At 71.7% G+C, this 56,307-nt stretch carries 52 protein-coding genes (1 of these 52 only partly in view); 37 read left to right on the top strand and 15 right to left on the bottom strand.

The genetic code is table 11. The annotated features are described in order from the left end of the window. Positions 1-896 carry the 3' portion of a folylpolyglutamate synthase/dihydrofolate synthase family protein gene (locus AB0K35_RS33620; RefSeq protein WP_238670868.1) on the top strand. Its footprint begins 439 nt before the window's first position, so 896 of the gene's 1,335 nt are visible here — the last part of the coding sequence; the start codon falls outside the window, past its left edge; its stop codon occupies positions 894-896. Further along, the gene (locus AB0K35_RS33615; protein ID WP_238670869.1) at positions 893-1,327 is read left to right on the top strand and encodes a DUF4233 domain-containing protein; all 435 of its coding nucleotides are present in this window, start codon (positions 893-895) and stop codon (positions 1,325-1,327) included. Before AB0K35_RS33620 ends, AB0K35_RS33615 begins: the two co-directional genes overlap by 4 nt. 38 nt (positions 1,328-1,365) lie before the next feature. Here AB0K35_RS33615 and AB0K35_RS33610 read toward each other — a convergent pair whose 3' ends face one another. Then, a complete protein-coding gene (locus tag AB0K35_RS33610) occupies positions 1,366-2,865 on the bottom strand; it encodes a VOC family protein (RefSeq protein WP_363890602.1) in 1,500 nt (499 codons plus the stop codon). A 141-nt stretch (positions 2,866-3,006) separates the two neighbouring features. Between AB0K35_RS33610 and ndk the strand changes: the two genes are divergently transcribed. Beyond that, entirely contained in the window at positions 3,007-3,432 is a 426-nt protein-coding gene (gene ndk, locus AB0K35_RS33605; RefSeq protein WP_088949743.1) for a nucleoside-diphosphate kinase, read from the top strand. 37 nt (positions 3,433-3,469) lie between these two features. On the opposite strand, the gene sigJ is transcribed toward ndk, so the two are convergent. After that, positions 3,470-4,345 carry an RNA polymerase sigma factor SigJ gene (sigJ, locus tag AB0K35_RS33600; protein ID WP_363890598.1) on the bottom strand — a complete coding sequence of 292 codons (876 nt, stop codon included), beginning with the start codon at positions 4,343-4,345 and terminating at the stop codon, positions 3,470-3,472. After that, positions 4,342-4,785, bottom strand: a complete 444-nt coding sequence (locus AB0K35_RS33595) for a carboxymuconolactone decarboxylase family protein (RefSeq protein ID WP_238670872.1) — start codon at positions 4,783-4,785, stop codon at positions 4,342-4,344. The genes sigJ and AB0K35_RS33595 overlap by 4 nt, the downstream gene beginning before the upstream one ends. A 210-nt stretch (positions 4,786-4,995) precedes the next feature. Here AB0K35_RS33595 and AB0K35_RS33590 point away from each other — a divergent pair, with 210 nt between their 5' ends. Continuing rightward, positions 4,996-6,546, top strand: a complete 1,551-nt coding sequence (locus tag AB0K35_RS33590; protein ID WP_238670873.1) for an alkaline phosphatase D family protein — start codon at positions 4,996-4,998, stop codon at positions 6,544-6,546. Positions 6,547-6,873: 327 nt separating this feature from the next. Here AB0K35_RS33590 and AB0K35_RS33585 read toward each other — a convergent pair whose 3' ends face one another. After that, a complete protein-coding gene (locus AB0K35_RS33585) occupies positions 6,874-7,893 on the bottom strand; it encodes an ArsR family transcriptional regulator (RefSeq protein ID WP_238670874.1) in 1,020 nt (339 codons plus the stop codon). A 312-nt stretch (positions 7,894-8,205) separates the two neighbouring features. On the opposite strand from AB0K35_RS33585, the gene ileS reads away from it, so the two are divergent. After that, complete coding sequence (gene ileS, locus AB0K35_RS33580) at positions 8,206-11,400, top strand: isoleucine--tRNA ligase (RefSeq protein ID WP_238670875.1); 3,195 nt, start codon at positions 8,206-8,208, stop codon at positions 11,398-11,400. A gap of 105 nt (positions 11,401-11,505) precedes the next feature. Next, positions 11,506-12,195, top strand: a complete 690-nt coding sequence (locus AB0K35_RS33575) for a lysophospholipid acyltransferase family protein (RefSeq protein ID WP_238670876.1) — start codon at positions 11,506-11,508, stop codon at positions 12,193-12,195. 84 nt (positions 12,196-12,279) lie between these two features. Here AB0K35_RS33575 and AB0K35_RS33570 read toward each other — a convergent pair whose 3' ends face one another. Then, positions 12,280-13,530: a hypothetical protein gene (locus tag AB0K35_RS33570; protein ID WP_363890594.1), complete on the bottom strand. Its 1,251-nt coding sequence runs from the start codon at positions 13,528-13,530 to the stop codon at positions 12,280-12,282. A gap of 107 nt (positions 13,531-13,637) precedes the next feature. Here AB0K35_RS33570 and AB0K35_RS33565 point away from each other — a divergent pair, with 107 nt between their 5' ends. The 11 genes from AB0K35_RS33565 (at position 13,638) to AB0K35_RS33515 (ending at position 26,931) form a co-directional block, all read left to right on the top strand. Next, positions 13,638-15,644, top strand: coding sequence for a TIGR03960 family B12-binding radical SAM protein (locus AB0K35_RS33565; protein WP_238670878.1), 2,007 nt, complete (start codon positions 13,638-13,640; stop codon positions 15,642-15,644). A 262-nt stretch (positions 15,645-15,906) separates the two neighbouring features. Continuing rightward, entirely contained in the window at positions 15,907-16,347 is a 441-nt protein-coding gene (locus AB0K35_RS33560; RefSeq protein ID WP_238670879.1) for a hypothetical protein, read from the top strand. Positions 16,348-16,357: 10 nt separating this feature from the next. After that, a complete protein-coding gene (locus AB0K35_RS33555; RefSeq protein ID WP_238670880.1) occupies positions 16,358-17,839 on the top strand; it encodes a hypothetical protein in 1,482 nt (493 codons plus the stop codon). Between the two features lie 10 nt (positions 17,840-17,849). Then, on the top strand, positions 17,850-19,277 hold the full coding sequence (gene mycP, locus AB0K35_RS33550; protein WP_363890591.1) for a type VII secretion-associated serine protease mycosin: 1,428 nt from the start codon (positions 17,850-17,852) through the stop codon (positions 19,275-19,277). Positions 19,278-19,436: 159 nt separating this feature from the next. Then, positions 19,437-20,249 carry a TIGR03936 family radical SAM-associated protein gene (locus AB0K35_RS33545; protein ID WP_274526189.1) on the top strand — a complete coding sequence of 271 codons (813 nt, stop codon included), beginning with the start codon at positions 19,437-19,439 and terminating at the stop codon, positions 20,247-20,249. Between the two features lie 131 nt (positions 20,250-20,380). Next, positions 20,381-23,503, top strand: a complete 3,123-nt coding sequence (locus AB0K35_RS33540; RefSeq protein ID WP_363890589.1) for an Rne/Rng family ribonuclease — start codon at positions 20,381-20,383, stop codon at positions 23,501-23,503. Positions 23,504-23,619: 116 nt separating this feature from the next. Continuing rightward, entirely contained in the window at positions 23,620-24,102 is a 483-nt protein-coding gene (locus AB0K35_RS33535; protein WP_363890587.1) for a hypothetical protein, read from the top strand. A 166-nt stretch (positions 24,103-24,268) separates the two neighbouring features. Continuing rightward, on the top strand, positions 24,269-24,583 hold the full coding sequence (gene rplU / locus AB0K35_RS33530; protein WP_007464063.1) for a 50S ribosomal protein L21: 315 nt from the start codon (positions 24,269-24,271) through the stop codon (positions 24,581-24,583). An 11-nt stretch (positions 24,584-24,594) separates the two neighbouring features. Further along, entirely contained in the window at positions 24,595-24,849 is a 255-nt protein-coding gene (gene rpmA / locus AB0K35_RS33525) for a 50S ribosomal protein L27 (protein ID WP_007464062.1), read from the top strand. 95 nt (positions 24,850-24,944) lie between these two features. After that, on the top strand, positions 24,945-26,411 hold the full coding sequence (gene obgE, locus AB0K35_RS33520) for a GTPase ObgE (protein WP_238670884.1): 1,467 nt from the start codon (positions 24,945-24,947) through the stop codon (positions 26,409-26,411). A 70-nt stretch (positions 26,412-26,481) separates the two neighbouring features. Then, complete coding sequence (locus AB0K35_RS33515; protein WP_363890584.1) at positions 26,482-26,931, top strand: GNAT family N-acetyltransferase; 450 nt, start codon at positions 26,482-26,484, stop codon at positions 26,929-26,931. Between the two features lie 31 nt (positions 26,932-26,962). On the opposite strand, the gene AB0K35_RS33510 is transcribed toward AB0K35_RS33515, so the two are convergent. Beyond that, positions 26,963-27,622 carry a DUF6766 family protein gene (locus AB0K35_RS33510; protein WP_091409920.1) on the bottom strand — a complete coding sequence of 220 codons (660 nt, stop codon included), beginning with the start codon at positions 27,620-27,622 and terminating at the stop codon, positions 26,963-26,965. 65 nt (positions 27,623-27,687) lie between these two features. Further along, the gene (locus tag AB0K35_RS33505) at positions 27,688-28,179 is read right to left on the bottom strand and encodes a DUF4383 domain-containing protein (RefSeq protein WP_363890582.1); all 492 of its coding nucleotides are present in this window, start codon (positions 28,177-28,179) and stop codon (positions 27,688-27,690) included. Positions 28,180-28,408: 229 nt separating this feature from the next. Between AB0K35_RS33505 and AB0K35_RS33500 the strand changes: the two genes are divergently transcribed. From AB0K35_RS33500 to AB0K35_RS33490, 3 genes are read left to right on the top strand one after another with little or no spacing between them, the layout of a single operon-like run. Further along, the gene (locus AB0K35_RS33500) at positions 28,409-29,254 is read left to right on the top strand and encodes a hypothetical protein (RefSeq protein WP_238670888.1); all 846 of its coding nucleotides are present in this window, start codon (positions 28,409-28,411) and stop codon (positions 29,252-29,254) included. 31 nt (positions 29,255-29,285) lie between these two features. Further along, a complete protein-coding gene (locus tag AB0K35_RS33495; RefSeq protein ID WP_238670889.1) occupies positions 29,286-29,753 on the top strand; it encodes a phage holin family protein in 468 nt (155 codons plus the stop codon). Then, on the top strand, positions 29,750-30,367 hold the full coding sequence (locus AB0K35_RS33490; RefSeq protein WP_238670890.1) for a DUF3618 domain-containing protein: 618 nt from the start codon (positions 29,750-29,752) through the stop codon (positions 30,365-30,367). The genes AB0K35_RS33495 and AB0K35_RS33490 overlap by 4 nt, the downstream gene beginning before the upstream one ends. A gap of 103 nt (positions 30,368-30,470) precedes the next feature. Here the strand turns inward: AB0K35_RS33490 and AB0K35_RS33485 are convergent, their stop codons facing one another. Continuing rightward, entirely contained in the window at positions 30,471-31,550 is a 1,080-nt protein-coding gene (locus AB0K35_RS33485; RefSeq protein ID WP_363890577.1) for a glycosyltransferase family 2 protein, read from the bottom strand. A 157-nt stretch (positions 31,551-31,707) separates the two neighbouring features. On the opposite strand from AB0K35_RS33485, the gene AB0K35_RS33480 reads away from it, so the two are divergent. After that, positions 31,708-32,346, top strand: a complete 639-nt coding sequence (locus AB0K35_RS33480; protein ID WP_238670892.1) for a cyclase — start codon at positions 31,708-31,710, stop codon at positions 32,344-32,346. Next, a complete protein-coding gene (locus AB0K35_RS33475; RefSeq protein WP_363890574.1) occupies positions 32,343-33,512 on the top strand; it encodes a zinc-dependent alcohol dehydrogenase in 1,170 nt (389 codons plus the stop codon). The genes AB0K35_RS33480 and AB0K35_RS33475 overlap by 4 nt, the downstream gene beginning before the upstream one ends. A 47-nt stretch (positions 33,513-33,559) precedes the next feature. Here AB0K35_RS33475 and AB0K35_RS33470 read toward each other — a convergent pair whose 3' ends face one another. Beyond that, positions 33,560-34,807: a cytochrome P450 gene (locus tag AB0K35_RS33470; RefSeq protein WP_363890571.1), complete on the bottom strand. Its 1,248-nt coding sequence runs from the start codon at positions 34,805-34,807 to the stop codon at positions 33,560-33,562. 217 nt (positions 34,808-35,024) lie between these two features. Between AB0K35_RS33470 and AB0K35_RS33465 the strand changes: the two genes are divergently transcribed. After that, the gene (locus tag AB0K35_RS33465; protein ID WP_238670895.1) at positions 35,025-35,414 is read left to right on the top strand and encodes a hypothetical protein; all 390 of its coding nucleotides are present in this window, start codon (positions 35,025-35,027) and stop codon (positions 35,412-35,414) included. 120 nt (positions 35,415-35,534) lie between these two features. Here the strand turns inward: AB0K35_RS33465 and AB0K35_RS33460 are convergent, their stop codons facing one another. After that, complete coding sequence (locus tag AB0K35_RS33460) at positions 35,535-35,753, bottom strand: DUF397 domain-containing protein (RefSeq protein ID WP_124817462.1); 219 nt, start codon at positions 35,751-35,753, stop codon at positions 35,535-35,537. A gap of 69 nt (positions 35,754-35,822) precedes the next feature. On the opposite strand from AB0K35_RS33460, the gene pepN reads away from it, so the two are divergent. After that, positions 35,823-38,339 carry an aminopeptidase N gene (gene pepN / locus AB0K35_RS33455; protein WP_363890568.1) on the top strand — a complete coding sequence of 839 codons (2,517 nt, stop codon included), beginning with the start codon at positions 35,823-35,825 and terminating at the stop codon, positions 38,337-38,339. Between the two features lie 91 nt (positions 38,340-38,430). On the opposite strand, the gene AB0K35_RS33450 is transcribed toward pepN, so the two are convergent. Together AB0K35_RS33450 and AB0K35_RS33445 are read right to left on the bottom strand one after the other, a co-directional pair. Next, positions 38,431-39,636 (bottom strand): FAD-dependent monooxygenase, encoded by a 1,206-nt coding sequence (locus AB0K35_RS33450; protein WP_363890565.1) that lies wholly within the window; start codon positions 39,634-39,636, stop codon positions 38,431-38,433. Positions 39,637-39,794: 158 nt separating this feature from the next. Continuing rightward, on the bottom strand, positions 39,795-40,538 hold the full coding sequence (locus AB0K35_RS33445; protein WP_363890563.1) for a PadR family transcriptional regulator: 744 nt from the start codon (positions 40,536-40,538) through the stop codon (positions 39,795-39,797). Positions 40,539-40,878: 340 nt separating this feature from the next. Here AB0K35_RS33445 and nadD point away from each other — a divergent pair, with 340 nt between their 5' ends. The 6 genes from nadD (at position 40,879) to AB0K35_RS33415 (ending at position 44,945) form a co-directional block, all read left to right on the top strand. Further along, positions 40,879-41,475, top strand: a complete 597-nt coding sequence (nadD, locus tag AB0K35_RS33440) for a nicotinate-nucleotide adenylyltransferase (RefSeq protein ID WP_030336528.1) — start codon at positions 40,879-40,881, stop codon at positions 41,473-41,475. Between the two features lie 110 nt (positions 41,476-41,585). Continuing rightward, on the top strand, positions 41,586-41,993 hold the full coding sequence (gene rsfS, locus AB0K35_RS33435) for a ribosome silencing factor (RefSeq protein ID WP_238670899.1): 408 nt from the start codon (positions 41,586-41,588) through the stop codon (positions 41,991-41,993). Continuing rightward, on the top strand, positions 41,990-42,649 hold the full coding sequence (locus tag AB0K35_RS33430) for a histidine phosphatase family protein (protein WP_363890560.1): 660 nt from the start codon (positions 41,990-41,992) through the stop codon (positions 42,647-42,649). The genes rsfS and AB0K35_RS33430 overlap by 4 nt, the downstream gene beginning before the upstream one ends. A 48-nt stretch (positions 42,650-42,697) precedes the next feature. Next, positions 42,698-43,552, top strand: coding sequence for a DegV family protein (locus AB0K35_RS33425; protein WP_363890557.1), 855 nt, complete (start codon positions 42,698-42,700; stop codon positions 43,550-43,552). A 3-nt stretch (positions 43,553-43,555) separates the two neighbouring features. Then, entirely contained in the window at positions 43,556-44,329 is a 774-nt protein-coding gene (locus AB0K35_RS33420) for an SDR family oxidoreductase (protein ID WP_238670902.1), read from the top strand. Positions 44,330-44,570: 241 nt separating this feature from the next. Beyond that, positions 44,571-44,945 carry a VOC family protein gene (locus tag AB0K35_RS33415; RefSeq protein WP_112604312.1) on the top strand — a complete coding sequence of 125 codons (375 nt, stop codon included), beginning with the start codon at positions 44,571-44,573 and terminating at the stop codon, positions 44,943-44,945. 41 nt (positions 44,946-44,986) lie between these two features. Here the strand turns inward: AB0K35_RS33415 and AB0K35_RS33410 are convergent, their stop codons facing one another. Next, entirely contained in the window at positions 44,987-45,385 is a 399-nt protein-coding gene (locus AB0K35_RS33410) for an integrase (protein WP_363890555.1), read from the bottom strand. A 233-nt stretch (positions 45,386-45,618) separates the two neighbouring features. Here AB0K35_RS33410 and AB0K35_RS33405 point away from each other — a divergent pair, with 233 nt between their 5' ends. From AB0K35_RS33405 to AB0K35_RS33390, 4 genes are all read left to right on the top strand, one after another. Next, positions 45,619-46,452, top strand: coding sequence for a ComEA family DNA-binding protein (locus AB0K35_RS33405; protein WP_363890552.1), 834 nt, complete (start codon positions 45,619-45,621; stop codon positions 46,450-46,452). Next, complete coding sequence (locus tag AB0K35_RS33400; RefSeq protein WP_363890549.1) at positions 46,449-48,851, top strand: ComEC/Rec2 family competence protein; 2,403 nt, start codon at positions 46,449-46,451, stop codon at positions 48,849-48,851. The genes AB0K35_RS33405 and AB0K35_RS33400 overlap by 4 nt, the downstream gene beginning before the upstream one ends. Before the next feature lie 357 nt (positions 48,852-49,208). Then, positions 49,209-50,189: a DNA polymerase III subunit delta gene (gene holA, locus AB0K35_RS33395; RefSeq protein ID WP_238670906.1), complete on the top strand. Its 981-nt coding sequence runs from the start codon at positions 49,209-49,211 to the stop codon at positions 50,187-50,189. Continuing rightward, positions 50,186-50,608, top strand: a complete 423-nt coding sequence (locus AB0K35_RS33390) for a hypothetical protein (protein ID WP_238670907.1) — start codon at positions 50,186-50,188, stop codon at positions 50,606-50,608. Before holA ends, AB0K35_RS33390 begins: the two co-directional genes overlap by 4 nt. A 128-nt stretch (positions 50,609-50,736) precedes the next feature. On the opposite strand, the gene rpsT is transcribed toward AB0K35_RS33390, so the two are convergent. Further along, complete coding sequence (gene rpsT, locus AB0K35_RS33385; protein WP_030491765.1) at positions 50,737-51,003, bottom strand: 30S ribosomal protein S20; 267 nt, start codon at positions 51,001-51,003, stop codon at positions 50,737-50,739. A 319-nt stretch (positions 51,004-51,322) separates the two neighbouring features. Further along, positions 51,323-52,309: a phosphotransferase gene (locus AB0K35_RS33380; protein WP_238670908.1), complete on the bottom strand. Its 987-nt coding sequence runs from the start codon at positions 52,307-52,309 to the stop codon at positions 51,323-51,325. A 61-nt stretch (positions 52,310-52,370) separates the two neighbouring features. Here AB0K35_RS33380 and AB0K35_RS33375 point away from each other — a divergent pair, with 61 nt between their 5' ends. From AB0K35_RS33375 to AB0K35_RS33365, 3 genes are all read left to right on the top strand, one after another. Further along, positions 52,371-52,907, top strand: coding sequence for a DUF4240 domain-containing protein (locus AB0K35_RS33375; protein WP_238670909.1), 537 nt, complete (start codon positions 52,371-52,373; stop codon positions 52,905-52,907). 116 nt (positions 52,908-53,023) lie between these two features. Further along, positions 53,024-54,901, top strand: a complete 1,878-nt coding sequence (gene lepA / locus AB0K35_RS33370; protein WP_238670910.1) for a translation elongation factor 4 — start codon at positions 53,024-53,026, stop codon at positions 54,899-54,901. A gap of 445 nt (positions 54,902-55,346) precedes the next feature. Then, positions 55,347-55,631 (top strand): GlsB/YeaQ/YmgE family stress response membrane protein, encoded by a 285-nt coding sequence (locus AB0K35_RS33365; protein WP_091409827.1) that lies wholly within the window; start codon positions 55,347-55,349, stop codon positions 55,629-55,631. Positions 55,632-56,307: the final 676 nt, after the last annotated feature.

Genomic DNA, 56,307 nt, shown 5'->3' with positions numbered 1-56,307 from the left:
TGGGCCTCGGCGGTGCCGAGGACGCCACCAACGTCCTCCAGGCCGGGGTCTGTGTGATCACCCCGATCGGGCTGGACCACACCGAGTGGCTCGGTGACACGCTCCAGGACATCGCGCTGGCCAAGGCCGGCATCATCCACCCGGGGGCCACGGTGATCTCGGCGGCCCAGGAGGAGGAGGCCGCCGGCCCCCTCCTCGAACGCTGCGCCGAGGTCGGGGCCACCATCGCCCGGGAGGGCGGCGAATTCGGCGTGCTGGGTCGGGCGGTCGCTGTCGGCGGCCAGGTGCTCACCCTCCAGGGGCTGGGTGGCGTGTACGACGACGTGTTCATTCCGCTGCACGGTGCCCACCAGGCGCAGAACGCGGCAATGGCGCTCGCCGCCGTGGAGGCGTTCCTGGGCGCGGGGGCTCGTCGTCAACTGGACATCGAGGCGGTCCGGGAGGGCTTCGCCTCGACCAGTTCCCCGGGTCGGCTGGAGCGGGTCCGTAACGCGCCGACCATCCTGCTGGACGGTGCGCACAACCCGCACGGCATGAAGGCCACAGTCACCGCCCTCCAGGAGGAGTTCGCGTTCAGCAAGCTGGTGGCCGTGATCGGCGTACTGGCCGACAAGGACGCGGAAGCGCTGCTGGAGCTGCTGGAGCCGGTGGTCGACCAGGTGGTGGTCACCCGCAACAGCTCGCCACGGGCGATGCCGACGGAGGAACTCGCCGCGCTGGCCGCCGAGATCTTCGGCGATGAGCGGGTGGACTCGGCCGAGGAGATGCCGGATGCCATCGAGTTGGCTGTGGCGTTGGCCGAGGAGGACGTTCCCGGTGAGCTGAGCGGGGTCGGGGTGCTGATCACGGGGTCCGTGGTGACGGTCGCCGACGCGCGCCGGCTGCTGAAGCGATGACCAGCCCGGAGCGGGACCCGCACCCCACCGAGGACCCGACCGCCCCGCCGGTCGAGCAGCCGGCGGGGGAGGAGCCCGCGGCAGGGCAGCCGCGACGCTCCGGGTTGCGCAACCCGGAGCGGGCGGTACGCGGTCTCGGTGCTGGCACGCTCAGCCTGGAGGCACTGGTGCTGTTGCTGGCGATCCAGCCGATCCGGGTGGTCGGCGGTGACCTCGGCGGCGCCGCGATCGGTGCGGTGGTGGCACTGGCGGTGGCTGCCGTGGTGCTCGCCGGCATGATGCGTCGGCCCTGGGCCTGGAACGCCGGCACAGTGCTCCAGGGCCTGCTGTTGCTGGGTGGCCTGCTGCACTGGTCGCTGCTCGGGCTGGGCATCATCTTCGCCCTGGTCTGGGCGTACGCGCTGCACGTTCGCCGCGTCATTCTCGGCTGACGCCGGACCCGGCCGGCGCCGTCCGAAGGTGGGCCGGGTCAGGCGTCGGCGCGTTCGCGCCACTGGGTGAGCGCGACGCCGTGGCCATCCGGGTCGCGGAAGGCAGCCGCCCACCCCTCCAGCTTGGTGCCCCTGTTGACCACCCGGGGCGCGTACGTGAAACGGACGCCCGACTCGCGCAACCGCTCGTACGCCGCCTCGATGTCGCTCACCTCAAGGTTGACGTGCACGAGTCGGCGGCTGATGGGGGCGGCCCCGGTCACCTCGCGCAGGACGATCCGGGTCGACCCGGAGGCCAGGACGGCGTTGTGGGCACCCTGGTCGACCTCGCTGAAGCCGAGCACGTCGCGGTAGAAACCGAGCGACCGGGGCAGGTCGGTGACCAGCAGGGTGAGGCCCACCCCGCTGATCGGCGCGGCCGGATCCGCGGCCGAGTCGGCGTCCAACCCGAAGATCGCCTGGTCCAGTTCCTCGTCGGTCACTGTCGTGCGTGCCGCCCCGGCCGGGGCGGGATCGTCCAGCGGAAGATCGAGTGGGTCCAGCGGGTCGGTCGCGCCCGGGCCGGACCGCTGCGCGGGCGGTGGGTCGAAGCGCTGCGCGTCGGGCTGCTCGAAGCGCTGGGCGCTGGGAGGGTCGACGGGGTCCTCGGCGGGTGGGGCGGTGCTGCCGCCCTCCTCCGAAGCGTCGAACCGGTCGGCGGCGGGCTCGTCGAAGCGCTCCTCGGCAGGCGGTCGCGGCGCCGGAGTGGTCGCCCGTCGGGGCAGCCCACCGGCCTGCGGCTCGACGACGACACCCTCCAACACCACCGGGCCGCCCGGGCTCTGGTGCATCACCACGGGCTCGCGCTCCTCGGGCGCGACGCTCGGGTCGTCGCGCCGGACGTCGATGCGCGAAGGGTCGGTGCGCAGCGGGTCACCGACCGGGTCGCGGAACGGGTCACCGACCGGGTCCCGGAAGGGGTCACCAACCGGGTCGCGGAAGTCGTCGCGGAGGTCGTCGTCGGGTGCGCGATCGGTCCACGGCGGCGCGTCCTGCTGGATCAACAGCTCGTCCATCGCCTCCGCGTCGGCGAACTCCGGCGGAATATCGGCGACGGCAGCGGCGGTCTCGGCATGGGTGAGCACCTCGTCCCAGAGGACCTTGACGTGCCGCTGGTCGTCCAGTGCGACCCGGATCGGCAGGGTCTGGCCCAGCGACGGCCACTTGGAGACCGGCACCCTCGGCTCAATGATCTTCTTGGACCGCGGCGGCAGACCAGGGGCGTCAATCACCAGTTGCAGTTCGCAGCGGCCGAACGCGTACTGGGTGGGTGGTTCGGAGGCGCTGTGCACGTGCCCCACGCCGACGACCCACGTGCGACCGCCGCCGCGTACGGTCGCCAGCGCGATCGCCAGCACCAGCAGGGCGACCCCGAGAGCCACGATGGCCCAACTCGTCATGCCGAGGCCGAACAGGACGACGAACGTGGCCACGGTGCCCAGCACCGCGCCGATCAGCTTGCGTACCGGCGCGATGGGTCGGTTCCCGCCATTCGCCACAGTGGACCTCCCGGGGTCAGGACCAGGCTAGGCCGAATCGGCCACCGGGGGAAAGACCGGCCGCCGCGCCGGCGCCGGGACCGGGTCGCTAGGCTGACCGTACCGATCCCGAGCGTTCAGCGCGTACAGGAGGAACCCAGCGTGTCCAGCAACAGCCCGGATGAGCGCAGCCTCGTTCTGATCAAGCCTGACGCGGTCCGCCGCGGCCTGGTCGGCGAGGTCCTCTCCCGCTTCGAGCGCAAGGGGCTGCGGATCGACGCGATGGCGCACCGGACGATGGATGCCGCGCTCGCCGACGAGCACTACGCCGAGCACGTCGACAAGGCGTTCTACCCGCCGCTGAAGGACTTCATGACCGGCGGTCCGCTGGTCGCTCTGGTGCTCTCCGGCGACCAGGTCATCGACGTGGTCCGCGGGCTGGTCGGCGCCACCGACGGACGCAAGGCCGCCGCCGGCACCATCCGGGGTGACCTGTCGCTGTCCAACCGGGAGAACCTGGTGCACGCCTCCGACTCGACGGACAGCGCCAAGCGCGAGATCGCGCTCTGGTTCCCCGAGCTGGGCTGACGTCCACCGGCCCGGGGTCGACCGACGTCGCCCGGGTTCAGCCGACCGCCGGCACCTTCGCCGGGTTGCCGACCACGTAGATCCCGGTGATCCGTCCGTCGGCCGCGGAGATGGTCAGCGTGTACCGACTGCCGTCCGCGCGGGTGATCAGCATCGCCGGTTCCCCGTTGAGCTCGACCGGATCCATCGCGACCCGGTGACGCGGGCCGTAGACCCCGGCGTAGAACCTGGCGATCCGGTCCGCGCCGGTGACCGGGTTGAGGGCGGCCCGCACCCGACCGCCGCCGTCGTTCCACGCTGTGACGTCGGCGGCCACCAGGTCGGTGAGCCTCGCCAGGTCACCGTCGCGGGCGGCGGCGAGGAACGCGTCCAGCAGCCGCTCCCGCTCCGGGCGGCTGGCGGTGAACCGACGCTGCTCCTGCCGTACCCGCGCGGTCGCCCGGTGGTACAGCTGCCGACAGTCGGCGACGGACCGGTCCAGGATCTCGGCGATCTCCGCGTACGGCAGGTCGAAGGCCGTGTGCAGGACGTACACCGCCCGTTCCGGCGGGGTGAGCCGCTCCAGGACGTGCAGCAACGCGGTGGAGAGCGAGTCGCGCAACTCCGCGCGGTCCAACGGCCCGAACGGCGAGGGCGCGGTCGGCACCGGCTCGGGCAGCCACGTCCCGACGTACGTCTCGCGGGCCGCCTGCCGGGCTCGCAGCCGGTCCATCGCCAGCCGGGTGACCACCCGGGACAGGTACCGGCGTGGTTCCTCCACCGCCGACCGGTCCACGCCGAGCCAGCGCAGGTACGCCTCCTGGAGCACGTCCTCCGCGTCGTGTCGGCTGCCGAGCAGGCGGTAGGCGAGCCCAAGCAGCATCGGCCGATGCGCCTGGAGCGCATCGGCCGCCTCTGCTGCCTCGGTCGTCACACCTGCGCCGGGGGCTCCGTGTGCGTCGTCACGGCGATACGATTCCACACGTTGATTGTGGCGATCGCGAGGACCAGATCGGCCAGTTCCTTCTCCGACCAGACCTTCGCGGCGGCGTCCCACACCTCGTCCGACACTCCGTGCTCGCCGAGCCGGGTGACCGCGTCGGTGAGCGCCAGCGCGGTTTGTTCCCGCTCGTCGAAGAACGACAGCGCCTCCCGCCAGGCGGCCACCGCGAACAGCCGCCGGCTCGACTCGCCGGCGGCGAGGGCGTCGCGGCTGTGCATGTCGACGCAGTACGCGCAGCCGTTCAGCATCGACGCCCGCAGCTTGACCAGCTCCAGCACTGTGTGGTCGACGTTCGCCTGGACGTACTTCTCCAGGCCCGACACGGCCTGGTATCCCTGCGGCGCGACCTCGAAGAGCCTCATTCGTTGCATGACCAACTCCCTGTTCGATCCGACACCGCTACGACGGTCTGACCGGGGCCGGCCGTGACAACCGTCGTGGTGACCCCGGTCACGCGTGGTGGGCCGGCCGCCGGCGTTCCGGCCGGACAACAGGCGTTCGGGCGCCGGTCACCCGGGCCGCCGATCGCGGTCATCTCCGCCCGGTAGACCGACGGGGTCAACCCATGACCGGGAGGAAGAATGACCGAGCTTGATCGACGTACCCTGCTGCGGGCCGGCCTGGTGGTCGGCGCCGGAGTCGCCGGCGGCACCCTGCTGGGCGGCGCTGGCGCGAACGCAGCCCCGGCCTGGCGCCCGGCCGCCCGCCCGGTGCTCACCCACGGCGTGCAGAGCGGTGACGTGACAGCGGACTCCGCGCTGGTCTGGACCCGGGCCGACCGGCCGGGCCGGATGCTGGTCGAGGTGAGCCGCCGGCCGGACTTCCGGGGGGCGCGCGAGCTGCGCGGCCCGGTGCTCACCCCGAACGGCGACTTCACCGGCAAGGTCCGGCTGCGGGGGTTGCCGGACGCCGAGCGTCTGCACTACCGGGTCCGGGTGGAGAGCCTGGAGCGGCACGGAGTGGTCAGCGAGCCGCTGACCGGGACGTTGACCACGGCGCCGGGCCGGCACCGGCGCAGCGACGTGACGTTCGTCTGGACCGGCGACATCGTCGGGCAGGGCTGGGGGATCGACCCGAACTTCGGTGGGATGTCGATCTTCCGGGCGATGCGGGAGGCCCGGCCCGACTTCTATCTGTGCAGCGGTGACACGGTGTACGCCGACGGCCCGCTTGTCGAGTCGGTGACCCTGCCCGACGGGCGGATCTGGCGCAACGTGGTGACGCCGGAGAAGAGCAAGGTCGCCGAGACGCTCACCGAGTACCGGGGGCAGTACGCGTACAACCTGATCGACGAGCATCTGCGGGCGTTCAACGCGGCGGTCCCGCAGATCAACCAGTGGGACGACCACGAGGTCCTCAACAACTGGTACCCCGGCGAGGTCCTGGACGACCCGCGCTACACCGAGCGGCGGGTGGACGTGCTCGCCGCCAGGGCCCGCCAGGCGTTCGGCGAGTGGCTGCCGGTGCCGGACAACGGGCCGCTGTACCGGCGGATCTCGCACGGGCCGCTGCTGGACGTGTTCGTGCTGGACATGCGGACCCACAAGGACCCGAACGACGGCAACACGTACGCCGACCCGAAGCGCGGTCTGCTCGGCCGTGAGCAGCGCGAGTGGCTGATCCGGGAGCTGAAGCGGTCCACGGCGACCTGGAAGGTGATCGCCAACGACCTGCCGATCGGGGTGGTGGTGCCGGACGGTCCGACCGCGCAGGAGGGTGTCGCGCAGGGTGACCCGGGCGCACCGGCCGGGCGTGAGCTGGAGTTCGCCGAGGTGCTGCGGGCCACCCACCGCGCCGGGGTGACCGGCATGGTCTTCCTCACCGCCGACGTGCACTACTCGGCCGCGCACCACTACGACCCATCCCGGGCTGCGGTCGGCGACTTCACCCCGTTCTGGGAGTTCGTCTCCGGCCCGGCGCACGCCGGGGCGTTCGGCCCGAACGCGCTGGACGGCACGTTCGGACCGCGGGCCGCCTTCGTGCACGCCCCTCCGGTGGCCAACACCTCGCCGGCGGAGGGTTTCCAGCACTTCGGTCAGGTGTCCATCGACGGCGAGTCGGAGGCCCTGACTGTGCACCTCCGTGACCGCGACGGCGCCTCCCTCTGGAGCACCACCCTCCCCGCTCCCTGATCCCACCTAGGCTCCCTCTCGGTTGATCATGGAGTTGTGGCCACGCCACGCCCGTCGAGCGAGGCGAGAACTTCACGGTCAACCGAGGGGTGGGGGTTGGTGTTGCCAGCGCCGGTTGGGCCGGGCAGGCCGAACAGCTCCCCGTTACCGACCGTCAGGTCGACGCCGCGGACTGCCCGGACCTCACGGCGCTGGGGTCGTGACCATCCCGGGGCGGCTGCGGCACCTGCGGCTCACCCCGACCGCCTCGATCGCGTGTTCGATCGAGATCCGCAGGCTAGGAGTGCCGGGAACTGGTGGGAAACGGATTCGGATCGAGCCGAATGCTCACGCCGAGGCGCTCGTCGGCTCGTCACCAACGAGCTGTACCAGAGCCAGGCCGGCCGGTTCCAGGCCGTACAACACCCGCCGGCCCACCCGGCGGCGGTGCACCACGCCGGCGGCCAGCAGCGCGGAGAGCTGCTCCGACACGGTGCTCGGGGCGAGCCCCAAGGTCGCCGCGAGGCCAGCGGTGGTGGCCGGCCTCGCCAGTGCCCGCAGCACCTGGGCACGACCACGGCCGACAAGCACCGCCAGGCGATCCGTGGCCGGTGTCGTCCGGGGCGCCGAGGCGGGCCCACCCTCGGCCAGCACCACCGCCCCGCGCGCCTGGTAGGAGACGGCGATGATCTCCGGATGGTCGGTGGCGCAGATGAGCGCTCCCTGCGAGAAGATCAGGGGAAGCAGCAACAGCCGCTGGTTCACCGCGGTGAACTGCTGCTCCGACGGCTTCACCAGCGTCAGCACCGGCTTCTTCCAGCGCACCCGTTCGTGCAGGTCGGTCAGCAGCGCGTCCGGACCGTACGCGGCGAGAGCCCGCGCCCGGTGCAGCACCTCCTCGTCCAGCGCCGCCTGCATCGCCGACCACCACGGCGCGATGGCCGCGTCCCAGTACGCCTCGATGCCGTCGGCGAGCCGGTCCAGGGCGGCCCGCCGGTCCGTGACGAATGGGCCGAGCCACTCCGGCAGGTCGTCCGGGTGGTAGTAGTGGGGGATCTGCTCGGCGATCACCTCAGCCGGCGTCGCGCGCAGTTCGGCGAGCTGTTCGGCAAGGGTCGGCGCGGCCGACGTGGGGATCGGGCTGAGGAAGTCCGGTGCGGGTAGGCCGATGGTCAGCAGCCGGGCCGGCGCGGCCGCCGGCACCTCGTCGAGCACCCGCCGTGCGTGCCGCGCCCAGGCCGTGTACGGCCAGGGTGCCTCCACCGGATGGCGGTGCAGCACGAACAGGCTGGTCAGCACCTCCCACAGGGGGCTGGTGGCGATCCGGGTGCGGGACAGCGTCGGTTCGTCCAACTCGATCCGGATCACCCGGCCAGCCTAGGGTGTGCCGGCGTGGGTCATCACTCGAAGGCGCGGCGGTCGGCGCGTCGAGTATCGTTGGACCCCGTAAGGCGATGACCCGGCCATCACCGGTGAGCCTCCGGAAGAACAGCCGGGCAACCGGCCCAGTAGAACCGGACGGGTGCGGCCCGTCACAGCCGACAATGAGCGGGCGGTCGATCCTGACCGCCAAGCGGGGTGGTACCGCGGGCCACCCGGGAGCGCCGTTCCTGGCGTACCCCGGAAGGTTCGTCCTCGCAGTCCCACGTTGAGTGAGCTGCACGAGGAGAGCGACCCCCGATGGCCTATCCATTGCACGACCCGACCGCCGCCGGTGTACCGGCGAGCCCGGACCTGCCCGCGGTCGAGCGCCGGGTGCTGGAGCACTGGACGGCCGACAAGACCTTCGAGGCCAGCATCGAGGCCCGCCCGGCCGGCACGGACGGCAAGAACGAGTACGTCTTCTACGACGGCCCGCCGTTCGCCAACGGCCTGCCGCACTACGGTCACCTCTTCACCGGCTACGTCAAGGACGTGGTGCCGCGCTACCAGACCATGCGCGGCCGGCACGTGGAGCGGCGCTTCGGCTGGGACTGCCACGGCCTGCCCGCCGAGGTGGTGGCCGAGAAGCAGCTCGGCATCACCAGCAAGGCGGAGATCATCGACCTGGGCGTGGACCGGTTCAACGAGGCCTGCCGTACCTCGGTGCTGGAGTTCACCCAGGACTGGGAGCGGTACATCAACCGGCAGGCCCGCTGGGTCGACTTCACGAACGACTACAAGACCCTCGACCTGGACTACATGGAAAGCGTCATGTGGGCCTTCAAGACCCTGCACGACAAGGGTCTGATCTACGAGGGCTTCCGGGTGCTGGCGTACTGCTGGCGCTGTGAGACGCCGCTGTCGAACACCGAGACCCGGATGGACGACGTCTACCGGGACCGGCACGACCCCACCCTGTCGGTGTGGTTCGAGCTGACCGCCGACGAGTCCGCGCCGGAGCTGGTGCGCGGGCCGGTCAAGCTGGGCGTCTGGACCACCACGCCGTGGACCCTGCCGTCGAACCTGGCGCTCGCCGTCGGGCCCGACATCGAGTACGCGGTGCTCGAACGCGACGGCGACCGCTACCTGGTGGGGGCGGCGCGGCTGGCCGCGTACGCCAAGGAACTGGAGTCCTACGAGCAGGTCGGCACGGTGTACGGCCGGGACCTGGTCGGACGCCGCTACACGCCGCTGTTCGACTTCCTCGTCGAGCAGGCCGGGGAGAACGCCTACCAGGTGCTCGGCGCGGAGTTCGTCACCACCGAGGACGGCACCGGGATCGTGCACCTGGCCCCGGCCTTCGGTGAGGACGACCAGAACGTCTGCAACGCCGCCGGCATCCCCACCATCGTCACTGTGGACGACCACACCCGGTTCACCGCGCTGGTCCCGCCGTACCAGGGTGAGCAGGTCTTCGACGTCAACAAGCCGGTGATCCGGGAGCTGAAGGACCGGGGGGTGGTGCTCAAGCAGGACACCTACACCCACTCGTACCCGCACTGCTGGCGTTGCGACACCCCGCTGGTCTACAAGGCGGTGTCGTCCTGGTTCGTCGCGGTGACGCAGTTCCGGGACCGGATGGTCGAGCTGAACCAGGAGATCAACTGGACGCCCGGCCACATCAAGGACGGCTCGTTCGGCAAGTGGCTGGCCAACGCCCGGGACTGGTCGATCAGCCGGAACCGGTTCTGGGGCTCGCCGATCCCGGCGTGGAAGTCCGACGACCCGAACTACCCGCGCCTGGACGTCTACGGTTCGCTCGCCGACATCGAGCGGGACTTCGGCGTACGCCTGACCGACCTGCACCGGCCGGCGGTGGACGACCTGGTCCGCCCCAACCCGGACGACCCGACCGGGCAGTCGATGATGCGTCGGGTGCCGGAGGTGCTGGACTGCTGGTTCGAGTCCGGATCGATGCCGTTCGCCCAGGTGCACTACCCGTTCGAGAACGCCGACTGGTTCGAGCACCACTACCCGGGTGACTTCATCGTCGAGTACATCGGGCAGACCCGCGGCTGGTTCTACACCATGCACGTGCTGGCCACCGCGCTGTTCGACAGGCCGGCGTTCCGCAACTGCCTGAGCCACGGCATCCTGCTCGGCTCGGACGGGCGCAAGATGTCCAAGAGCCTGCGCAACTACCCGGACGTCTACCACGTCTTCGACGCGTACGGCTCGGACGCGATGCGCTGGATGCTGATGTCCTCGCCGGTGCTGCGCGGTGGGGACATGGCGGTCACCGAAGCGGGCATCCGCGACGCCGTCCGGCAGGTGCTGCTGCCGCTGTGGAACGTGTGGTACTTCTTCACGCTCTACGCCAACGCCGACGGGCACCAGGCCCGGCGGCGTACCGACTCCACCCACCTGCTCGACCGGTACGTGCTGGCGAAGACGAACGAGCTGGTGTCCACCGTCGGCGCGCAGATGGACGCGTACGACATCTCCGGTGCCTGCGCCACTGTCCGGTCGTACCTGGACGCGTTGACCAACTGGTACGTGCGCCGGTCCCGGGACCGGTTCTGGTCGGGTGACGCCAACGCCTTCGACACCCTGTCGACGGTGCTGGAGACCCTCTGCCGGGTGGTGGCGCCGCTCGCGCCGCTGACCGCGGAGGAGATCTGGCGTGGCCTGACCGGGGAGCGTTCGGTGCACCTGACCGACTGGCCGGAGGCGAGCGAGTTCCCGGCCGACCACGATTTGGTCGCCGCGATGGACAACGTGCGAGCGGTCGCCTCGGCGGCGCTGTCGCTGCGCAAGGCCAAGGGGTTGCGGGTGCGACTGCCGCTGTCGAAGCTGACGGTGGCCTCGCCGGCCGCGGAGCAGCTGCGGCCGTTCGCCGACCTGGTCGCCGACGAGGTCAACGTGAAGACCGTGGAGTTCAGCGCGGAGCTGTCCGCGTACTGCGAGCAGGTGTTGACAGTGGTGCCCCGGGCGCTCGGCCCGCGGGTCGGCAAGCAGGTGCAGCAGGTGATCAAGGCGGTCAAGGCCGGCGAGTGGGAGCTGGTCGACGGCGCCCCGGTGGCCGCCGGCGTCACCCTCGCCGAGGGTGAGTACGAGTTGCGCCTGGTCGCCGCCGACGCCGAGCACTCCGCGCCACTGCCCGGCGGCGAGGGCGTGGTGGTGCTCGACACCGACGTCACAGCGGAGCTGGCCGCCGAGGGGCTGGCCCGCGACGTCGTGCGGGTGGTGCAGCAGGCCCGCCGGGACGCCGACCTGGACGTCTCGGACCGGATCGTGGTGTCGGTGTCGGCGTCCGACGAGGTACGCGCGGCGGTGTCCGCGTACGTCGACTTCGTCGCCGCAGAGGTGCTGGCCGACTCGGTCGACTTCGTCGAGGGTCCGGACGGCTCCGCCGTCGAGGGTCCGGACGGCTCCGCCGTCGAGGGCCTGGAGGGCTTCGCTGGCGAGGTCGGCGATGGTGAGCGGGTAACGGTGGTCGTCCGCCGGGTATAACGGACCATCGCCAGGGTGCGGGCGCCTCACCACCTCCGTCCGGGAGGTGTGGAGGCGTCCGCTACCGTGACACCGCCTGTTCGCACCTGATCTGCCGGAGGACCAGTGCCCCTGCTCTACACCATCGGCAAGCTCACCGTGGCGCCCACGCTGCGGTTGGCGTTCCGCCCGACCGTGGAGGGGCTGGAACACGTGCCGGAGACCGGTGGTGCGGTCTTCGCCGGCAACCACCTCTCGGTGGCCGACGAGTTGTTCCTCGGCACTGTCGTGCCCCGGCACCTGGCGTTCTGGGCCAAGTCGGAATATTTCAAGGGCGCCGGCGTGAAGGGTGCGATCTCCAAGTTCGTCCTCACCGGCCTGGGCGCGATCCCGGTCGAGCGGGCCGGTGGCCGGGCGGCGCTGTCCGCGTTCGACGCGGCGATCCCGGCGCTCAAGGGCGGTGACCTGGTGGTGGTCTACCCGGAGGGCACCCGCTCGCCGGACGGCAAGCTCTACCGGGGGCGGACCGGCGCGGCTCGGCTGGCGATCTCGGCCGGTGTGCCGATCATCCCGGTCGGCATGATCGGCACGGACAAGGCGCAGCCGATCGGCGCCCGGGTGCCCCGGCCGGGCACTGCCAAGATCACGGTTCGATTCGGCAAGCCGCTGGACTTCACCGGCCGACCGGACGATCGCACCTCGCTGCGGCAGATGACCGACGAGATGATGAGTGAGATCCAGAAGCTCACCGGCCAGGAGTACGTGCCCCGCTACGCCCCGCCGCGCGCCCACCCGGACCCGACCCGCGACGCCTGACCCCGCCGGGCGCACCCTGCCCGGCCGCGCGGCCCGAACGCCCGAATGCGGATCACCGGACCCCGGCCTGGCCGGGGTGCGGCTTCAGCCCCGCTCGGGCTGGACGATCTGGGCGCGCAGGGTGCCCAGCAGGTCGGCACTGTCGGCGACGGAGAGTCGGGTGAACACGCCGGTGGCGATGCTGCCGTGGTCGACCGACGTGCAGACGACAACGGCACTGCCGTCGGCGCTACCCACCGCGCACCGTTCGTGCCGGCCCCGCACACCGGTGTCCACGCTCTCCGGGGCATCCAACGCGTACCGCTTGGTGAGCCGGCTGATCTCGGCCTCCGCGTCCGACTCCGGGCTCAGCCGGAAGCCGGTGCCGCCGAAGACGGTCACCCGTTTGCCGCTCGTCGTGGCGTAGACGCCCGCGAACGTGTCCTCGGCCAGCCAGTGCTCCTTGCGTACCTCGTTCTCCAACTTCTGCGCGGCCTCGGTGCTGCGGCTGTCCTGCCGCAGGCTGAGGTCGTCCACCTGGACGGGCAGGGCCGCGCGTGCCGGGTACTGGGCCGAGATCGGGAACCCGTAGTAGGCGGGGCAGCCACAACAGCAGGCCAGGCTGAGCAGCAGCAGCCACGGCCAGCGGCGTCGTCGGCGGACCGGTACCGGCACGTACCCCTTGGGGGCCTGCCACCCGGGCGGCGGCGATGGCGGTGGCGCGGTGGATCGCCGACCCCGGCGCTGCTTCGGCACCTTCGGCGGCGCGGGTGGTGCGGGTGGCGACATCGGCCGGGCCGGCACCACGGGTCCGATGGCCCGGGGTGCGCTCGAGGCGGCCGGCGGCGGCACCGGGTGCGGCCCGGCCGGGGAAGCGGGCGGCCCGGACCACTGCCTGGTGTCCCGCGATGGGGCCGGAGGAGCGGGCGGCCCGGACCACTGCCTGGTGTCCGGTGGCGACGGATACGACATCGTGGGCGGCAGCGGGGGCAGTTCGGCGGAGGGCAGATCCCAGCCGCCGGTGTCCACGCCGGCCCACGGGTCGACCGGAGTCTGGTGCTCCGGCGGCCCGACGGCCACCGGCGGGGGAGGGGTTGGCTCGGCCGACTCGCCCCAGGCGGGTCGGCGAGGCAGCGGCGGTGGCACCGGGGCCGAACCGCTCCACCTGGGCGCCGGGACCTCCGCGGTCGCGGCAGGCTCCGGCTGGTCCGGGGGTTCCGGCTGGTCCGAGGGTTCCGGCTGGTCCGAGGGTACGGGTGGGGAGGTCGGCTCGTCGGCGACCGCCGGGTCCCGCTCCGGCTCCGCGCCCGGGGTGCTCCCGTCGGCCGGCCGTGCTCCCGGCTGGGGCTCCGGCATCGCGGCAATCTCCTCTCGCGCCGAACCGAGGTTAATACCGCGCCGCCACCATCGCCGATCGGGCGTGCGCGCGATGCCCGCCGGACGAACGCGTACCCTTGGGCATCATGAGTGCCCCGTCCACGACGCCGCGTGCGGCCGCGACCAACTCCGTGTGGTCCCAGCTCGAGCCGCTGCTACCCCAGATCTCCAAGCCCATCCAGTACGTCGGCGGCGAGTTGGGTGCGGTCACGAAGGACTGGGACGCGGCGACCGTGCGCTGGGCGCTGATGTACCCCGACGCCTACGAGGTGGGCCTGCCCAACCAGGGCGTGCAGATCCTCTACGAGGTGCTCAACGAGCTGCCCGACACCCTCGCCGAGCGGACGTACGCGGTCTGGCCGGACCTGGAGACGCTGATGCGCACGCACGGCGTGCCGCAGTTCACCGTCGACGCGCACCGGGCGGTGCGCGGGTTCGACGTGTTCGGCATCTCCTTCTCCACCGAGCTGGGTTACACGAACATGCTCACCGCGATCGACCTGGCCGGCATTCCGATGCTGGCCGCCGACCGCACCGACGCCGACCCGGTGATCGTGGCCGGTGGGCACGCCGCGTTCAACCCGGAGCCGATCGCCGACTTCATCGACGCCGCTGTGCTCGGCGACGGCGAGGAGGCGGTCCTGGAGATCACCGCGATCGTCCGGGAGTGGAAGGCCGAGGGCTCCCCGGGCGGCCGCGACGAGCTGCTGCTGCGGCTGGCCCGCACCGAGAGCGTCTACGTGCCGCGCTTCTACGACGTCGACTACCTGCCGGACGGCCGGATCCAGCGGGTCGTACCGAACCGGGCGGACGTGCCGTTCCGGGTGCACAAGCGCACGACGATGGACCTGGACGCCTGGCCGTACCCGAAGAAGCCCCTCGTTCCGCTGGCCGAGACGGTGCACGAGCGGTACGCGGTGGAGATCTTCCGGGGCTGCACCCGGGGTTGCCGGTTCTGCCAGGCCGGGATGATCACCCGCCCGGTGCGGGAACGGTCGATCACCACTGTCGCGCAGATGGTCCGTGAGGGCCTGGAGTTCTCCGGCTTCTCCGAGGTCGGCCTGCTGTCGCTCTCCTCGGCGGACCACTCCGAGATCGGCGACATGTGCTCGGGCCTCGCCCAGCAGTACGAGGGCACCAACGTCTCGCTGTCGCTGCCCTCGACCCGGGTGGACGCCTTCAACATCGACCTCGCGCAGGAGCTGTCCCGTAACGGGCGGCGCACCGGTCTGACCTTCGCCCCGGAGGGCGGGTCGGAGCGGATCCGCAAGGTCATCAACAAGATGGTGTCGAAGGAAGACCTGATCCGCACTGTCGTCACCGCGTACACCAACGGTTGGCGGCAGGTGAAGCTCTACTTCATGTGTGGCCTGCCCACCGAGACCGACGAGGACGTCCTCGAGATCGCCGAGATGGCCCACGAGGTGATCCGGGCCGGCCGGGCCGCGACCGGCTCCAAGGACATCCGCTGCACGGTCTCCATCGGCGGGTTCGTGCCGAAGCCGCACACCCCGTTCCAGTGGGCCGCGATGGACCGTCCGGAGGTCATCGACCACCGGCTCAAGATCCTCAAGCAGGCCATCAACGCGGACCGCTCGCTGGGTCGGGCCATCGGCTACCGGTACCACGACGGCGAGCCGTCGCTCATCGAAGGGCTGCTCTCCAGGGGTGACCGCCGTGTCGGTTCGGTCATCCGCAAGGTCTGGGAGAACGGCGGCCGGTTCGACGGGTGGAGCGAGCACTTCTCGTACCAGCGCTGGGTGGACGCGGCGGCCGAGACGCTGCCCGCCTTCGGGGTGGACCTCGACTGGTACACCACCCGTCAGCGCGACGAGCTGGAGGTCCTGCCCTGGGACCACCTCGACTCGGGCCTGGACAAGGACTGGCTCTGGCAGGACTGGCAGGACTCGTTCAGCGAGTTCGAGCAGGACGACTGCCGGTGGACGCCCTGCTTCGACTGCGGCGTCTGCCCATCGATGGACACCGAGATCCAGATCGGCCCCACCGGCAAGAAGCTGCTGCCGCTCACCCCGCTGGGCGGCAACGGCATGAAGGTCCCGTCGGGCCACTCGCACTCGCACTCGCACCCCTGACCGGGCTGCCTGCGGGCAGCGCCGGCCGGCGGTGACCCACCACCCTCCACATCCGACATGTCACCCAACGGGTCCGCGTCTCGCGGGCCCGTTGGCGTTGTCCGGTGTCCGGCCGCGCTGCGGCCGGACACCGGACCTTCCGTGATATCGGCCGTCATCTGTACCACGTGCTGGTGGCTGGGGCTGCCCCGACTAGGTCAGACTCGATACGCTGCGTCTGACATGGACCGACCCGGCGGGTCGGGGACGGGGGAGGAATCGCATGGGGAGCATCCCGCCGCCGAGTATCGGCGATCTGCAAGTCAGCGTCGAGGACCTGGACGCCGCCGCCACGTACGTCGAGCGGCTCAGGCAGTACATCGACGACACCATCAAGTACGAGATGGAACGCATCAAGGAGCGGATGAAGGGCGACAGCAACAACGCCCAGACCGTCCCTAACGGCACCCCGTTCGGCGCGTACGAGGACGCCCGCATGCAGTGGCGGGCCCTGGAAACCTCCACGGCGAACATGGAAGCGCACCTCACGACGCTCTCCCAGAAGCTCGCCGCGCTGAAGGAGGGCACCGAGGATATCGCCAAGGCGTTCCGCGACACCGAGGCGCGCAACGGCGCCAACGGCAAGGAGATCGAGCGGCTGCTGGAGTCGGCAGCGCCGCCGCCCACCGCCAGCGGCGCACCCACCTACCCGTACACGGCCTGAGGGGGACGTCATGGCTGGAGGAACCTGGGAGCGGTGCGTCCGCGAGGTGACGCTCTCCGCGGACCCGGAAACGGTCGGATCGGTCGGAGCGGGCTGGAGCAACCTCTCCAGCGGCCTGCAACAACTGCGCGACGCGCTCGTCGGGCGCTCGTTCGTCGGCCCGATCGCGACGGGCCAGGAACGCCCGCACGTCGGCGGTCTGCCTGGGATGCTCGCCGGTTGGAAGGGCAGCGGTGGTGACGCGTACCGCGAGCACCTGGGCAAGATCGGCAAGCAGATCGAGGATCTGATCACCGACGCGACGAACGTCAGTGGCGCGTTGACGCGGATCGAGGGCGACATCCGCAAGTCGGTCTCCACGATCCCGATCCCACTGATGGACGACTTCGGGTTCAACGAGTGGAGCCTGCCCAACGGCACCGAGCTCGACGATGCCCGCGACGGCGAGAGTTCGTCGGGGTTCCTCGCCGCGCTGCGCAAGGACTACCAGAGCAACCCCGGCTCGTACGCCGACGGCGCGTTCCGTGACAAGGCCGACGACCTGGAAGCGACGATGAAGGTCGACGGCCAGGCCGGTGACCAGAAGCGGGGCGGCTGGTGGGACACCGGAGCCCACCTGGACAACTGGTACCGGGACAATCAGAACGCGGCGAACACCGCGATGGCCCCGCTGCCCCAGGCGGTCTACACGGAGCGCCCCAAGCTCACCGTCAACGGCCCGGATGCCGGAGCCGAGGTCAACGACATCACTCGTGACACCCGGGTTCCGCCAACGGGGCGACCCGACATCGGTGGTGGCGACTTCGGCGGGAAGCCCGACATCGGTGGTGGCGGCCCCTCGATCGGCAGCAGGCCGCCGAGCATCGGCGACACTGGCGGTCCGACGTCCACAGTGGACGCGTTCTCCCCGACCAAGCCCGGTGGGATCGGCGATGGCTCGCCCACCGGCGGCACCGGTCAGCTCACACCCCCGTCAACGGGCTCCAGCTACCCGGGTTACCCGGACGGCGACGCCGGCTACAGCAGCGGTCTGGCTGGCGCCAGCCCGAGCGGCGTCGGTGGCCTGGGTGGTGGCATCGGCGGCGGCGGGGTCGGCAGCGCCGGTCTCGGTGGCGCTGGCGGTGGGTTCGGAGGCGGTGCCGGCGTCGGCTCGGCCGGCGGGATCGGTGCCGGCGGTGGCCTGGGCGGCGGTGCCGGGATCGGCGTGGGCGGCATCCCCGGCATGGTGGGTGGCGGCAACGGAAAGCTGCCGCCGATGACGAGCGCGGCGAACGCCTTGCGCACCGCCCAGGCCGCCGGCGGCGCCGGGATGGCGGGCGGCGCGCGTGGTGCGGGCGTCGGCGGCGCCGGAATGATGGGCGGCGGCATGATGGGCGGCGCGGGCGGCGCCGGGCACGGCGGTGGCACCGGCTCCGAGCACTCGTCGTGGTTGACTGAGGATGACGATCCGTGGGGTCCTGGTGACGGGGCGTCCCCGGGTGTCCTTCGATGAGGATGGACGGATGAGGGTGAACGTCGGAAGCCTCTGGTCTGTGACCGCCTGCCTGCTGGCGGGGCTCCTGGTGGTGGGGGCCGCTCAGCCGGCGGCAGCCGCGCCCCGGCGGGCCGAGCAGTGGTATCTGGACGAGTTCCGGATCGACCAGGTGCACAAGATCTCGACCGGGCGGGGCGTGGTCGTGGCCGTGATCGACAGTGGCGTCGATGCCAGCCATCCGGACCTGCGCGGTCAGGTGCTTGCCGGTGGTCGCAGCTACGGCACCTCCGGCGACGGCCGGTCCGACGACGACGGACACGGCACGCACATAGCCGGCATCATCGCGGCGAAATCCAGCGGCGACGGGGTGGTCGGCATCGCCCCCGCTGTGAAGATCCTGCCCATCAAGATGCGCAAGGACGACGGGGTCTACAAGGGCGCTGGGATCGCCCGGGGCATCCGGATGGCCGTCGACGGCGGCGCAAAGGTGATCAACATTTCCATTAGTGGCCCGGGCCTCGCCAACCCGGTGGAGCGGGACGCGATCAAGTACGCGTTGGACCGTGACGTCGTGGTGGTCGCCTCCGCCGGTAACACCGCCAAGGGCCACGTCGCGGTCGGAACCCCGGCCAACACCCCCGGTGTGGTCGCGGTGACCGGGACGACAAAGGGCGGAGCGTTCTGGTCCGGCTCCGTCCAGGGGCCGGAGGCGGTGGTCGCCGCTCCCGGCGACAGCGTCTACAACGTCACGAACGAGGGTGGCTACGGCTGGGGTGACGGCACCTCCGACTCCGGTGCGATCGTCTCCGGTCTGGCCGCGCTGATCCGGTCGAAGTATCCGGATCTCAACGCTCCGAGCGTGATCAACCGGATCATCCGGACCGTGCGGGACGCGGGCCCGTCCGGCCGCGATCCGCAGTACGGCTTCGGAGTGATCGACCCGATGAAGGCGCTGACCGCGAACGTGCCGGCGGTCACCGCCAACCCGCTGCTCGACCCGGCCGCGGCGCCGGTCGACCCGGGCTCGACTGCCCGTGCCGCGGGTCCGGACGAGGAGTTCGACGTCACCCAGCACGGCGATCGCGGTGGCCCGACCGACCAGCAGGTCATGGTGGTGGGCATCGGCATCGCCGTGGTGCTGGTGTTGCTGTTGGGGCTGGCGGTGTTCCTCATCTGGAACCGCCGGCGGTACCGGCGGGAGGCGGCTCGGGCCGCCGACATCCCGGACGAGGCGTTGGACCAGGCGCTCTCTGGTGCCTACCCGTCGCCGGGCGCGGGTTACGCCCCGCCGTCCGGCTACCCGCCAGCCCCCGGGTACGCCCCATCCGCCGGGTATGCCGCTCCGCCCCCCGGCCAGGGCCCGCCCTCCGGCTACGGCCCGCCTCCCGGTTATGCGCCGCCTCCCGGTTACGGCCCCCCGGGCGGACCGCCGCCCGCCCCGCCGCAGGAGCGGTAACCGGTCCTGATCGTGGTGGCCGGCTGGTGACTCTTGCGGGTCACCAGCCGGCCATCGGGCTTTTCCGGCCGGTGGTCACGACTCGTACGACCATTTTGCACCCGTCTGTCGGGCCAATCGGCCGCCCCGGCTGCGTACCGTCACGAGCCCTGCGCCAGGATGGGCGGACACGCAGGTACACCCGAGGAGCCCACGATCGCCAGAAAGCCTCAACCCGAGGGCGGCCAGGCACCGGTCGTCCAGCGCGTCCGCATCCGGTACGCCAAGCGTGGACCGCTGCGATTCACCTCGCACCGGGACTTCGCCCGGGCGTTCGAGCGCGCGCTACGCCGGGCCGCCGTGCCGGTCGCCTTCTCCCAGGGTTTCCATCCGCACCCGAAGATCTCCTACGCCAGCGCCGCGCCCACCGGGGTGGCGAGCGAGGCGGAGTACCTGGAAATCGCCCTTCAGGCGGCCGTCGACCCGGCGGCCTTGCGCGCCGCGTTGGACGCCGCGCTCTCGCCGGGGCTGGACGTCCTGGACGCCGTGATCGCCGAAGGGGGCAACCTGCCCGACCGGATCGAGGCGTCGCACTGGCACATCGAGTTGCCTGAGGTCGACACGGCGGTGCTGCGCGCTGCGGTGGACGCCTTCGTGGCGGCCGAGGAGGTGCTGGTCGAGCGGATGACCAAGCAGGGTCGACGCACTTTCGACGCCCGAGCCGCCGTGATATCGATCGATGTCCAACTGCCTACGCCGACGCCTTCCGGGGCGCCGGCCGTACCGTGTGCGATACTCGAACTGGTCGTGCGGCAGGTCACCCCGTCCGTACGGCCCGATGACGTCCTTTCCGGCCTCCGCGTGGTGGCCGACCTGGAGCCGCCGGTTTCGCCGAGGGTGACACGGCTGGCTCAGGGCACGTTGACCGCGCAGGGTGCGATCGTGGATCCGTTGGATGCGGACCGCGACGGGGCAGCCATCGTTGGGCACTGACCGACGGTCGGTGTTCTGGCAGGCAGACTTCGGCGGTCGCGCACCACGCGCGCCCGGCGGAAACACTTTTGCGGCGACCCTGCGTGGCAGCGCTCACCCGCGCCCGGGCTAGCCAGAACTGGAGAACGTCCATGCTCGAGAACGAGCCCGAGGGCGGCGAACGGACCGGTTCACAGCCGGCCGGTGCAACCGCCGACCAGAGCACCACGGCCGACGGTGCCGCCGTCGAGACCTCCACCACGGCCGTCGGTTCGGCCTCGGTGGAACCGGCCGGCGCGGAGAGCGCTCCCGCTGAGGCCGCCGAACCGGCCGCGCCAGCGCGGCGCACCCGGGCGACCCGTCGTCGGGCCGCCCCGCTCAACCAGCCGGAGCAGACCGACGCCCCGATCGAGGCGCCCACCGGTGGCGCCGGCAACGTCGAGTCGCCGCAGGCGGAGGTCTTCGCCCCGGTCTCCGGCGACCTGGACGTCGCACCGAAGACTCCCCGGCGCCGCCGCAAGGCCACCCCCGTCGAGACGACCGCCGAGGAGCCGCTGGTCGCCGCCTCTGCGGAAGCGGCCTCGGCCGAGGTGGTGCCGCCGGTCAAGGTGACCCGTACCCGGCGCAAGAAGGCCACACCGGCTGCCGTCGAGGAGCCGCCCGCCACCGAACAGCCGACCGCCGTCGACGAGTCGCCAGCGGTCGAGGAGCCGGTCGTCGAGGAGCCGGACGTCGCCGAGGCGCCGGCGGAGTCCGACCTGCGCGAGGCAGAGGCCGAGTTGAACGACTCCCCGGCCCTCCCGAGCACGTCCGCCGCCGAACTGGCCTGGAGTAGCGGTGCGCAGGAGCGCTCCGGCGAGGTGCCACCTGGTGTGGCCGTCTCCGGTGTGACGGATGAGCCGAACGAGCCGGCCGAGATCGAGCCGGAGCAGCCGCGTACCCGTCGTCGGCGCGCTGCGCTCTCCGCGCCCACAGTGCTGTTCATGGCACCCCAGCCGGACGCCGTGCCGGTGACCCGACCGGTGGAGCCCGCCGCGGCGACCGAGGAGCCGGCCGTCGAGGAAGCCGCCGAGCCGTCCCGCCGCCGTCGGCGTGGTCGCCGCGAGGTCGAGCCGGTGGAGCCGATCGAGGCCATCGAGGCCGAAGAGGAACCGACCGAGGAGGCCGACGAGGCCGCCGAGGCGGATGAGGACGACGAGGACAGCGCCGCCGCGCGCCGCCGCCGCCGACGTGGTCGCCGGGGCCGGGGCCGGGGCAAGGGCGGGGCCGACGACGCCGAGGACGAGGAGTCCGAGGAGGCGGCGCAGGCCGATGAGGAAGAGACCGCCGAGGCCGAAGCCGAGGGCGACGAGGACGAGGAGTCCGAGGGCGGGGACGGCCTGACCCGTCGCCGTCGTCGCCGTCGCCGTCGTGGCGCCGGTGACACGGAGGGCGCGGCGGACGACGGCGTGCCGACAGTGGTGAAGATCCGCGAGCCGCGCCGGACCGTCGACGAGGTGCAGGGTGTGTCCGGCTCGACCCGGCTGGAGGCCAAGCGCCAGCGTCGCCGGGACGGTCGGGAGCAGCGCCGTACCCGCCCGCCGATCCTCAGCGAGTCGGAGTTCCTGGCGCGCCGGGAGGCCGTCGACCGGGTGATGGCGGTCCGCCAGCGCGGTGACCGCACCCAGATCGCCGTCCTGGAGGACGGCGTGCTGGTCGAGCACTACGTCACCCGCAACTCCTCCGGGACGATGGCCGGCAACGTGTACCTCGGCAAGGTGCAGAACGTGCTGCCGAGCATGGAGGCCGCGTTCGTCGACGTCGGTCGGGGCCGCAACGCCGTGCTGTACGCCGGTGAGGTCAACTGGGACACCTCCGGGCTGGAGGGGCGGGCCCGCTCGATCGAGCAGGCGCTGCGCTCCGGCGACTCGGTGCTGGTCCAGGTCACCAAGGACCCGATCGGGCACAAGGGCGCACGGCTGACCAGCCACATCGCGCTCTCGGGTCGGCACCTGGTCTACGTGCCCAACGGCAACGCCTCCGGGATCAGCCGCAAGCTGCCGGACAACGAGCGCAAGCGGCTGCGCGACGTGCTCAAGAAGCTGGTCCCGGACGGCGCGGGCGTGATCGTCCGGACGGCCGCCGAGGGCGCCACCGAGGACGAGTTGGCCCGCGACGTCAAGCGGCTCCAGGCGCAGTGGGAGGACATCCAGGCCAAGGCCGCCGAGGGTGGCGCTCCGGTGCTGCTCTACGGGGAGCCCGACCTGGTCATCCGGGTGGTCCGGGACCTGTTCAACGAGGACTTCCGCGAGCTGGTGATCGAGGGCGAGCAGTCGTACGACATGGTCGAGTCGTACCTGTCGCACGTCTCCCCGGACCTGGTCGACCGGATGCGCCGGCACGTCGGCACGAGCGACGTCTTCGCCGAGTACCGGATCGACGAGCAGATCATCAAGGGCCTGGACCGCAAGGTCTTCCTGCCCTCCGGCGGCTCGCTGGTGATCGACCGCACCGAGGCGATGACTGTCGTCGACGTCAACACCGGCAAGTACACCGGTTCCGGGGGCAACCTGGAGGAGACCGTCACCCGCAACAACCTGGAGGCGGCGGAGGAGATCGTCCGTCAGCTCCGGCTGCGGGACATCGGCGGCATCGTGGTGATCGACTTCATCGACATGGTGCTGGAGTCGAACCGTGAGCTGGTGCTGCGCCGACTCACTGAGTGCCTGGGCCGGGACCGCACCAAGCACCAGGTCACCGAGATCACGTCGCTCGGCCTGGTGCAGATGACCCGTAAGCGGATCGGCGCGGGCCTGCTGGAGGCGTTCAGCGAGACCTGCGAGTGCTGCAAGGGCCGGGGCGTCATCATCCACACCGAGCCGGTGCCGGAGAAGCCGCGTCCCGCCGGTGCGGGGGAGAAGGTCAAGGCGGTCGCCTCAGCGGTGGCTCCCGCTCCGGCAGCCGAGCAGGGTGCCACCTCGTCCCGCCGCCGGGCGCGCAAGAACGCCCCGGCTGCGGCCGAGCGGACCGCGGTCGAGGTCGTCGACACCGACACCACGGCCGAGCCGGGCGCCGACTACCAGGACACCATGGGCTACGACCTGTCCCGCTACGAGTCGGACACCGCCGCCGCGCCGGCGATCTCCGATGCTCAGCAGGGTGAGTCGGCTCGGCTGGCCGCGGCGGACGACCCGGACGCGCTCGCTGACGGTGAGGGCGACGAGGAAACCACCGAGGGCGGTGGCGGCCGTCGCCGGTCGCGTCGCGGTGGCACCCGTCGGCGGACCCGCCCCTGAGCGCCTGACCGGCCACGTGTTTGACGAGGTCCCTCTCCCGGCAAAGTGACGGGGGAGGGACCTCGCCGTTGTGGCCACCCGGTCCTCGATCGGCTGTCCCAGGTCAGGAGAAGAAGATGCGCCGTCTGCTCGCGGTCACCGCGCTGCTCGCCATGCTCTCCGTCGCGGCCGGCTGCTCCACCGGTGGGACCGCCGAGGGCGCTGGCTCGGCGGCAGCCGGCACCCCTGCCGGCCCGACCGCAATGCCGGCCAGCGGTCATGTGGCGGGCGGCGACGCCACCCAGGTCTGCGCCGCCGCGCAGGAGGCCAGCACCACAGCCGTTCGGACGTACGTGGCTGAGCTGGGTCAGATGCTCGCGGCGGTGGGCGCCGGGGACAGCCGCACGGCCGAGGCCGCCCGGGGACGGGCCGAGGCGGCGCTGGCGGGCTGGCGGACCGTACTGCGGGAGCAGTCGGAGCGGACCGACGATCCGCAGCTCAAGACGCTGCTCACCGACCTCGGCACCGAGATTTCCGCGCTCGGTGCCGACGTCGAGTCGATCGACGAGACCGAACTCGACCGGCTCCAGCAGCGCCTCGACCAGCTCTGCGCGCGCTGACCAGGGCGGGCCGGTTTGGGGTCCGGGCCAGCGATGGCGTACTCTTGCCTGCGGCCCACCTTTGGTGTGCCGAGTTCCCGTGTGCCCGCGCCGCCGTGCACTGCTACCCGGCGAGCCGCTGCGGGAACGACCGCCAGCAGCCTCAACGACAGGGAGTCCGCCTCCGATGTACGCGATCGTCAAGACCGGCGGCAAGCAGTACAAGGTCGCCGAGGGCGACGTGATCGAGGTCGAGAAGCTCACCGGTGCCCCCGGTGACGCGGTGAAGCTCACCGCGGTGCTCCTCGTCGACGGTGACGACCTGGTGACCGACGCGGCGAAGCTTGCCGAGGTCGCGGTGTCCGGCGAAATCGCCGCGCACACCAAGGGCCCGAAGATCCGGATCCACAAGTTCAAGAACAAGACTGGCTACCACAAGCGCCAGGGTCACCGCCAGCCGTTGACCCAGGTCAAGGTGACCGGCATCTCCAGCGGGAAGTAGGTCGTCCTCCAATGGCTCACAAAAAGGGTGCGTCCAGCTCGCGTAACGGTCGTGACTCCGCGGCCCAGCGACTCGGCGTGAAGCGCTTCGGTGGTCAGGTCGTCAGCGCCGGTGAGATCATCATCCGGCAGCGTGGCACCAAGTTCCACCCCGGTGACCTGGTCGGCCGTGGCGGCGACGACACGCTGTTCGCGCTGTCCGCCGGTGCGGTCCTGTTCGGCACCAAGCGCGGTCGCAAGACCGTCAGCATCGTTCCGCAGCAGTAGTTCTCGGGCTAAGCGGGCCGCGGACCTCCGGGTCCCGGCCCGCTTAGCCTTTTTCGCGAAGTGCGAGGTTGGACCTCGCTGGAAGGATTGACGCCGTGGCAACGTTCGTTGACCGGGTCGTTCTGCATCTGCAGGCCGGCGATGGCGGGCACGGTTGTGCCTCGATCCACCGCGAGAAGTTCAAGCCCTTCGGTGGACCGGACGGCGGCAACGGTGGGCACGGGGGCAGCGTGTCCCTGGTGGTCGACCCGCAGGTGACCACGCTGCTCGACTTCCACTTCCACCCGCACGTCAAGGCCGACAACGGCAAGGGCGGCGCCGGCTCGAACCGGGACGGGGCCAACGGCCACAACCTGGTGCTCAAGGTGCCCAACGGCACAGTGGTGCAGACCTCCGATGGCACAGTGCTGGCCGACATGGTCGGCGCCGGCACCACCTTCGAGGTCGCCCGCGGTGGGCGCGGCGGGCGGGGCAACGCCTCGCTGGCCAACGCCAAGCGCAAGGCGCCCGGCTTCGCCGAGCTGGGGGAGCCCGGCGACCAACTGGACATCGTGCTGGAGCTGAAGAGCGTCGCCGATGTGGGCCTGGTGGGCTTCCCGTCCGCCGGCAAGTCGTCGCTGATCTCGGTGATCTCCGCCGCGAAGCCGAAGATCGCCGACTACCCGTTCACCACCCTGGTGCCCAACCTCGGCGTGGTCCGGATGGACAACCACACCTTCACCGTGGCGGACGTGCCGGGCCTGATCCCCGGCGCGGCCACCGGCAAGGGCCTGGGCCTGGAGTTCCTGCGGCACATCGAGCGCTGCGCGGTGCTGGTGCACGTCATCGACTCGGCGACCCTGGAACCCGGCCGTGACCCGGTGGCCGACATCGACGCCATCGAGGCCGAGCTGAGCCAGTACGGCGGTCTGGCCGACCGCCCACGGCTGGTCGCCGTCAACAAGGTAGACGTGCCGGACGGCCGGGACCTCGCCGAGATCGTGCGCCCCGACCTGGAGGAGCGCGGTTACCAGGTGTTCGAGGTCTCCGCGGCCACCCGGGAAGGGCTCAAGGAGCTGACCTACGCGATGGCCGAGCTTGTCGACGCGGAGCGTAAGGCCGCCCCGCCCGCCGAGCCGACCCGGATCGTCATCCGCCCGATCGCCGTGGACGACGACGGTTTCACCATCACTGCCGAGGCGGACGGCTCGTTCACGGTGCGCGGCGTGCGGCCGGAGCGCTGGGTCAAGCAGACCAACTTCGACAACGACGAGGCGGTCGGCTACCTGGCTGACCGGCTGGCCCGGCTCGGGGTGGAGGACAAGCTGGCCAAGGCCGGCGCGCAGCCCGGTGACCTGGTCCGGATCGGCGTGCGCGAGTTCGACTGGCAGCCGACCCTCTTCGCCGGTGTGGACTTCGTACCCGGCAACCGGGGCACCGATGTCCGCCTGGAGGAGAAGTCGAACCGGGCCTCCGCCGCGGATCGGCTCGCCGCCCGGAAGGCTCGCCGGGTGCGTTCGGCCGACGATCTGGGCGCGGACGCGTCCGACGACGACATCGACGACGAGGACGACGCCGAGTAGTTCGTTGCGCTCCGTGGTGGGGTTGATTTCCGGAAACCCTCCCGAAATCCACGCGTCCTAGCGTGGGGTGATGCTGATCGAGTCCCGGCCCGGCACCGACCCGGAGATCGCCGCCATGGTCATCGCGCAGCAGCGTGAGCTGCGCGAGGCCGATGGTGGGTTGGACGGGCAGGTCTTCGTCCCCCATGACGACGTCCGCTACCTGGCGGTGGTGGTGAACGGCCGGGCGGTCGCCTGTGGTGGGCTCCAGGCGATCGATACCGAGACCGGCGAGGTCAAGCGGATGTACGTCCGGCCCGCGTACCGGGGGCGGGGGATCGGTCGTCAGTTGCTCGCCGCGCTGGAGGAGTGCGCGTTCCGGCAGGGGCACTCGGTGGTCTGCCTGGAGACGGGCACCTACCTGCCGGCCGCGATCGCGCTGTACACCTCGTGCGGCTACCAGCAGGTCCCGGTCTACGGCGAGTACGTGGGCAACCCGTACAGCGTCTGTTTCGCCAAGCGGTTGCCGGTCGCGGCCTGACGGCCGCGTCGCCGCTGCCGTGTCGCCGTTTTCAGGCGCCGGTGCTGGCGTGCTCGACGGTCACCGGCTTCGACTCCGGCGAGGCGTGCTGGCGCAGCACGATGCTCAGCAGGATCAGCGCGCCGACCGCGAGGAACTCGCTCTGCCAGTTCTGCATGGACTGGAACCAGAAGTCGCTGGTGCCGAGGAACTCCCACACCCCGATCGGCGGCGCCCCGCTCTGGAGCGCCTGCTCCTGGTTGTACGCGGCGGTGCCGCCGAGCAGGTGACCGACGAACGAGCCGGCGAAGATCAGCAGCAGCGCGAGGGAGAGGCTGTTGCGGTAGATCACCAGCGGCAGGCCGCCGACGCGTACCGGCCAGGGTGACTGCGGGGTCGCCCGGCGCTCGTCGTCCTCCGGTCGGTCGGTCTGGTCCATCGGCTTCGACTCGGCCGAGCCCCGCTGCACCAGGTACGCCGTGAGCAGCACGTACCCGCCCATCTGGAGGAACTCGGACTCCCAGTTCTCGAAGACCGACTCCGCGAAGTGCCCACTGGTCAGGTACGCCGGCCAGCTCAGCGGCGCGGCCCCGAACTCGGTCAGCTCCTCATTGTGGGTCTGCCAGCCGAAGACGCTCTGCAACACCAGAAAGACCAGGAACGCCCCCAGCATGGCGACGGCCAGGGCGTTGTCACGCAGCCAACGAGGCATGGTCGCACCTCCTTCGCCGGTCAGTTACCCCTGCGGGTGTGACCGCGAAACCACAAAAGTCCAGTTCAGTGCCGGTCGGCGGGACTGTCCAGGCGTCCGCCGGTGCCGGCCTGGTTCGACAGCAGCAGCCCGAGCGCGAGCATCCCGAAGCCGAGCGCGAGGTGCAGCCAGTTGTCGGCGTCGTTGACCGGCAGGATGTTCGCCCCGCCCTCCGGGTTGACCGCCTCGATCCCCAGGCCGTACAGCCACAGAGCGAGGTAGACCGCGCCACCGGCGGCCAGGAAGACGCGGGCGCCGGCGACGCTGCGGGCCAGCACCAGGCCGGCCAGCCCGAAGAGCAGGTGCACCGCGTTGTGCAGGATCGACACCTGGAACAGCCCGAGCAGGCGGGCGTCCGAGTGGTGCCCGGCGAACCGCAGCTCGCCGTAGTCGGTGGTGATGCCGGGGATGAAGCCGAGGACGCCGATCAGCAGGAAGACCCCGGCCACTACCAGCGCGGCCAGCTGGACCCGGGGTCGGGGACCGGCCGCTCGGCCGCCTCGTGCGTCTCGTGCCATCGCTGCCCCCTCCGTGGATCTGCCGGCCTCGCGAACCTCACTGTCCGCAGCGGCGACGTGACGCAGCCCGACGATCCTCCATTTTGAAGACCAACCGGTGGGCCGCGCAGATAAATGCACGAAGAGGTATGGAAGCCGAAACGCAGGGTAGGTGAATGGTCAGCGGCGGCGGCAACGCGCCGCATCCCCCCAGCACAACCGCTACGACTTTCTGAGCGGAAGGGAAATCATGACTTACGATCTTTCACCTACGTCTTCCACGTACGGGCAGCAGTCGACCAACGGCGGTGGCGTCCGCGACCAGGCGCGCCAGGTCGGGTCGGAGGCCGCGCAGGCCGGTGGCGCGGTCGCCCAGACCGCCAAGGAGCAGGGCACCGAGGTCGGCCGTGAGACGGCCCGGCAGGCCCGCAACCTGTACGGCGAGGCCCGCAGCCAGCTCGCCAGCCAGACCGGTGAGCAGCAGCGCCGAGCCGCCGGTGGGCTGCGTTCGCTGGCCGACGAGATGCGCTCGATGGCCGAGCAGGGTGGCCAGGCCGGCCCGGTGACCGAGCTGGCCCGCCAGGCAGCCGACCGGGTGCAGGGTGTCGCCGGCTGGCTTGAGCAGCGTGAGCCCGGCGACCTGATCACCGAGGCACGCGACTATGCGCGGCGTAACCCGGGCACCTTCCTGGTCGGCGCTGCGGTGCTCGGTGTGCTGGCCGGCCGGCTGACCCGTGGCATCTCGGCCGCGGGCGACGACTCCGGCAACGGTTCCTCGACCTTCCGGGGCGCCGGGGCGTACGACCCGGAGCAGACCGCCGTGATCCCGACGCCGCCGCCGGCGCCCCGCGCGGTGCCGGACGCCGTTCCGCCGGGCGGCTACCTCGACCCGACCCCCGGCACGCACACCCCGCCGACGTCCGGTGGCTACGCCGACCAGACGCCCGGTGGCTACGCCGACCCGGCGCCCGGCGGCTCTGTCGAGCCCGGCCGGGGCGACTACCCGGAGCACTCCGGCACCGGCCAGCCGCTGCCACCGGTGACCCAGACCGACCCGCTGCCGGGCGTGCCGTCCAGCGGCAGCCCTCGCCCGTGAGCCGCCGAGTCATCCGAAGGGAGGCGACGGCATGAGCATGCCGACGCAGGGGTCCGGACTGGACTCCGGTTACCACCCCGACGCGGGTGCCCCGCACACCGCGTCGGAGGTGAAGAGCAGCTCGCTGGGTGACCTGATGCGTCAGGTCACCACCGACCTGTCGACGCTGATGCGTCAGGAGGTCGAGCTGGCCAAGGCCGAGATCCGGCAGGAGGGCAAGAAGGCCGGCAAGGCCGCGGGCCTCTTCGGCGGTGCCGGCTTCGGCGGCTACATGGTGGCCCTCTTCGTGTCCATCGCCATCTGGCAGTTCCTGGACAACGTCATGGACTCCGGCCTGGCCGCGCTGATCGTGGCCGTGATCTGGGCCGTGGTCGCCGCGGTCCTCTACTCGATGGCCAAGAAGAACGCTCAGCACGTACGCGGGCTCAGGCAGACCAACGACAGCGTGCAGCGGATCCCCGACGCGCTCAAGCCGCACCCGGAGGGAGTCACCCGATGAGCACCGATCCCGATCAGATCCGCCGGGAGATCGAAGCCACCCGTAACAGCCTCAGCTCCGATGTGGATGCGCTGGCGTACAAGGTCAGCCCGAGCCGCATCGTCGACGACCGTAAGCAGCGGGCCCGTTCCGCTCTGCAGAATGTGAGGGACAAGGTCATGGGAACCGCGTCTGACCTCGGCCACGGCACCGGCCAGGCCGCCCACTCGGTGGGTGACCGCGCCTCGTCGGCGGCCTCCAGCGTCAGCGACGCCGCGCACTCGGCGGCGAGCACCGTCAGCGACGCCGCGCACAGCGCGCCGCGGGTGATCCGGCAGAAGTCCCAGGGCAACCCTCTCGCCGCCGGCCTGATCGCGTTCGGGGTCGGCTGGCTGGCCTCGTCGCTGATCCCGGCCTCCCGCCGCGAGCAGCAGGCCGCAACCCAGGTGAAGGCCAAGGTCAGCGAGCACAGCGGGGCCGTGAAGGAGAAGCTGGGCGAGGTGGCCAGCGAGCTGCGCGAGCCGGCCCAGCAGGCCGCCGAGTCGGTGAAGTCCACCGCTCAGGACGCGGTGCACGCGGTCAAGGACGACACGAAGTCCGCCGCCCACCACGTCAAGGACCACGCAACCCCCTGACCCACCCCAACAGCACGACAGCTCGCGGTCACCCTCCGGTGCCCGCGAGCTGTCGCGTTGAGGTCAGCGCCGATCTTGCGGTTTCGGCCGGAGTTTCGTGGGTCTACCGACGGTTTTGTCCCAACCGGAAGTGCAAGATCGCGGGGAGCCGTGGGTTGCGTGGGGCGGGGTTGGCGGCTCGGCGGATTCGGGTGTCGCCGTAGCGGACGCCGCCCAGCAGGAGACGCTGGCTGACCGCCAGCCAGCCGCACACACCGCGTTCCAGCAGCCAGAGTGGGGCCGCCAACGCCGTGGCCGGCGGGAAGACCCGGGTGCCACCGGCGCGGCGGCGACCCGCCTCGGCCAGGGCGACGACCCCGGCCACCGCGCCGAGCACCAGCCTGGGCCGGCGCGACGCGACGGCCGCCGCCAGTGCCGGCAACACCGCGAGCACGGCCAGCAGGCGGGCCGGTTGAGCCAGATCGTCGTACGCCTGACGGACCCGTTGACCGCGGAAGTGCGCGGCGTCCGGAGGCAGCCGGCGGACGTACAGCCAGGCCGGGGCGGCCTCGGTGCCGCCGTACCCGCGCACCGTGCGGATCAGCTCCAGGTTTTCGAAGAGCACGTCCGGGTCGTACCCGCCCATCGCGAGGAAGGTGCTGCGCCGCACGGCGAGGGTGCCCGGGTAGTCCGCCCCGAGCGCCCGGTTGAGCAGCGTGCGGCCGGTGTCCCACCAGGCGTGCCAGGGCAGCGGGTCGAAGTAGTTCTGCGGTCGTACCAGGTCGGCCCGGTCCAGCAGCCTGTGTACCGCGCGCAGCGCGGACTCGTCGTACCGGACGTCGTCGTCGGCGATCACCACGTCCTCGTGGCCGGCCGCGCGGACGCCGGTGCGTACACCGAGCACCTTGCCGTTGAGCCCACGCTCGCCCGGATCCGGTGAAAGGTGCCGGACCAGCCCTCGCCACGCCTCGGCGTGCCGGGCGAACAGGGGCGGAGGGGAGCCGTCGACCACGAGCACCTCCACCCGGTGACCGAGCCAGCGCAGGTAGTCGGTCAGCTCGGCCAGGCCGGTGTCGGTGTGCCAGCGCAGCGGCAGCACGTACGTCATCGGTAGGCGCACCGGCGACGTGCCGGTGCCGGCCGGTGCGACCTCGCACCGGCGGGTGGCGGGCCGGGCGTCTCCGGTAGGGCTGAACAAGGACATGACAACTCCGTGGCGGACAGGTCGTGGTCGGTGTTGAGCAGCATCTGCCCGCATTTCCGTCGATCAAACAGCTGGTCGTTTCGACTGGCGGACCCCGGGTAGCGCTGCCCTCAAGAGCTGTCCATGCCCGGTTGTCCGGGTGGAGGAGATAGACGTGATGACCAACAACGGAACCAGGTGGGCGCTGCTCGGCGTCACCGCGGCGACGGCGGTCGGCGTGGGGCGGGCGGTGGCCCGCCGTCGGCATCGGCATCAGCCGGAGCGACAGGACGGTTGGTACGTGGTGCGTCGCGGGGTGACCGTGGACCGGTCCCGGGACGAGGTGATCGGCTTCTGGACCGACCGCGAACGGCTGGACCGCGCGCTGGCGGGGTGGGCCACGTTGCAGCAACTCGACGAGCGGCGTTGGCGGTGCGTGGCCCGCGACCGGGCCGGCGGTGAGACGCAGTGGCGGGCCGAGATCACCGTCGAGGGGGCGGGCACCCTGACGTGGCGGGTCGAGGACGGGCCGATGCCGCAGCTGGGGCGGATCGAGCTGGCCGAAGCACCCCAGGGTCGGGGCACCGAGATCCGGGCCGAGCTGCGCTACCGCTCCGGTCCGGTGCGTCGGTTGGCCGGCCTGGTCGGCGGTGACGAGCCGGACCTGGCGCTGCGGGACGCGTTGCGGCGGGTGAAGGCGCTGATCGAGTGTGGCCAGGTGGTGGACACCCGGGAAGACCCGTCCGGCCGGAGCCCCGCCCAGGAGAAGGCGACCGACAACATGCGGGAGAAGCTGATGACGGGAGGACGGGCGTGAGGGCGCTCTGCTGGGAAGGCGTCGGCAAGCTGGCCGTCCGGGACGTGCCGGAGCCCCAGATCCGCGCCGAGGGAGACATCATCGTCCGGGTCCGGGCCAGCAGCGTCTGCGGCTCCGACCTGCACCTGATCAACGGATACCTGCCGGCGATGCGAAAGGGGGACATCCTCGGCCACGAGTTCATGGGCGAGGTGATGGAGACCGGGCCCGGCGTACGGCGGCACCGGGTCGGCGACCGGGTGGTGGTGGGGTCGGTGGTCGCCTGCGGTGGCTGTTGGTACTGCCGGACCGAGCAGTACTCGCTCTGCGACAACTCCAATCCGCAACCGGTGTTCACCGAGAAGCTGTGGGGGCACTCACCGGCCGGCATTCTGGGCTACTCGCACGCCGCCGGCGGCTACTCGGGATCACACGCCGAGTACATCCGGGTGCCGTTCGGCGACATCGGCGCCTTCGCCGTACCCGACGGAGTGCCGGACGACTCGGTGGTGTTCGCCTCCGACGCGATGCCCACCGGGTGGATGGCGGCGGACTTCTGCGGGCTCAGCGGTGGCGAGGTGGTGGCCGTCTGGGGTGCCGGTGGCGTCGGTCAGATGGCGGCCCGTTCGGCGCAACTCCTGGGCGCCGGACGGGTCATCATGATCGACCGATTCCCGGATCGGCTCAAAACCGCCACCGAACGGATCGGGGTCGAGACGATCAACTACGCGGAAACCGACGTGCTGGAGGCGCTGCGTGAACTGACCGCCGGGCGCGGGCCGGACGCCTGCATCGAGGCGGTCGGCATGGAGTCGCACGACGTCGGACCGACCTACGCGTACGACCGGGTGAAGCAGGCGGCGCGGTTGCAGACCGACCGCCCGACCTCGGTCCGCCAGGCGATCATGGCGTGCCGCAAGGGCGGCACGGTGAGCATCGTCGGTGTGTACGCCGGCCTGGTCGACAAGTTTCCGCTCGGCGCGGCCATGAACAAGGCCCTGGTGCTGCGGATGGGGCAGATGCACGCGCAGCGTTACATCCCGATGTTGCTCGACCGGCTCGCCGCCAGCGAGATCGACCCCGGTTATCTGGCCACCCACCCGCTCTCCCTGGAGCAGGGCGCCCAGGGGTACGAGCTGTTCGAGAAGAAGGAGGACGGCTGTCTGCGCAGCGTTCTGCATCCCTGACGGCTGGGCGTACCCGCCTCGCCGGTCGCTGCGATCGGCGGGGCGGGTCAGCCGGTGCGGCGGACGTTGGTGATTGTCAGCCCGAGGGGCGGCAGCGCGGGCATCCGGTGCAGATCCAGGGCCAGGTTCTGGACGGGAACGTCGTAGCGCATGCTGGTGACGAGGTTGGTGACCGCCCGTTTCATCAGGTCGATGGTGATCCACTCACCGGCGCAGCGGTGCCCGGCCCAGTGGTCGCCGCCGCCCTGCGGGATCAGCGCGAACGGGTCGACCCGGCGGCCGGCGAACCGCTCCGGGCGAAACAGCTCCGGTTGCGGCCAGAGCCTCGGGTGGTGGTTGGTGCCGTAGAGGTCGAGCAGCACCCGCCGGCCGCGCGGAAAGTGGTGGCCCTGCCAGTCGAAGGACCGCCGGACCCGGGCCGCCGCGATCGGAAAGAACGGGTAGTAGCGGCGTACTTCCTGGACGAACTGCTCGGTGGCCTCGTCGTCGTCACGGACCCGGTCCCGCCAGGCCGGATGGTCGTGCAGGGCGACCGCGGCGAAGGTCATGTACTGGTCGACGGCGACGACCGGGCGTAGCACGTTGAGCAGTTCCACCGCCGCGATCCGCCGGGGGAGGAGCTTGCCGCGCCCGTCCCGGTGTTCGGCGATCACCGCCAGGGCGCTACCGGTCGGCGCCGGGGCGAAACCGACCCGGGTCCGCTCGATGAGGTCGGCGAGCCAGCGTTCGGCGCGGTACCGGGCCAGCCGTCCCCGCCAGTGCCGGGGGCCCAGCACGGCCGGTGCCTCGATCATGGCGTGCAGCTCGACGGCGCGGCGCTCTACCTGCGACGCGGGCAGCGGCACCCCGGCCCAGGCGAAGACCACCCGGGTCAGCATTCGGCCCAGCTCGTCGTAGAGCGACACCGGGCCGGCGCTCTCCCAGGCGGCAACCCGGGTCCGCCACTCGTCGTCGAAGAGCTGACCCAGTCGCTGGATCGCCGACGGTGTCATGATCGACATGAACATGGCCTTGCGGTCGGAGTGCTCGGGCCCGTCCAGCCCCTGCACCCCGCCCCGCCCGGTCAGTGTTCGCTGCACACGCAGCGGCATCGCGGTGGCGCGTTGGAAGCGGTCGTTGTCGTAGAACAGCTCCGCCGCCGGCCGGCCGCGCAGGCAGATGGTCGGGGCGAGCAGGATCCGGGTCTTGAAGACGTCGCTGCCGTACCGCTCGCAGCGCTCGCCGATGAACCGGTAACCCGCGCGGAGCAGCGCGAAGGTGCTGTCCGGGCTGCGGTCCGCCGGCATTGTCGCCATCGGGTCTCCTCACGCGCAGGTGCGGCTGGTGGCTGTTTGCCGCTGCGCTTACCCCCGTCCTCGCCGCTGAACCCCGCCCGGCTGGCCCCTCCCAGGGGCGGCGGAACCTGGTTTGCTGCTAGGGCGTGTTTCGGAAGTGCTGGCCGGCCTGGACTCCGGCTCGGCTCGACCGACACTTCCGAAACACGCCCGAGTGGGACGAGCACGGGGAGGGCGAATGCGCGACAACAGATCGCCGCACTGGCGGCAGCGGCGAGCGGCCGGGGCACTGGGCGCAGGCCGCGACGGGCGGTCACTGATCGGGCCGCCGCGGCGGCCCACTCGTCCGCACCGGTTCTTCACAGTGCACCTGGGCTTCACCGCGCCCGGCCCGGCCGAGGCGCGCGAGCTGGCCGTGGCGTACGCGGAGGCGCTGAGCCTGCTCCGCTCGGAGGTGGCACTCGGTGCGGCGGCCCTGTCACCGGCGGACGCCTGGCAGCGGGCCGAGCGACTGTTCTGCGGCGCGGTCGGCCCGGACGGCGAACGCTGCGTCGACGTGACCGACCATCCGGGTTTCCACCACGCCCCGGGTCCGGGTGGCCTCGGCTGGGGCGATGGCGATGGTTGACGACCGGCCCCGGTTGGCCGATCCGGGAGTGCGCAGGCCAACCCGCCGGCGTGGCGGTGCCGGTGTCCCGACCTCGGGCACCGGCACGGCGATCCACCACCGACGGGTCGGCGGGCACTGTCAGTCCAGGTCGAATTCGCCGTCCTGCGCGCCGGCCACGAAGGCGTCCCACTCGGCCTGGGTGAAGACCAGCACCGGCCCGTTCGGCTCGGCCGAGTTGCGCATCCCGATCAGGTCGTCGACGAAGGCGACCTCGACGGCGCTGTCGGAGGTGTCCCCCTCGGCCCGCTGCCAGACCGCCCGAGAGAGGTCGAAGTCGCCCTTGGGGTGCTGCGCCATGGTTCTTTCCTCCAGTGCCGAGGGTCGTGTGGTGACCGGGTGCCGATCCCCATCGGGCAGGATAAGCGGATGCCGAGCCTGACCCGTGTAGAGGCGACCGCGCGTGGCGCGGCGATTACTGTCGAGTCCTATCAGGTGGACCTCGACCTGACCGGTGACGGCGACGTGTTCCGCTCCCGCGTCGAGATCCGGTTCCGGGCCACCCCCGGCACCGCCACCTTCGCCGAGGTCAAGCCCGCCAAACTGCGCGGTGTACGCCTCAACGACAGCGACCTGGACCCCGGTCTGCTCACCGACAACCGGCTGCCGCTCGACGACCTGGCCGAGCAGAACACGCTCATCGTCGAGGCCGAGATGGCGTACTCCAAGACGGGGGAGGGGATGCACCGCTTCGTCGACCCGGCCGACGGCGAGACGTACCTCTACGCCGAGTCCTTCCTCGACAACGCGCCGCGCATCTTCGCCGCCTTCGACCAGCCCGACCTCAAGGCCCCGATCACCCTCTCGGTCACCGCGCCGCCGCAGTGGATCGTCGCCGGCAACGCCGAGCTGGCCGCCAACCCGGCCCCCGGGCGCTGGGAGTTCGCCCCGAGCGAGCCCCTGGCCACGTACTTCTTCTCGCTGATCGCCGGGCCGTACCACGTCCGGCGGGCCGAGCACGACGGCATACCGCTGGGCATCTACTGCCGCCGGTCGCTCGCCGAGCACCTGGACGCCGACGCCGACGAGATCTTCACCATCACCCGGCAGTGCCTGGACCGGTTCCACCAGCTCTTCACCGAACGCTACCCGTTCGGCAAGTACGACCAGGCGTTCGTGCCCGAGTTCAACAGCGGCGCGATGGAGAACCCGGGTCTCGTCACCTTCCGCGACGACTACGTGTTCCGTTCGGCGGTCACCGACACCCAGCGCGGGCAGCGGGCCGGCACCATCGCCCACGAGATGGCCCACATGTGGTTCGGTGACCTGGTCACCATGCGCTGGTGGGATGACCTGTGGTTGAACGAGTCCTTCGCCGAGTACCTCGGCACCCGGGTCACCGCCGAGGCGACCCGCTTCGATCAGGCCTGGACCACCTTCGCCATGCGGCGCAAGGCATGGGGCTACGCCGCCGATCAGCGGCCCTCCACCCACCCGATCGCCCCGCAGGAGGTCGTCGACGCCGAGGCGGGCCTGCTCAACTTCGACGGCATCTCGTACGCCAAGGGCGCCAGTGTGCTGCGGCAGCTTGTCGCGTGGCTCGGCGACGAGGCATTCCTCGCCGGCCTGAACGCGCACTTCGCCGCACACCGCTTCGGCAACGCCACCCTCGCCGACCTGCTGGGCAGCCTCTCCGCCAGCAGTGGGAGGGACCTGTCCGACTGGGCCGAGCTGTGGTTGCGCCGCCCGCAGGTCAACACGCTGCGTGCCGAGGTCGCAGTGGACGCGGACGGTCGCTACAGCGAGGTCGCAGTGGTGCAGACCGCGCCCGAGTCGCACCCGGTGCTGCGCCCACACCGGATCGGCGTGGGCCGCTACTCGCTGGACGGCACCGGGCGGCGCGACGAGGCGGACATCGACCCGAACGCCGACGGAGGTCGCACCGTTCTCGGTGCGTTGACCGGCGAGCCGGCGGCCCGGTTGTTGCTGCTCAACGACGGTGACCTCACCTTCGCGAAGGTGCGCCTCGACCCGGCGTCGGCGGACGCCGTCCCGCAGGTGCTGCCCGCTCTGACCGACCCGCTGGCCCGGGCGGTGCTCTGGCGCGAGGCACTGGACGCGACGACCGACGGCGAGCGGCCGGTCACCGGCCTTGTCGACCTGATGGCCGCCGCGCTGCCCGCCGAGACAGAGGTGATCATCGCGGAGGATGTGCTGACGCTCAGCCGGTCCCTGGTCGACCGCTACCTCGACCCCCTGACCCGCTCCACGGCGCTGGCCAGGGTCGCGGGGACGTGCCAGCGGCTGCTCGACGGCGCACCGGCCGGGGAGTCGTTGCAGCTCGCCGCCGCACGGGGTTGGATCGACGCGACCACCGACGCGGATCTGCTCGTCGGTTGGCTCGCGGGCCGGGACGTGCCGGCCGGTCTGACTGTCGACGCGGAGCTGCGCTGGGCGGTGCTGCGTCGCCTGGTGGTGCTGGGCGCCGCCGGCGAGGCGGAGATCGCCATCGAGGCCGCCGCCGACAACAGCTCCACGGGCGCTGAACAGGCCGCCTACTGCCGGGCGGCAGTGCCCGACCCGGCGACGAAGCAGGCGACCTGGGAGATCATCGTGCGGGGCACCGAGCTGTCCGGTCGGCTGCTGGAGGCGATCACCGAGGGGTTCTGGCAACCCGAGCAGGCCGACCTGACCGCCGCGTACGTCGATCGGTACTTCGCGGAGATGCCGGCCGCCGCGCACCGGCGTACCCCCTGGACGGCCGAGCGGGTGGCCGCCCTGGCGTTCCCCCGCTACGCCGTGGCGCAGCCCACCCGGGAGGCGGCCGCGGCGTTGCTGGCCCGCGACGACCTGACCCCCGGCCTACGTCGGGTGGTGACCGACGCCGACGACGACCTACGTCGCGCATTGGTCGCCCGGACGGCGGTGGCTGCCGCCTCGGCCTGAGCGCTGAGCAGCGCGGCCTCACGACGCGGCCTGACGACGCGGGGTAGCTGGCCGCTGCGGGGTGGCGGGCCGGCCACCCCGCAGCCACCGCTCAGCGCAGGGCGGGCTCCGCCGTGACCGGCGCGTCCCAGTCGATGACGTAGCGCTGCTCGTCGGCGACGGTCTTCTCCGGGTCCAGCACCGTGCGCACCATCAGCGGCATCAGCAACGGCATCAGCGTCCGCGCGACAGCACCGGGAGCCTTCGCGTGGTTGATCCGGGCCGCGCGGGCGGCGACCTTCTCCACCCGGCTACGACGCAGCCGCACGTACGCGGCGAACGCCCCCTCGACGTCCGGCAGGTCGCGCAGGCAGCGGGCGAGTTGCACGCCGCTCTCGATGGCCAACGACGCGCCCTGCCCCGAACTGTTCGACGGTGCATGTGCCGCGTCGCCGACCAGCACCATCCGGCCCCGATGCCAGTGCGGCACCGGCGGCATGATCTGCAACGACCCGACCACCTGGAGGTCGTCGGCGTTGCTGGTGGCCACCAACTCCCGGCCCGGATCGTCGTCGCCGTAGGTGGCGCGCAGCGTGTCCAGCCACTGCTCCGACGGCACCGCCCGGGCCTCGACGAGGCTCATCGGCCGCTGCTGCGGCAGGTTGGCCCCCCACCGGGTGCCGCCGCCGGGCTCCGGCCAGTACAGGTAGTAGCCGCGCCGGCCGAACGCGAACGTCATGGTGCCCGGTTCGGCGTCCACCTCGTGCCGGGCGACCGCCTCGAAGCCGAGCAGCCCGGTGAACCGGGGACCGGGCGCGGCCGGGTCGATGAGACCCCGGACCGTGGAGCGGATCCCGTCCGCGCCGACGAGGATGTCGGCGGTCGCGGTGCTGCCGTCCTCGAAGCGTGCGATCACGCCGTCGCCGGTCTGCTCGGCGTCGACCAGCCGCTTGCCGTACGCGAACGGCACGCCCTCGGCGAATGCCTGGTCGTGCAGCACCTGGTACAGCTCGGCCCGGTGCACCACGTGCAGCGGCGGCACCCCGGTCAGCGTGGGCATGGCGATGCGGCGCCGGCCGACGGCCAGAGCGCTGCTGCCGATCGGTGTGGCGATCGCCGTCACCGCCTCGTGCGCGCCGACCGTACGCAGAGCCGCGACGCCGTTGGGCGCGAGGGCGAGGGTTCCGCCGATGCCGCTGGCCGTGGTCGGGTACGCCTCGTAGACGGTTGCGGTGATGCCGGCGCGGCGCAGCGCGAGCGCTGTCACCGGCCCGGCGATGCCACCGCCGATGACGATGGCCGTTCGTACCGTGGTCATGCTCTCTCCCTGGTGTGGTCGTTCGTGCGCGGGCGCGCGGACCTGGGAGGGAGCCCGGTTATCCTCGTGGTTGCCGCTTCGGGCCGGGTGCCTTCCCAGGCGTCGGTTCGGGGTCAGGGCCCCGGTGAGGTGTTGGCGCACCTCGCCGGGGCCGCTCGTCAGCCGGTGGTGTCGGCTCTCCGGCTGAAGCTGTCGGGGCGTTCGGCGCTGTCGGGGTGGGCCTCCGGGCTGTCGGTGGTCGGGGTGTCGGAGCTGGCGTTCGGGGTGCTGCCTCTCGCGGCCAACTCGGTCAGTTCGGCAGGCATCTCGCCGGTCTCGTGGAAGGCCCGCCAGGTGTCCAGCCCGGGGTAGCTCCCCGAGGTCAGCTCCGCGAGCAGTGCCCGCAGCCAGGCGGCCTCCGCGTCCCGGATGGCGAGGTCGTACTCCGACTCCACCAGGAACAGCCGCGGAATCTCCCGCAGGTGCGCGTCGAGCGTCTCGCGGTCCTGGCGGACCGCTGTCTCCAGCAGGTCGAGTCGTTGCCGCAGCAGGCCGGTGGCCTCGTCGGGGTGCAGCGCGGCGAGCACCGACAACCCGGCCCGGAAACGGGGATGCTCCGCCATCGGGGTGGCGACCAGCTCGCGGGCCCAGTCGACCAGCTCCGCCCGCCCCGCGTCGGTGATCCGGTAGACGGTGCGTTCCGGGCGCCGGCCCTCGCGCACGTTCTCCACGGCCTCGATGAGGTGGTGTTTGTCCAGGTTGCCGATCACCGTGTAGAAGGACCCCCACTTGAACTCCATGTCCTGGTCCTTGCCCCAGGCGCGCAGTGCGGTGGCGATCTCGTACGGGTGCATCGGCCGCTGGACCAGGGCGGACAGCACAGCCAGCGCCAGCAGGTTGCCGACCTTGCGCCGCTTCGGCACGATGACCTCCCTCGCTCGTCAACGGTTACTCGCCGACGAATATACGCCGACGTGCGGAATGTGGCGACCCCTCCGTGCGGTGCCCTGCGTGCGGTGCCCCTCGCTTGATTGACTCGGGTTTCATGAACTCGCGGTGTCCGGGTGTCCCGGATGGGCCGACTTTCAGGAAGTCGAGTTGATCGCGGCCTGGCAGCCGAGTTGATCGCCGTGCCGCTGCGAGCCGACCACGGTGGGGCGTTGGGGTGGTCGCGGCTCGCTGGACAGTCGGGCTGGAGTGGGGTGACGGACGGCGGTGCCGGGCCGGGACGGTCGGCCACGACGCTCGGCCTACGATCACTGGGTGGAGGAAGATATCCGGCGGATCGGGATCATGGGTGGCACCTTCGACCCGATCCACCACGGGCACCTCGTCGCGGCCAGCGAGGTGGCGGACCGGTTCGGCCTGGACGAGGTGGTCTTCGTCCCCACCGGTCAGCCGTGGCAGAAGGCTGACGAGCCGGTCAGCCCGGCCGAGGACCGGTACCTGATGACCGTGATCGCCACCGCCTCCAACCCCCGCTTCCAGGTCAGCCGGGTCGACATCGACCGTAGTGGGCCGACCTACACCGTCGACACGCTGCGTGACCTTCAGGCCGAGTACGGCCCGAAGGTGCAGTTGTTCTTCATCACCGGCGCGGACGCCCTGCAGCGCATCCTGTCCTGGAAGGACCTGGACGAGATCTTCGAGTTGGCCCATTTCATCGGCGTGACCCGGCCCGGTTTCCCGCTGAGCGACAAGCACCTCCCGGCGGACACCGTCAGCCTGATTCAGGTGCCCGCGATGTCCATCTCGTCGACCGATTGTCGCGCTCGGGTCGCCCGAGGCGAGCCGGTCTGGTACCTGGTGCCGGACGGTGTGGTGCAGTACATCGCCAAGCGGAGCCTCTATCAGCGCTGAGTGCACCCGTTATGCCCAGGTTCGTGGCGTTAACCGACCAGAACTGGACGATCGGAGTGCCGGCGGGTATGAGACGCTTGGAGGATCGCACGCTTGATCGAAGGAGAACGGTGACAGTTTCCGAACGCGCTCACGAGCTGGCTATCGCGGCCGCCCAGGCCGCCGCCGACAAGAAGGCGCAGGACATCACGATCATCGACGTCGGCGACCAGCTCGCCATCACCGACGCGTTCGTGCTCGCCGCCGCCCCCAACGAGCGTCAGGTGCTGGCCATCGTCGACGCCATCGAGGAGAGCCTGCTGGAGCTGCCGGAGAAGGCGAAGCCGGTGCGGCGCGAGGGCGAGCGTGGTGGCCGTTGGGTGCTGCTCGACTACGTCGACGTCGTGGTGCACGTCCAGCACACCGAGGAGCGCGAGTTCTACGGGCTCGACCGCCTCTGGAAGGACTGCCCCACCATCCCCTTCGTCGATCGCGACCTGGTCGAGGCCGACGCCAGCGGGTCCGCCGCCGCCGAATGACCCGACTGATCGTCTGGCGGCACGGCAACACCGACTGGAACGCCGCCAACCGTGTCCAGGGGCAAACCGACGTACCCCTCAATGAGCTGGGGCGCGACCAGGCCCGCGCCGCCGCGCCCTTGCTCGCGGCGCTGCGGCCCGACGCCATCGTGGCCAGCGACCTGAGCCGCGCCGCGGAGACCGCTGCCGCGCTCGCCGCGCTGACGGGCCTGCCGGTCCGCACCGACGCCCGGCTGCGCGAGCGACACTTCGGCAAGTGGCAGGGTCTGCACCTCACCGAGGTCGCCGAGCGATTTCCCGACGAGTACGCGCGCTGGCGGGCCGGCGACCCGGACCCGGGCGCGGATCTGGAGCCCCTGCACGACCTCGGCGTGCGCGTCGGCGCGGCGCTGCGGGAGGCGGCCGAGGCGGCAGCCGGCGGCACCGTGGTGATCGCCACTCACGGCGGCGGCTCCCGGCAGGGCATCGGTCACCTGCTCGGTTGGGACGCCGGGGTCCTGCGCTCCATCGGCTCGTTGGCCAACTGCCACTGGAGTGAGCTACGGCACGACGACCGCGCACCGGACATCGGGCGTCCGCAGGACGTCAGCGGCTGGCAGTTGCGGGCGCACAACGTCGGCCTGATCACCGCCCCGGTCGCCGTCGACGCGGTCTGAGCACTCGCGCCTCGGCGTTCGCGCCCTCGATCGGCTAGCGTGCCGGGCATGCCCGTCGCGGTTGTCATCGACTCCACCGCCTACCTTCCGCCCGAGCTGGTGCAGGCGCACCGGCTGACCGTCGTGCCGTTGACCGTCGTGCTCAACGGCGCGGAAGGGCTGGAGGGGGTGGAGACCCAGCCGGCCGACGCGACAGTGGCGCTGAGCGCCCGCCGGGTCACCGCGACCACCTCCCGCCCGGCACCCGAGCAGTTCGCCCGGACGTACCGTCGACTGCTCGACGCCGGCGCCGACGGGATCGTCTCGGTGCACATCTCCGCCGCGCTGTCCGGCACCGTGGAGGCCGCCCGGCTCGCCGCCGCCGACCTGGATGGCCGGGTCGAGGTCGTGGACAGCCGCTCGGCGGGCATGGGGCTGGGCTTTCCGGCCATCGCCGCCGCCACCGCCGCCGAGGGCGGCGCCGGCCTTGCCGCGGTACGCGACGCGGCGCTCGCCGCCATCGCCCGCACCACAGTCTGGTTCTACGTCGACACGCTGGAGTTCCTTCGCCGGGGCGGCCGGATCAACGCGGCCGAGGCGTTGGTCGGCACCGCGCTGTCCGTCAAGCCGATCATGCACATGCCGGACGGGGCGATAGTGCTGCGAGAGAAGGTCCGCACCGCCAGCCGGGGCGTGGCCCGTCTCGTGGACCTGGCCGTCGAGTCGGCCGACGGCGACGACGTGGATCTCGGGGTGCACCACCTTGCCGCGCCGCAACGAGCCGAGGCGCTGCGCGCCGCGCTGACCGAACGGTTCGGTGACCGGCTGCACGACACGTACGTCTCCGAGGCGGGTGCCGTCGTCGCCGCGCACGCCGGACCGGGCCTGGCCTGCGTCGTCGTCCACCGCCGACCGGAAGGCTGACCCGTGCACACGTCGTGCGTGGTGACCGGAGGCGGTCGCGGTGTCGGCCGGGCCGTGGTGGAACGGCTGGTGGCGACCGGCGCCACCATCGTCGTACTGGAACGCGACGCCGACGCGGTCGACTGGTTGACCGACCATCCGGCCGCCGATCGGCTCGTCGCGGTGGTCGGCGACGCGGCCGACGAACAGGTGGCCGAGCGCGCCGCCGAACTGGCGGACCGCGCCGCGCCGATGACCGGCTGGGTGAACAACGCAGCGGTGTTCCGCGACGCCACACTGCACTCCGCGTCGGCTGACACGGTGCTGGACCTGATCGGCTTGAACCTGCGCCCAGCCGTGGTCGGCGCCGCGGTCGCCGTCCGCCGCTTCCTGGCCCGCGCCGCCGGCGGCGCGATCGTCAACGTCTCGTCGCACCAGGCCCGTCGACCGGTGTCCGGTGCCCTGCCGTACGCGACCGCGAAGGCCGCCGTGGAAGGGCTGACCCGGGCATTGGCCGTCGAGTACGGGCGGCACGGCATCCGGGCCAACGCGGTGGCGCTCGGCTCGATCGCCACCGAACGGCACGCCGAATTCCTCGCCACGCAGGAGCCCACCCAGGCCCAGTGGATCGACGCCGAGCTGACCCGGCTGCACCCGGTGGGTCGCATCGGGCGGGCCGAGGAGGTGGCCGAGGCGGTCGCGTACCTGCTGTCACCCGCGGCGAGCTTCGTCAACGGCGTGACGCTGCCGGTGGACGGCGGCCGGGCCGTACTCGGCCTCGACCCAGAGGCCCGCTGACCGTTCTCGTCGCGCCGCTGCCCCGCGCGGCTGTGTTAGCCTCCGTGCGCGCCCCAGATGGGCCTACCCCCCCGGAGGTTCTGGCTACTTCAGCCACCACGCCGAGATCGATGCGATGTACGCGTCTCTCGTGCGGGATCCGGGGCGTGGGTGCCCTCGGGGTTTTGTCATCTGCGTGGCTGGGTGAAGGCTGTGGGCCTCCGGTCGGGTCTTCGGATCGACCGGGAAGAAGACGGTACGGATGACAGTCACGTTCAACCACACCATCATCGCCAGCAAGGACAAGAGCGCCTCGGCCGCGTTCTACCGGGAGCTGTTCGAGCTGCCGGAGGCGCCTTCGTGGGGACCGTTCGCCAACGTCCAACTGGACGAGGGTGTGCTGCTCCAGTTCGCCGAGCCACCGGTGGACATCCAGATGCAGCACTACGCGTTCCTCGTCGACGACGAGCTGTTCGTGCGGTGCCTGGCGTTCGTCGAGGGGCGCGGCATCACGTACTGGGCCGACCCGCAGTTGAAGCGGGAGGGGGAGACCAACACCGAGCACGGTGGGCGGGGCTTCTACTTCTTCGACCCGGCGGGCCACGCCATCGAGATCATCACCCGGCCGTACCTGTAGCAGGCCCGTCGGCCGGTCGGGCGCGGTTGCCCCACCGGCCGTCAGCCCTGCTGTCGAGCCTCGCGGGTCGTCGGGTCCGCGCTCTCGCCCGGGCGTACGGGATCAGTCAGCCGGAACCCCGACGCCGCGAAGTTGGCCCCGTGCTCGCGGTCGGACAGCACTAACGTTCCGCCCCGCTGCTCTGGCCGCCAACCACTCTTCAGGCCGCAGATGATCACCGCCCGCACGTCGGCGGGTGTGGGGTAGCCGTTGTCGACAACGTACGGCCCGGGGGCCGACAACAGATCCGCTTCGAGTTTCTGGCCGTTCCTGCCGCCGGAACCCCAGGCGCGCACGTAGACGGCCCGGTGGTGGAAACCCTTCACCTGCACGCTGTGCAGCGCCGCGCGCCACGTGAAGGTGTGCCCGTCGATGTGTATCTGCCGTAGTCGAGCCCGCATCTGAGCCACCTCCGTGGTCGGACCCTTCAAGATCGACAAGACGTACTCTACTTCGTACTGCCCGCTCCGTGGGGGCGTCCGCGACCAGACCGGCCGCCCAGGCCGCACGTCGTAGGTCGACCCGCGCCTAGCAGATCGGCGCATGATCAGGGCGTTGTCCACAGTGGCAGTGGTTGTCCACAGGGCGGCGCCGGCACCTCCCACCGTCCCGGCCGTCGCCATAGCGTCGCGATGTGTCGCACGACGAGGAGACAGAGGTACGCCAGCGCCTGCGCCGGCTGACGGAGGCGCTTGCCGCACCGCAGCCCCGGCCGGAGGCGCCACTCGTGGGCGTACCCCCGTCGTCCCTGGTCGGCGCGCCGCCCGCGGATGTGCTGCCCCGGTCCGCCGCGTTGGTAGCGGAGTCGGGATCGGACGGCCTCGCGCTCCCACCCGAGGCACGGTTGCCCGGGCCGGGGGCGTTCGACCCCGGGCGGCGGGGTGTGCGGGCGTTGGCGGTGGTCGCCGTGGTGGTGGTCGTGGGTGCGGCAGGTTGGGCCTGGCAGGCCCGGCCGCAGTCGGAGCCGGTCGCCCCGCTGGCCAGCGAGACCGCGTCGGCCGCGCCGGTGGGCGACCCCAGCGTGTCCGGCTCCGGCGAGTTGGTGGTGGCGGTCGCGGGCAAGGTCCGAAAACCCGGTCTGGTACGCCTGCCGGCCGGGTCCCGTCTCGCGGACGCGGTGCAGGCGGCCGGCGGCGCGCTCCCGGGGGTCGACGTGGCGCTGCTCAACCCCGCCCGCAAGGTCACCGATGGCGAGCTGATCGTGGTCGGGGTGACGCCACCGCCGGTGCCGGGCGGTGCGGCCGGGCCTGCGGCGGGCGGTGCGGCTCCCGCCGCCGGGCCGCTGAACCTCAACACCGCGACGCTGGCGCAGCTCGACACGCTGCCCGGAGTGGGGCCGGTGCTCGCCCAACGGATCCTCACCCATCGAGACCAGCACGGCGGGTTCAAGTCCGTTGGCGACCTACGCCAGGTCGACGGGATCGGCGATGCCCGCTACGAGCAGCTCAAGGATCTGGTGACGGTGTGAGCGGGTTCTCCGTACCCGCTGACCCACCGGTCGACGGGGCTCAGCCCGGGCCGCCGGATCTGCGACTGGCTGGGCTCGCCGTGGCGGCCTGGCTCACCGCGCTCGCCGGCCTGCACCTTGGCAGCCGTGCCACGCTGCTGGTGGCCGGCACGGCTGCCGGTCTGACGGCGACAGGTGCTGTGCACCTGCTCGGCCGCCTCGGCCGTCCCCGAGCCGTGGTGCGGCGCTACGGGTGGGTGGCAGTGGCGGTCGGCCTCGGAGTGGTCTGCGGCGGTGCGGCCACCGCCGCCCGGCTCGCCGTTCGCGACGCGCCGCTGATCCGTGCCCTCGCCGAACAACGCGCTCCGGTCACCGCCGACCTGGTCGTCCGGGACGATCCGCGCCCGATCCGGAGCGCCGGGCGGCCGGGGATGCTGCTGGTGTCGTCCGAGATGGTCCGGCTCACCGGCCCGGATGGTCGACGGATCCACGCGTCGGTGCGGCTGCTCGTCCTGGCAACCGACCCGGCGTGGCGGGGCCTGCTTCCCGGGCAGCGCCTCACCGTCGACGGCCGACTCGGCGTTCCGCGCGGCGGCGATCTCACCGCGGCGGTGCTCAGCACCAACGACCCACCGGAACGGCACGGCGCGGCGTCCTGGGCGCAGCGCGCCGCCGGGACACTGCGTACCGGCCTGCAACGGGCCTGCGCGCCGCTGCCCGACGACCCCGGCGGGCTGCTGCCCGGGCTGGTGGTGGGCGACACCAGCCGGCTGCCACCCGCCGTCGAGGCGGATTTCCAGGCCACCGGGATGACCCACCTCAATGCGGTCTCCGGCTCCAACGTCGCGATCGTGGTGGGTGCGGTGTTGTTGCTGGCCCGATGGTCGCGAGCTGGCCCGTGGCTCGCCGCCGCGCTGTGCGGGGTGGCGCTGGTGGGGTTTGTCATCCTGGTCCGCCCGTCGCCGAGCGTCGTACGGGCAGCCACGATGGGAGCGATCGGGCTCGCCGCGCTCGCCGCCGGTCGACCTCGGGCGGCGCTGCCCGCGCTGGCCGCCGCCGTGACCGTGCTGGTGCTCGTCGACCCCGAGTTGGCCGGGGACCCCGGGTTCGCCCTCTCCGTGCTGGCCACCGGTGGCCTGCTGCTGCTCGCGCCGCATTGGCGGGACGGGTTGCGCCGGCGAGGCGTCCCGCCTGGGCTGGCCGAAGCGCTGGCCGTGCCGGCGGCTGCCCAACTTGCCTGCGGCCCGGTCGTCGCCGGGATCTCCGGCACGGTGAGCCTGGTGGCGGTGCCGGCGAACCTGCTGGCGGTGCCGGCCATCGCGCCAGCGACAGTGCTGGGCGTGCTGGCCGCCATGGTGTCGCCGATCTGGCCGGCCGGCGCCGAGTTCGTCGCGTGGCTGGCGAGTTGGCCGGCCTGGTGGCTGGTGGTCATCGCCCGTCAGGGTGCTCGACTGCCAGGTGGCACCCTTCCGTGGCCGGGCGGGGTGCCCGGTGCCCTGCTGCTGACCGGGCTGACCGTCGCGCTGCTGATCGCGGTGCGCCGGCCACTCGTACGCCGCCTGGTGGCGGTGGTTGGGGTTGCCGCCGTGCTGGGTGCCCTGCCGGTTCGGCTGCTGGCCGCCGGCTGGCCGCCCGCCGGGTGGGTGGTGGTGGCCTGCGCGGTGGGGCAGGGCGACGCCCTGGTGCTCCCGGTGGACCCCGGCCGGGCCGTGGTGGTGGACGCCGGGCCGGAGCCGGGTGCGGTGGACGGCTGCCTGCGTCGGCTCGGCGTACGGGAGGTGCCTCTGCTGGTGATCAGCCACTTCCACGCGGACCACGTGGGCGGAGTGGCCGGGGTGTTCCGGGGGCGGCGGGTGGGTGCCGTGCTGACGCCGTCGTCCGCCGACCCGGAGAGCGGACGGGACCTGGTTCGGGCGGCGGCCACCGGCGGGCGGGCCGCGCTGCTGACCACAGTTGCCGGCGCTCGGCACCCCGTGGGCGGGGTCGACCTGCTGGTGCTCGGCCCTCCGTACCAACTGGCCGGGACCAGGTCCGACCCGAACAACAACTCGCTGGTGCTGCGCGCCACGGTGGCCGGAGTGCGGATCCTGCTGGCGGGCGACGCGGAGACCGAGGAGCAGCACGCGATGGTGGCGCGGGCGGCCCCCGGCCAGTTACGGGCTGACGTGTTGAAAATCGCGCACCACGGGTCGGCGTACCAGGACCAGGGCTTCCTCGATGCGGTGCGGCCGACGGTGGCGCTCGTGCCGGTGGGCACCGGCAACACCTACGGGCACCCGAGTCCGGGGCTGCTCGCCCACCTGGGCAGGGGCGGCGTGCGGGTGCTGCGTACCGACACGGACGGCGACGTGGCGGCGGTCCGAACGAGCGGCGGTCTGGCGGTAGCCCGGCGAGGTGTGCCCGCAGGCCAGCAGCCCTGACCGCAGGCCGGCAGCCCTGACCCCGGGCCGGCAGCCCTGACCCCGGGCCGGCGGTTCTGCCTCAGGGTCGGCAGCCCTGACCCCGGGCCGGCAGCCTTTTGTCGTGGGCCGGCGGCCGGACCCGCGCTGACCGTCCGGCCGCTGATCAACTCGGGATCGCTGACCTCGGGGTGTCAGCGGCGGTCCAAGACCGCGGTTTCCGTGATCCCGTGTGGATCAAGAACGGGCCTCTGATTAATCGGGCGACTTGCGCATTAATCGGGGGATTGAGTTGGATGTCTGGATTTGCGCTGTGTGCGGGCTGCGCCGATCAAGCAGCGAATGAGCAGGCACGATCCCGCCGCAGGCCGTGCGAATATGGGCGGCGTGACCCCCGCCAGCCTCGCCCCCATTCTGCTCGTCCTCGGTGACGAGGAACTGCTCGCCACGCGCGCGGTCACCGAAGCTGTCGCGAAGGTTCGCAGTGTGGACCCCGAGGTGGACGTCCGCGAGTACCAGGCCAGTGCGCTGACCGTCGGCGAGATCGCCGAGATGCTCAGCCCCTCGCTGTTCGGCGGGCGGCGGCTGCTGATCCTGCGTTCCGGCCAGGACGCCCGCAAGGACCTGGTCGCCGCGCTGTTGGCGTACGCGAAGAATCCCGACCCGGAGGTGCAGCTGCTGGTGCTGCACCTGGGCGGCGCCAAGGGCAAGGCGTTCGCCGACGGTCTGCGGGCGGCCGGCGCGACTGTGGTCCCGGCCGCCAAGCTCAAGGGGCACCGCGACCGGGTGGCCTTCGTCCGCGACGAGATCCGCCGGGCCGGCGGAAAGTGCACCGACGACGCCGCCGAGGCGCTCATCGCGGCGGTCGGCAACGACCTGCGTGAGCTGGCCGCCGCCTGCTCTCAACTGGTCGCCGACACCGATGGGCGGATCAGCGCCGAGACGGTCTCCCGTTACTACCGGGGCCGGGTCGAGGTGACCGGTTTCACGGTGGCGGACGCCACGATGGTCGGCGACGTGCCGGCGGCGCTCGAGGCGCTGCGCTGGGCCCTGCACGTCGGGGTCGATCCGGTGCCCATCGCCGACGCTCTGGCCGACGGGGTGCGCACGGTGGCCCGGGTGGCGTCGGCCGGGCGGGGTAGCCCGTACCAGCTCGCCAGCAGCCTCGGAATGCCCGCGTGGAAGATCGAGCGGGCACAGCGGCAGGGTCGGGGCTGGACGCCGGAGGGCCTGGTCCGGGCCATGCAGGTCGCCGCCGCGTGCAACGCGGCCGTCAAGGGCGGCTCCGACGACAGGGCGTACGCCCTGGAGCGTGCGGTCTTCTCGGTCGCGGCGGCCCGGCAGGGCAGCACCAGGTGACGGGGGCGAACCGCCCAGCGTGGGCCACCATTCCCGTGGACGAGGCGCGTTACCGACCGCTCTACGCCCGACTCCTCGGCCTGCGGTTCGTCAACCCCGGTGGCGTGCTGTGCTTCCTCTTCTTCGAGGGTGCCATCGCCCTGGCGGTGCTGCTCGCCCTCGCCGAGTTGGTCAGCTGGTGGGCGGTGCTGGTGCTGCCGGTCGTGGTGGCCGCCATGGTGAAGCTCAACGACATGGTGGCCGCGATCGTGGTCCGCTCCGCCGCGCTCGTACCCGAGCAGGAACGGGATCGGTTTCGCCGGCAGATGGAACCGGTGGTCGGCCGAGCCCGGGTGGAGTGGGTCTCGCACAGCGTTCCCGGCGTGGTGATCACCGCCGACCCGGTGCCACCGCCCCGGCGGGCCAACCCGTCAGACTGAGCGCCGACCGACCCCGTCGGGGCCACGCACAGAACGGCCGGCCCGGACAAACACTGCCGGCCTCTGGACACACGGAAACCCCGGGCCGGGGGCCCGGGGTTTTCCGAATCAGTCTGACGGTGAAGTCGTCAGGCGGAGAGCGACACCACGCGCTTCGCGATCGCGGACTTGCGGTTCGCGGCCTGGTTGGAGTGGATCACGCCCTTGCTGACGGCCTTGTCCAGCTTGCGCGAGGCGTCCAGCATGAGCGCGGTCGCCTTCTCGACGTCACCGGCCTCGGCAGCCTCGTGGAACTTCCGGACGGCGGTCTTCAGCGACGACTTGACCGACTTGTTGCGCAGCCGGGCCTTCTCGTTCTGCCGGTTGCGCTTGATCTGGGACTTGATGTTCGCCACGCGACAGCCTCGTCTTGATAGCTCGGGTTGGTCAGCTTATTGCGCGTGATGACGAACGTGCGTCATCGCTGCGCGAAGAGCCAGGTTACCAGGTCGCCGGGGACGAGCCAAAACGGCTCGGCCTTCGCGCGGACGGACCCGGCCCGTCGGGGACCAGGTTACGCCCTCGAACACTGCGGCGGCTCACCGCCGGCCCGGCGGCAGGCCGGTCCGGCGCACCGCCAGCCCAGCCCGCGTCACCGTCAGCTCACCCCAGCCCAGCCCGCGTCACTGTCAGCTCACCCCAGACCCGGTCCGCGTCACCCCAGCCCAGCCCGCGTCACCGCCAGCCCTGGCGGCGGGCCAGCCAGTCGAGCGACTGCTCGCCGCTCCACCGCTGATGGGCGGGCAGGTGCGGCGAGGCCGTCGGCGGTGCCGCCGCAGCTCCGGTGAGGTAGTAGCCGGCCAACGCGGCCAGGGTCGCGTCCAGCGCGTCCGGGGGCGCGCCGGCGGTGGCCGGGTGCGCGGCGAAGAGCCGGTCCGCGTCCAGCCCGCTGGCATACGCGGTGAGCAGCAGGCCGGCCAGGTCGAACCAGGCCGGCCCGGAGCAGACCCAGGTCCAGTCGCAGAACCAGGCTCGGCCGTCCGGGCCGATCAGCACGTTGTCGACCCGCAGGTCGCCGTGGATCAGACCGGTCGCGCCGGCTGCGTACCGGGGGAGGAGGGATTCCAACTCCACCAGCTCGGGCAGCCGGTCGAGCAGCGGCGCGGGCAGTGGTGGGGTCGGCTCCCGACCGGCGGCGACCTCCTCCCACCAGAGGATGTCCGACCGGGCCAGGTCGGCCAGGCGCGGCAGGCCGAGCGCTGTCAACTCGGCCGGCGGGTCGGCCAGGGCGGCGGCGACCTGCGCATACCCGGCGAGCGTGGCGTCCAACTCGGCGGGCACCCAGGGCAGGTGCGGGGTTTGCCCGTCGACCGCGTCGGTGCACAACACGAACCAGCCGGCCGCGGAGAGGGTCCACCGGGGGCGGGGCGCCGGCAGGTCGGCCGGCAGCCGGTCGAGGATCGCGGCCTCTCGGGCGTACCAGTCGACCAGATGCGGTTGCTCGGCGGCGGGTGCGGCCTTGACGAAGGCCCGACCACCGTCGGCGGTGTCGAGCACCGCGGCGAACCCGCGGGTGAAGCCCGCGCCGGCGACCCGGGCGGTGACCACCGGCGCGCCGAGCCGTTCGGCGACCGCGGCCCGCAGCGCCGCCGGCAACGCCGGCCACGACGGACGTAGGGCGCTCGCGTGGTACGGCACCGGCGACAGCGGGGGAGGGGACATCCCACCATGCTGCCCCGGGGTACGTGCGCGACGCACGGCGACACTGCCAGACTGCCAGGCCATGAGGACCGAGGACTTCTGGCAGCTGATCGACGAGGCGCGGGCCGGCGGCGGTGGTGAGCCCGGCCCGGTCGCCGCGCGGGCCGTGGCGTTGCTCGCCGAGCGCGACCCGGAGGACATCATCGGGTACGCGCGACACCAGACGCGGGTGCTGGCCGCCTCGCACAAGGCGGATCTGTGGGGCGCGGCGTACCTGATCAACGGTGGTGCCTCGGCCGACGGCTTCGAACACTTCCGGGGCTGGCTGATGGCCCAGGGTCGGGCCGTCTTCGCCCGCGCGGTCGCCGAACCGGACTCGCTGGCCGAACTGCCCCAGGTGCGGGCGGCCTCGCTCAGCGGCGAGGAGTTCTCCGCCGAGCAGATGCTCTCGGTGCCGTGGGACGCGTACCGCAAGGCCACCGCGACCGAGCTGCCGGCCGACCGCGACCCGGTGCGGACGCCGGATCTCAACGACTTCTGGGACTTCGACGACGAGGACGAGGCGCGTCGCCGGCTGCCCCGGCTGGCCGCGCTCTTCGTCGAGCCGCCGATGGAGTGAGGGGTCCTCGGGCCGTTCCATCGCCCGCGCAGTGGGCGCACCCCGGCGGCGTGGGAACATAGAGGGGGTCGGCGGCGCGCCGGCCTGTTCACGTCAGCCGACCAGAACGGACCGCTGTGCCACCGAAGCTCGATCCCGGCGCGAACGCCCCTGGTGCCACCGACCCCGGTCGCATCCGGAACTTCGGCATCATCGCCCACATCGACCACGGGAAGTCGACCCTGGCCGACCGGATGTTGCAGCTCACCGGCGTGGTCGACCCGCGGCAGATGCGCGCGCAGTACCTGGACCGGATGGACATCGAGCGCGAACGCGGCATCACCATCAAGAGCCAGGCCGTCCGCATGCCGTGGACCATCCGTGAGGGTGAGCGGGCTGGTGAGCAAGCGGTGCTCAACATGATCGACACCCCGGGGCACGTGGACTTCACCTACGAGGTGTCCCGGTCGTTGGCCGCCTGCGAGGGTGCCGTGCTGCTGGTCGACGCCGCGCAGGGCATCGAGGCGCAGACCCTGGCCAACCTCTACCTGGCTCTCGAGAACGACCTGCGCATCATCCCGGTGCTCAACAAGATCGACCTGCCGGCCGCGCAGCCGGAGAAGTACGCCGAGGAACTGGCCCACCTGATCGGCGGTGACCCCGCCGACTGCATCCGGGTCTCCGGCAAGACCGGCGAGGGCGTTCCGTACCTGCTCGACGAGATCGTCCGGCAGTTCATCCCACCGGTCGGTGACGCCGTGGCGCCCGCCCGGGCGATGATCTTCGATTCGGTGTACGACGTCTACCGCGGCGTCGTCACGTACGTCCGGGTCATCGACGGCCGGATCAGCGCCCGCGACCGGATCAAGATGATGTCCACCGGCGCGGTGCACGAGTTGCTGGAAATCGGTGTCATCTCACCCGAGATGGTCAAGGCCGAGGCGCTCGGCGTCGGCGAGGTCGGCTACCTGATCACCGGCGTGAAGGACGTCCGGCAGTCCCGGGTCGGTGACACGGTGACCATCAACAGCCGACCGGCGGCCGAGGCGTTGGGTGGCTACAAGGACCCGAAGCCGATGGTCTACTCCGGCCTCTACCCGATCGACGGGTCCGACTACCCCAACCTGCGCGAGGCGTTGGACAAACTCAAGCTCAACGACGCCGCCCTGGACTACGAGCCGGAGACCTCCGGCGCGCTCGGCTTCGGCTTCCGCTGCGGCTTCCTCGGCCTGCTCCACCTGGAGATCATCCGGGAGCGGCTGGAACGCGAGTACAACCTCGACCTGATCTCCACCGCGCCCAACGTCGTCTACCGGGCGATCACGGACGACGGCGAGGAGATCGTCGTCACCAACCCGAGCGAGTACCCCACCGGCAAGATCGCCGAGGTGTACGAGCCGGTGGTCCGGGCCACAGTGCTGACGCCCAACGACTACGTGGGCGCGGTGATGGAGCTCTGCCAGGGCCGGCGGGGCAACCTGCTCGGCATGGACTACCTCTCCGCCGACCGGGTCGAGCTGCGCTACACGCTGCCCCTCGCGGAGATCATCTACGACTTCTTCGACCAGTTGAAGAGCCGCACCAAGGGCTACGCGTCACTCGACTACGAGCCCACCACCGAGCAGGCCTCCGACCTGGTGAAGGTGGACATCCTGCTGCACGGCGAGCCGGTGGACGCGTTCAGCGCCATCGTGCACAAGGACAAGGCGTACAACTACGGCGTCACCATCGCCGCCAAGCTTCGTACCCTGATCCCGCGCCAGCAGTTCGAGGTGCCAATCCAGGCGGCCATCGGCAGCCGGGTCATCGCCCGGGAGACCATTCGGGCGATCCGCAAGGACGTGCTCGCCAAGTGCTACGGCGGTGACATCAGCCGCAAGCGCAAGCTGCTGGAGAAGCAGAAGGAAGGCAAGAAGCGGATGAAGATGGTGGGCCGGGTCGAGGTCCCACAGGAAGCCTTCATCGCCGCGCTCTCCTCCGACTCCGGTGACGGTAAGGCCGCTGGCAAGAAGTAGTTCACGCCGCCGTACGCGCCCGGGTGCCACCCGCACCCGGGCGCGTACGCGTTTCCCTGCGCCTCCGGTCAGCGTGCTCGAACGTCTTGTGCGGCGAAGATTGGCGCGGGCTCGTCTGGCGCGACTCGGCCGCTCTGCCTCGCCCGCTCTGCCCCGTCGGGTCTGTCGGGCCGCCGAGATTGCCGGCTGAGTGCGCCGGTGCGAGGAGTGTGACCGCCGGGTGCGGAAAACTTTTCTGTCGCTGTGGTGGGGCCGACTGGTCGACGAGATGGGCTCCTACCTGTGTGGACGTACTCACGCGTCAACCGACGCACCTCCTAAACATTGACGAATGACGGTGTCGATTGAGGTGAGTCGGTTTGGGCTTTCGGTGGGTCGGGCACTTAGCCGTCACGACAGGAAGCACACGCCTCGTGTGTCAGACATTCTTTTAAGGAGGGCGACCGTGGAGTTCACCGTGTGGGGCATCATCACTGCGATCGTTGTTGGTCTCATCGTCGGCGCGCTCGGCCGTCTGGTCGTCCCGGGCCGGCAGAACATGCCGATCTGGCTGCACATGCTGATCGGCATCGGCGCAGCCCTGCTGGGCACCGTCCTGGCGCGGGCCATTGGCATCGCGACTGAGACGAGCGGTATCGACTGGGGCGAGCTGCTGGTGCAGGTCGTTGTGGCTGCGATCGCCGTCGCGCTGGTGGCCGGTGTGGGTGGCCGCCGCCGGGTGACCCGGTAACACCACGGCACCAACCCTTACTACTGCGATACCTCCGATGGGCGCCCGGCCGACAGGCCGGGCGCCCATCGGCGTTCCGTCCGCTGCGGCGGGCGTCGCCGCGTTCCGTGCGCTGCGGCGGGCGTCGCCGCGTTCCGTGCGCTGCGGCGGGCGTCGCTGTTGTTCCGCTCGTCGTGGCGGGCGTCGCCGCTTCCGTGCGCTGCGGCGGGCGTCGCTGTGCTCCGTCCGCTGCGGCGGCGTTGCTGTGCTCCGTCCGTCGGGTGTGCCTCGCGTCCGACGTCGCTGGCATGCGACTCGAGGTTTGCCCCTTATGCGGTCGGCGGTGTGCCGTGGTGCGGTCGGCGGTTTGGCGTGGTGCGGCCCTCGGTTTGCCATGGTGCGCCCCGAGGCCTGCCCGATTGGAGCCTGAGGTCTGCGGCGGCGCCCGCCCGAGGTCTGCGGCGCCCTGTTGGAGGTCCCTGGCGAGCTGGACCGCAGTGATCGTCTCGGTTTGGTGAAGCCGGGGTGTCCTGGGTGTTGTATCGCCGCACAGCCACCGCCACCAACCCCACAAAATCCATCTCGCCTCCGCGCCTCGAGAGATCTTGGACAGTTTCCGTTAGCAGGGCGGGCTCAACCGGTGGTTGCAACACCGAGAAGTTGGGTCATCTTCTCACCTGGGGTTGCCCAGCCCAGG

The sequence above is a fragment of the Micromonospora sp. NPDC053740 genome (assembly GCF_040677775.1).
GTDB lineage: Bacteria > Actinomycetota > Actinomycetes > Mycobacteriales > Micromonosporaceae > Micromonospora > Micromonospora alfalfae.
Note: the sequence above shows the minus strand (reverse complement) of the source record. Positions and strands in the feature narration are given on the sequence as shown.

Excerpts from the sequence above, each read along its gene's own strand:
- AB0K35_RS33430 (WP_363890560.1), top strand. The coding sequence starts at position 41,990 with ATGACCCGACTGATCGTCTGGCGGCACGGCAACACCGACTGGAACGCC.
- AB0K35_RS33500 (WP_238670888.1), top strand. The coding sequence starts at position 28,409 with ATGACTTACGATCTTTCACCTACGTCTTCCACGTACGGGCAGCAGTCG.
- AB0K35_RS33450 (WP_363890565.1), bottom strand. The coding sequence starts at position 39,636 with ATGACCACGGTACGAACGGCCATCGTCATCGGCGGTGGCATCGCCGGG.
- holA (WP_238670906.1), top strand. The coding sequence starts at position 49,209 with ATGGGCGGCGTGACCCCCGCCAGCCTCGCCCCCATTCTGCTCGTCCTC.
- mycP (WP_363890591.1), top strand. The coding sequence starts at position 17,850 with ATGAGGGTGAACGTCGGAAGCCTCTGGTCTGTGACCGCCTGCCTGCTG.
- AB0K35_RS33515 (WP_363890584.1), top strand. The coding sequence starts at position 26,482 with ATGCTGATCGAGTCCCGGCCCGGCACCGACCCGGAGATCGCCGCCATG.
- AB0K35_RS33410 (WP_363890555.1), bottom strand. The coding sequence starts at position 45,385 with ATGCGGGCTCGACTACGGCAGATACACATCGACGGGCACACCTTCACG.
- AB0K35_RS33485 (WP_363890577.1), bottom strand. The coding sequence starts at position 31,550 with ATGTCCTTGTTCAGCCCTACCGGAGACGCCCGGCCCGCCACCCGCCGG.
- AB0K35_RS33380 (WP_238670908.1), bottom strand. The coding sequence starts at position 52,309 with ATGTCCCCTCCCCCGCTGTCGCCGGTGCCGTACCACGCGAGCGCCCTA.
- rplU (WP_007464063.1), top strand. The coding sequence starts at position 24,269 with ATGTACGCGATCGTCAAGACCGGCGGCAAGCAGTACAAGGTCGCCGAG.
- AB0K35_RS33545 (WP_274526189.1), top strand. The coding sequence starts at position 19,437 with ATGGGCGGACACGCAGGTACACCCGAGGAGCCCACGATCGCCAGAAAG.
- AB0K35_RS33490 (WP_238670890.1), top strand. The coding sequence starts at position 29,750 with ATGAGCACCGATCCCGATCAGATCCGCCGGGAGATCGAAGCCACCCGT.
- AB0K35_RS33415 (WP_112604312.1), top strand. The coding sequence starts at position 44,571 with ATGACAGTCACGTTCAACCACACCATCATCGCCAGCAAGGACAAGAGC.
- AB0K35_RS33615 (WP_238670869.1), top strand. The coding sequence starts at position 893 with ATGACCAGCCCGGAGCGGGACCCGCACCCCACCGAGGACCCGACCGCC.
- AB0K35_RS33555 (WP_238670880.1), top strand. The coding sequence starts at position 16,358 with ATGGCTGGAGGAACCTGGGAGCGGTGCGTCCGCGAGGTGACGCTCTCC.
- AB0K35_RS33590 (WP_238670873.1), top strand. The coding sequence starts at position 4,996 with ATGACCGAGCTTGATCGACGTACCCTGCTGCGGGCCGGCCTGGTGGTC.
- ileS (WP_238670875.1), top strand. The coding sequence starts at position 8,206 with ATGGCCTATCCATTGCACGACCCGACCGCCGCCGGTGTACCGGCGAGC.
- pepN (WP_363890568.1), top strand. The coding sequence starts at position 35,823 with ATGCCGAGCCTGACCCGTGTAGAGGCGACCGCGCGTGGCGCGGCGATT.
- AB0K35_RS33535 (WP_363890587.1), top strand. The coding sequence starts at position 23,620 with ATGCGCCGTCTGCTCGCGGTCACCGCGCTGCTCGCCATGCTCTCCGTC.
- AB0K35_RS33510 (WP_091409920.1), bottom strand. The coding sequence starts at position 27,622 with ATGCCTCGTTGGCTGCGTGACAACGCCCTGGCCGTCGCCATGCTGGGG.
- AB0K35_RS33425 (WP_363890557.1), top strand. The coding sequence starts at position 42,698 with ATGCCCGTCGCGGTTGTCATCGACTCCACCGCCTACCTTCCGCCCGAG.
- AB0K35_RS33595 (WP_238670872.1), bottom strand. The coding sequence starts at position 4,785 with ATGCAACGAATGAGGCTCTTCGAGGTCGCGCCGCAGGGATACCAGGCC.
- AB0K35_RS33470 (WP_363890571.1), bottom strand. The coding sequence starts at position 34,807 with ATGGCGACAATGCCGGCGGACCGCAGCCCGGACAGCACCTTCGCGCTG.
- AB0K35_RS33465 (WP_238670895.1), top strand. The coding sequence starts at position 35,025 with ATGCGCGACAACAGATCGCCGCACTGGCGGCAGCGGCGAGCGGCCGGG.
- rpmA (WP_007464062.1), top strand. The coding sequence starts at position 24,595 with ATGGCTCACAAAAAGGGTGCGTCCAGCTCGCGTAACGGTCGTGACTCC.
- AB0K35_RS33375 (WP_238670909.1), top strand. The coding sequence starts at position 52,371 with ATGAGGACCGAGGACTTCTGGCAGCTGATCGACGAGGCGCGGGCCGGC.
- AB0K35_RS33460 (WP_124817462.1), bottom strand. The coding sequence starts at position 35,753 with ATGGCGCAGCACCCCAAGGGCGACTTCGACCTCTCTCGGGCGGTCTGG.
- AB0K35_RS33480 (WP_238670892.1), top strand. The coding sequence starts at position 31,708 with ATGACCAACAACGGAACCAGGTGGGCGCTGCTCGGCGTCACCGCGGCG.
- AB0K35_RS33540 (WP_363890589.1), top strand. The coding sequence starts at position 20,381 with ATGCTCGAGAACGAGCCCGAGGGCGGCGAACGGACCGGTTCACAGCCG.
- AB0K35_RS33565 (WP_238670878.1), top strand. The coding sequence starts at position 13,638 with ATGAGTGCCCCGTCCACGACGCCGCGTGCGGCCGCGACCAACTCCGTG.
- AB0K35_RS33560 (WP_238670879.1), top strand. The coding sequence starts at position 15,907 with ATGGGGAGCATCCCGCCGCCGAGTATCGGCGATCTGCAAGTCAGCGTC.
- AB0K35_RS33505 (WP_363890582.1), bottom strand. The coding sequence starts at position 28,179 with ATGGCACGAGACGCACGAGGCGGCCGAGCGGCCGGTCCCCGACCCCGG.
- AB0K35_RS33495 (WP_238670889.1), top strand. The coding sequence starts at position 29,286 with ATGAGCATGCCGACGCAGGGGTCCGGACTGGACTCCGGTTACCACCCC.
- AB0K35_RS33570 (WP_363890594.1), bottom strand. The coding sequence starts at position 13,530 with ATGCCGGAGCCCCAGCCGGGAGCACGGCCGGCCGACGGGAGCACCCCG.